Source organism: Sandaracinaceae bacterium (assembly GCA_020633055.1).
GTDB lineage: Bacteria > Myxococcota_A > Polyangia > Polyangiales > Houyiibacteriaceae > JADJJE01.
Genome location: JACKEJ010000005.1, coordinates 807401 through 865071 on the forward strand (window position 1 = coordinate 807401; position 57671 = coordinate 865071).

A 57671-nucleotide genomic window follows, 5' to 3' on the forward strand; every position below is an offset into this window, starting at 1 on the left:
GCGCGCTCAGGTCGGTGGCCTCGTCGGTCAGCGCGCGCTTCGCGATACCATCCTTGCCGATGGCGTAGATCGTCGGGAAGTCGGTCTGCTCGTCCGAGGCGCCGAGGTCGCAGAACAGATCGAAGGTCTCGGTCAGGGCCTCGTCGGGGCGCGCGTCCTTGCGGTCGATCTTGTTGATCACCACGATCACGGGCATGCCCAGCTCGATGCTCTTGCCGAGGACGAAGCGGGTCTGCGGGAGCGCGCCCTCGGCCGCGTCGACGAGCAGCAGCGCGCCGTCGGCCATGCGCAAGATGCGCTCGACCTCACCGCCGAAGTCTGCGTGACCCGGCGTGTCGATGATGTTGATCTTGTAGTCCTTCCAGCGCACGGACGCGTGCTTGGCGAGGATCGTGATGCCTCGCTCGCGCTCGAGGTCGCCGCTGTCCATGACGCGATCCTTGACCACTTCGTGAGCGTGGAACACGCCGGTCTGCTGGAGCATGGCGTCGACCAGGGTGGTCTTGCCATGGTCGACGTGCGCGATGATGGCGATGTTGCGGAGTTTGTCGCGGGAAGTGGCAGTCATGATAGGGAAGATCCTCTAGGCCTCACGGCGTGCGCGGGGCGCTCTGCTCGCCAGCCGGGAGCGGTGGCGGGACGGACGAGCGCCGATACGGCTGCCTCGTGGCGCTGCTGCTAGCACACCCCTGCGCAGTCGGCACCCGCCCCGTGCAGACCGCGGCGTCACCCCCTCGGCCGACGACCTGCGAGGAGCACCACGGCCGCCCCTCGCCCTGCTCGGGCGCGGAGCCCGGGCCCGGGGTCAGTCGTCCCCCTCGCCCTCCCCCTCGGCTTCCCGCTTGAGCCTGAGCAGCTCGTTCTCAATCATCTCGGGGGTGACCCCCAGCTGCGGTGTCAGCTCCGCCAAGGGCATGCCATCGACGCAAGCCGCCTGAGCGATGTGTAGAGCGCGAACCATCAGCTGACGCGCGCGACTGACGCCCGACTTGCGCAGGATGCTGCTCACATGATGCTGGGCGGTCTTTTCCGAGATGTTGAAGCGCTCGCTGATGCGTCCCACGTCACCTCCCTCCAGCAACAGCTCCAGCACCTCGGACTCCCGTGCGGTCAGCTCGTGCCGCTCGGACAGCGTGCGCGCCGCCCACTTGCGGGCGATCCCGGGGGTGGGCTGGCGTCGCAGGTGGCACTGTTCACGAAAGGCCGTCAGGGACGCTTCGTTGATGGGCTGAAAGACGAGGGTGATGGCGTGCTGCGCGGCGTCGCGCAGCTGGTCCAGGGTGGGCTGCGAGGCCACCAGCGCAGCCGCAACATCCGCGCTGCTGTGGCTGACCAGGCGCTTCAGCAGCTCCAAGCCGGCCGAATCTCCCACGGTGGGGCCGACCACCACCCCGAGCCACCTGTGAGAACGATCGTTCTCCAATGCCTCGGCCTCGTTGCGTGCCCATCGCACCGGGATGCCGGGGTCGAGCGCCGCTCGGATTTCGGCCACGATGGACTCGTTGGGGTCCACCGCAAGGATGAAGACACGCTGCACGTCGAGAGGTTGGTGCTTGCTCACGTCCCGCAGGGTACCCCAGGCAGAAGTACGCCGGCTGACAAATCTGCAGCCTACGAAATCTCCGAACTTGGGTAGAATTGCCCATAGACCCGCGTGTCCCATCGCCACACACTGACATCTCCAACCGGTCAAAACTGTGCGAGGGACTGACGGGACGCTCGGAGCCAATAGCCAAACTCCGAAGCGTCTCGTTTTCTTTTAATTCCGGCGAGTTGCTGCGCAGCGGGCGATCCCCTCTACGATGCCCAGCATGCTCCGGAGCTCCCGTCCGGCGTCTGCCACGGCGAAGCGCGAGCTGCCCGTGTGGCCATACATTCCGGTCAGGAAGAGACGGCTATCCCCTCCCGCAGCGCACAGGGACGCGTGCAGGGCCCGCGCCTGCGCGACGGGCACCACGTCGTCCTCGCGCCCATGAACGATGACGCTGGACCCATGATACAGCGCGATGCTGGGCGCCGGATTCATGCACGCAAAGGCATCACCCGCAGAGGTGAGAGCACGCAGACCAGCCTCTCCACGCGGGTCTTCCGCCCCCGTGGCGCGCAAGAACACTCGTCGACTCACAGGGTCGAGTGTGGGCGCGAGGCGGTCGGACACCACGCGCCAAGCACCACCGACCTTCATCTCAGGGCGTCCCCAGGTCTGCTCGACGAAACGTCGCAGGGCCCGCTCGAGGGGCGCCGGGTCCGCAGGTGCGTCGTCCATGAACCGGAGCAAGTTGAGGTACACGACGGGCCGGTTGAGAGGGTCGGCGGACACTCCGTCCTGGCCGCCAGAGAGGGAGAACCGCACACAGGCGGCGAAGTCGTGATAGCCGCCGAACGCGACCCACCCCGCCGGACTGCGCCGTGCGCAGACCACTGCCGCCGGCAGGGACCCGGTGGAGATGCTGAACACCCCTGGGCGTTGCGGCGGATGGTCGGCCAGGCCGCACAGCACGTCGTACGCCGCGATGGCGTCTGGGCCGAGCGCGGGCCCCACATGGAGGCGCGCGAACGTGGGGAGGAACGGACACAACACGCGCACGCCGGAGGCGGCCAAGATCCGATTGAAGCGATCCAACCTTGGGTCTGCCGGCCCGAGGTAGTGGAGCCCGGGGAGCACCAGCAGCGCGCCACGCACGCCCCCGCCGCGTGGCTCGTAGACCCAAGCATCGAACGCACGGGTGCCGTCGCCCCCGCGGATCGATGGCACGCGCACGCGCCGTCGCCGGACCCTCGCGGGCTGGGCGGTCGCGGGCGTCAGCGGCCCGAGCCACCTCGCCAGGGACACCATGGTCGCCAGCCGCTCCAGCACGGCTCAGCTCGCAAACACGGGAGGACGACGCTGTGCCCAGGGACGCGCCTGTTCGAGCTGACGGGCCAGCTGGAACAGCGTCAGCTCGTCGCCAAAGCGGCCCGTGAACATGGTCCCGATGGGCAGCCCGCTCGTGCTCCAGTGCAGCGGGACATTCATGGAGGGCTGGCCGGTGAAGTTCTGCACGGCGGTGAACGGCGAGAACGCGAAGATCTCCTTGGCGGCCTTCTCGATGACGCCGGGCAGGCGTAGCGCCGACTTGATACCCCGCCTCGCGATGAAGCGCTCCATCGCCCCCTCGACCCCCTGTTTGAACATCGAGCCCACCTCTACGGGCGGCAGCGCGAGCGTCGGCGACAGCACGACATCGTAGTCGGCGTACAGCTCCTGGAGCCGACGGCTCTCGGCTTGAAGGTCCATGATGGCGAGGGCGAAGTCCCCGGCGGTGAAGATGCGGCCGAGCAGCGCAGCCAGCTGCGTGCCCGTCTCGAAATCGTCTGGCCCCGGCTTGCGGCCGCGCGAGCGCTCGGCGTGCACCATCCCAGCAGCCGTATTCCCCCCGATGACGGTAAAGAAGGCCATCGAGATCACGTCCACGTCGTGGCCTGGGCGGACCTCCTCCACCTGGTGCCCGAGGGACTCGAGCAGCTTGGCCACGTCCCGCACGGCGGCGTCGCAGTCGGGGTGGACCTGCGCGTGGAACGCGGGCTCGACATGGAACGCCACCCGCAACGCGCGTCCCCCCTTGGGCGCTCGCTCGAGCTCGTCGAGCCAGGAGCCGTCGAAGGGCGGGGCGTGGTAGGGCGCAAAGGGTTCTGGACCGTGAGTGGCATCCAACATGGCGGCGCTGTCCCGCACGCTGCGGCTGATGACGTGCTCGAGCGCGAACCCGTTCCAGTGCTCACTGGCGTCGGGCCCGGCCGGCGTGCGGCCGCGCGTGGGCTTCAACCCGAAGAGCCCACAGCAAGCCGACGGGATCCGGATGGAGCCGCCACCATCACCGCCGCTCGCCATCGGCACGATGCCGGCCGCCACCGCCGCGGCCGACCCGCCGCTGCTGCCGCCCGACGTGCGCGAGAGATCCCAGGGGTTGCGCGTGGGACCGAACAGCTGCGGCTCGCTGACGGGCATGAGGCCGAGCTCGGGGGTGTTGGTCTTCGCGACGGTGACCAAGCCGGCCTCCTGGAAGCGCCGGAAGAGGGTGCCCTCGTGGGCGACCGTGTACCCCTGCCAGAACCGTGAGCCCGAGTGCGTGGGCACCCCCGGGATGGTCTGGAGCAGGTCCTTCAGGAGGAAGGGCACCCCGGCGAACGGAGCCCCGGGGTCCTCCTGCACCACGGTGGCGGCGCGCGCGCGGGCGGCGTCGTACATGGTGTTCACCACGGCATTGACCTGCGGGTTGAGCTGCTCGATGCGCGCGATGCACACCTCGACGAGCTCGCTGGAACTGACCTCGCGCTTGCGTATCAGCTCGGCGAGACCGAGCGCGTCGTAGTCGGAGTAGGAGTCGAAGCCGGACATCCGGCGATGGTACCCGTACGGAACGAGGGATGCGCGCGTGATCGCCATCGGGACGCCCGCTGCGCTGACATGATGTTCGAGTTGGGCCTCGAAATTCTCACGCGAGACGTGAAACGATCGAGCCGCGGAGGCATCCAACCAGCTGTATACGGAAATAGTGCAATCACCGCGCTTGCGGTCACCACTCGCGTGCCCATGTTCGCCATGCTGTGTCTCGGGCGCGCGAGTGCTCGGAATATCTCCTCACAGCAACCGTTGCTTCTTATATAGCCTACTCATCACAAGGGGTGCCCATGACGGAACTCAACCAGGAACGGCCTCCGAACCACTTCGACACGCTGCTCGGGCAGGGGCTCGACAAGGGGTTCGTGACCTACGCCGAAGTCAGCGAAGCGCTGGCCCAGATGGGGCCCAGCGACCGCACCATCGGCTGGCTGCTGAAAAAGCTCGACGCGATGCGCATCGAGCTACTGGAAGACGACCACGACCCGCGCACCGGCCTGGCCAAGAGCCGCAGCAAGCGCGAGCGCGGCGAGGCACGCGAAGCCAAGAAGCTCTCCTCGGGGGAGGCCATCCAGACCTACCTGGACTGGATGGGGTCCGTGAGCCTGCTGACCCGCGAAGGCGAGGTCGAGCTGGCGCGCCAAATCGAGAGCGGCCGCGAACGCATGTACCGGGCCCTGCATGACGCACGGCTCGCCGACCTCGGGCTCGACGCGGTCCACGAGCGAGTCTCCCTGGGCGAGCTGCGACCACACCAAGCGGTGCTGACCCCCGAGTTCGAAGCCGCCATGGATGCGCTGGACGACTACTGTCGGGCCGCGGAGCAGTCCGACACCGAGTGCCGCCGCGTGGAGAAGCGCGCCGGCGCGAGCTTCGCCAAGCTCGTGGCGCTGCGCGAGGAGCTCGCGGCGCGCGAGATGGAGGTGGAGCGCGCGAAGGCCGAGATGGTGGAGGCCAACCTGCGCCTCGTGGTGGCCATCGCGAAGAAGTACATCAAGCGCGGCCTCCCATTCCTGGACCTCATCCAGGAGGGGAACATGGGCCTGATGCGCGCGATCGACAAGTTCGACTACCGGCGCGGCTACAAGCTGTCGACCTACGCTTCTTGGTGGATCCGCCAGAGCATGGCGCGCGCGGCGACCGACCAGGCACGCACCATTCGCATCCCAGTGCATGCCACGGAGCTGCTCAGCAAGCTCATGACCGCCACCCGCCGCCTGGTGCCGAAGCTCGGCCGCGAGCCCACGCCCGCCGAGATCGCCGAGGTGATGGCGCTGCCCGTCGAGCAGGTGCGCAACCTGCTCACCATCTCGAGGGACACGGTGTCGCTGGAGACGCCGGTCGGGTCGGACGGCAGCAGCGAGCTGCGAGATCTGATCGCAGACGAGTCCATCGACACGCCGATGGACACCATGGTGCGCGCCGACCTGACGGACAGCATCATGAAGGCGCTCAGCACGCTGAACGAGCGCGAGCAGCGCATCCTCTGCATGCGCTTCGGGATCGGCGACAAGGAGACGTACACGCTGGCCGAGATCGGCCGCGAGTTCGGGCTGAGCCGCGAGCGCATCCGTCAGCTGCAGGCGCTCGCGCTGCGCAAGCTGCGCAACGCCCAGGGCGACATCTCGCTCAAGGCCTTCGTGAACTAGCGCCCGCGCGCTTGGGAACGCTCAGGCGTCGTTCTCCAGCGGGACGCCCGAGGCGTCCGTCGGCTCACGCTGGTCGACCAGCGGAAGCCCACGACGTCCAGGGCGCCCGCGCTGCGCGACGAGTGTGCCGCAACCCCCGTTGGCCTCGAGGCGCGCCTGGCTGGACATGCGCACCACGAGACCGGCGTCGCGCAGGTGCGCGTAGGCTCGCTCGTAGGACTCCCGAGTGGCGCCATTCAGGGTCGAGCTGTCGACCGGGTTGTGCTGGTAGAGGTGCACCGCGACGCCGAGCGGACGTACGCGACTGGCGAAGGCGACCAGCTCGTCGGGCGTGTCGTTCTCGCCCGCGAGCAGCAGGTAGGCCAGGGCGACCTTCTTGCGACGCGTGCGAGACATCCGCGGTACGGTCTCCTCCAACAACGCGAACAACGGGCCGAGCGCGGGGGCGTGCGGCACCAAGCGTGCGCGCGTGGGCTCGGTCCCCGCATGCACCGAGATGGTCACGCCGTTGTGCGGCGCGGCGAGCAGCTCGCGCAAGCGGGGCAGCGGTCCGCCCGAGGTGGTGACGCTCGCAGGGGTGCCGCGCTCACGACACCAGCGGAGGAAGGCCGGGACGGCCTCCGGCGCGTGCAGGGGCTCGCCGACCCCCGACGCGGTCACGCGCTGGAGCGCCGTCCCGAGAGACTCGACCGCCGTGACCTGCGCGCAGAGCTCGGCGAGGGTGAGTGGGCGAGTGAGCCCTCGGGCCCCCGACGCGCAGAAGGGACACGCCACGGCGCAGCCCACCTGGGTCGACACGCACAGTGTGTCCCCACGGTAGAGGACCGCCTCGACACGGCTCTGGTCGCTCAGCGTCACGACGAAGCGGCGGTTCCACGCGGACTGTTCGACCTCCGACAGCTGGACGACACGCTGGCCCAGGAGGGCAGCGCCACCGGACACAGAGCCCGAGTGTGGGGCCGCGACGCTCACGCCGCGCACCCCGCCCGGCTCGCCCCATCGCCGGCACGCTCGGAGCGACCGCTGCGCTCGAGGCCCAGGTGTCCATCGGCCTGCAGGTCGAGCCCGTCTGCTGGCAGATGCTCGAGCCGCCGCCGCGCCACGTCGAGCAACGCGGGCAGGTCGGGGGAGCGCAGGGCCTCGCGCTGGAACGCGAGCTCGTCCGGTACGGCGCGTCCGATGTAGCGCGCGATCTCTTTCATGCGTCCGAGAGCACGGCCCGGATACACCGCGTCGATGCGCCCAGCCGCCTCTTCCAGATAGGCCAGGACGTCGGCGCCGGTCGGCGCGAACGGCGTGCGGCCTTCCGCGAGCGCGGCGGCCTGTCCGAAGATCCATGGGTTCCGTAGGGCCGGGCGTCCCACCATGACCCCGTCGCAGCCCGTCTCCGAGCGCATGCGGGCGAAGTCGGCGGCGTACCAGATGTCGCCGTTTCCGATGACCGGGATGCGGAGCGCCCGACGCAGCTCGGCGACGATGCGCCAGTCGGCCACCCCCGCGTAGAAATCTGCGCGGCGTCGCGGGTGAACGGCGATGAAGTCAACGCCGGCGTCCTCGACCACGCGCGCGATGGTGACCGCGTGTTGCGAGGCGTCGCAGTCCGCGTCGAAGCCCGCGCGGATTTTGGCGGAGAGCACCCCGGGGACGGCGGCGCGCATGGCCCGCAGCACCTTGGCCAGAAGCGCGGGATCCTTCAGCATCGCGGCGCCCACACCCTTGCGCACCACGCGCGGCATCGGGCAGCCGAGGTTGATGTCCACCACGTCGGCCCCGGCTCCCGCGACGATGCGCCCGGCGTCCGCCATGAGCTCGGCGTCGTTGCCCATCACCTGCACGGACAAGGGCACACCGGGCACCTTCACGATCGCCCGCTCGAGGAGTGAGCGCGGCGCGTCCGAGCCGTGTACGCGCACGAACTCGGTGCACAGGATGCCCACACCGCCGCGCTCGGCGACCATGGCTCGGAACGGCGGATGACCTGCGCCCTCCATGGGCGCGAGCATGGTGGGGTGGTTCCAGCCGAAGCGCGCCAGCCGGTTTCCCGCTGCGGTGCTGCACGTGGCCGTCACGGGTCTCGCTCCAAGTAGCCCATGTACATGCGGTGCAGCTCGTCCACCAGCTCGGTGGGGTCACGCCAGACGCTGTCGTCGAGGGCCAGGCGGATGGCGTAGGTGTCCATCACGGCGAACGCGGCGTGCGTCGCGAAGCGGATCGCGCGCTCGGGGTCGGGGTGCAGGATGGACGCGCGGTGCTGAGGCACGATGAGGCCTAGCACGACCTCGATCATCGCGTCGCGCTGCTGCACCGTGTTGGCCCACTCGCGCGGGTTCTGGGCTGCGGCCGAGACGAACGCGGCGATCAACCGACGCCGCGCGACATAGTGACGCACCAGCTCTTGGAGCAGTCCACGCACCATCAGGCCGAACGGCACGTCGCGCCAGCGCTCCGGATCCGCGATGCGCTCGAGGTCCTGCTGGACCACCACCATGCGGCGCTCCTGCAGCGCACGCAGGAGCGCGTCCTTGTCCGGGAAGCGCGAGTAGAAGCCCCCGACGGAAGATCCCGCCTTCCGCACGATGTCGGCGACCGACACGTCCTGTGGGGGGTTGTCGAGGAACAAGAGCTCCGCCGCGTCCAGCAGCTTGGACAGCGTGCGCTGGCTGCGCGCCTGCTTGGGGGTCGTGACGGATTGGAGCTTGCGTTCCATGGAAGGGGTGAGTAGAAAAGAAACCAGAATCTCATTCGCTTTAGCACAGCATCCTCGTGGGACCATGTGCGAGCAGCAAGAGCGTACACGGAGAACGACCATGATGAGAGTGCTGGACCTCTCGGCCCCCGCGCCGCTGTTCACGGGCCGCCCCATCGCGCCGACCAACGCGCGGCTGGCGCCGAGCCCCAAGGGCGACCCGCTCATCGGACATCAGCGCCTCGCCCGTGACCCTCTCTACACGTTCCTAAGGCTCCGCGAGGAGCACGGTGACGTCGTGCGGCTCCAGTTCGGCACGCTCACGGCCCACCTCGTGTCGGATCCCGCGCTGGTGCAGACCGTCCTGCAGGACCGTGCCCGCATCTATGGCAAGCAGACCCGCGGCATGCGGCAGCTGCGCCTGGCGTTGGGCGAAGGTCTGCTCACGAGCGAAGGAGACTTCTGGCTCCGGCAGCGACGCATCGCACAGCCAGCGTTCCACAAGAAGCGCATCGACGCGCTCACGCCAGCCATGACCGAGGCCGCAGAGCGAACGCGCGCGTCGTTCGTGACCGGGGAGGCGTTCGACATGCACGGCGCGATGATGCGCCTGACGCTGGACGTGGTGGCGACCACGCTGCTGGGCAGCGGGGTGGTCGAGCGTGAGGCCCGCATCGTCGGGGAGGCGGTCGACTTCATCACGGCCGAGTCGAACCGGCGCTTGCGGAAGCCGTTCCAGCTGCCCCTCTCCATCCCCACTCCGCAGAACCGCTCCTTCCTGCGCCATCGGGACAACCTGGACGCCATCGTCTTCCGCATCATCGATGAACATCGGCGCGCCCACGCGGTCAACGACGACCTGCTCAGCCTGTTGCTCCACGCGACCGACCCAGAGACGGGGGAACGCATGAGCGATGCGCAGCTGCGCGACGAGGTCATGACGATCTTCCTGGCTGGGCACGAGACCACCGCGAACGCGCTGAGCTGGGCGTTCGTACAGCTGTCTCGGCACCCGCTGGTGGCCCAACGGTTGAAGCGGGAGCTGGACGAGGTGCTCGAGGGCCGCAGCCCCACGCTCGAAGACGTCCCGTCGCTCGTCTACACGCGCCAGGTCATCGACGAGGTGATGCGCCTCTACCCTCCTGCCTGGATGATCGCCCGCTCCCCTACCGAAGACGACGAGCTCGGGGGGTACTTCATCCCGCGCGGCAGCCTGGTGCTCATGAGCCCGTGGGTGGTGCAGCGACACCCGGCGCTGTTCCCCAACCCGGAGGGCTTCGACCCCGACCGCTTCGCGCCCGGCACCAAGCTCCCCCATCGCTTCGCCTACTTTCCGTTCGGCGGCGGCCCGCGGCTGTGCATCGGCCGCAGCTTCGCGCTGGTGGAAGCGACGCTGCTGCTGGCCACGCTGGCTGGAGGACATCGCTTCGACCTCATCCCCGGTCACCGGGTCGTCCCGGAGTCGGCTGTCACGCTCCGACCGGCTGGGGGGGTCCCGATGGTCGCGATGCCGCACGCCTGAGCACGGCGCCGAGCGCGGCTCATGTCCCTCGCTTAGGACATTCCCTTTCGATGCGAGATGTGTGACCATGCGCACCTAACTGGGTGGGGGCACCCAGAGGAGGATCGATACATGTCTCGCTATTTCCGGGTGTTCAGCTTCATGGGTCAGGTGCTTGGGATGATCAAGCAGAACAAGACCCTGCTGTCGCCGCTCGTCCTGAACCTCGTGCTGGCCATCCCGGCCATGATCGTCTTCACGATCATCTATCACTTCACGCAAGACAGCGCGATCGGCTACGTCGTGGCCGCCGTCGGGCTCACCGGCCTGTACTTCATCGACTACTTCTGCAACGGCCTGACCGTCTCGCTGATCTACGATCAGGTCACGACGGGCAACGCGGAGTTCAAGCCAGCGCTCTCGCGCACCTTTGCAGCGTCGCCTGGCATCCTCATCTTTGCGGCGTTGTCTGCGGCCTTCGAGCTGATGGCCACCTACGCGCGTGAGCGCGACGACATCGTCGGCAGCATCCTCGCGGGCATCGTGCGCGCGGTCTGGACCGCTGCCACCTACGTCGTGATGCCGGCCATGGTCATCGAGAACACGGGCTTCTTCAACGCCTTCAAGCGCAGCAAGGAGCTGGCCGAGAACGACCCCACCCAGGTGGGCTCGGGCATCATCGGCATGGGTCTCGCCACCTACGTGCTGGGCCTCGCCTGCTGGGCGCTCGGTGTCGGCTCCTGGCGCGTGCTCGGCGGGTTCAGCCCGCTGCTCGGCATGTTCGCGTTCATGTTCTTCGTGAACCTGTACTGGGCGGTCGGCGGCTACATGAAGATCACGTACTTCACGTGCTTCTACATGTGGGCGCGCGAGTGTGAGAAGCAGGGCTCTTCGGACCCGCGGCTGGCGCCTGCGCCGCTGCAGTCCGCCATGGCGGGCTGAGCCCAAAAGGTTGCAAGGCGCGGCGTTCGTCCGCACTCTTGGGGCGCATGAAGCATGCCATCCCCCATGAGCTGACCATCGAACGCGCGCGCCTCGTCACCGACAAGGCCTGGGAGGCGTACTCCGCACGATTCGCCGAGTACGCCCCGAAAGCCACCTGGCGCACGCCCACCGAAGCCGACGTGCAGTTCACGGTGAAGGGCGTGACCTTGAGGGGGTCTCTGGGGCTCACGCCCAAGGCCATCGAGATGGATCTCGACGTGCCGTTTCTGTTCCGTCCGTTCCGCTCGACGGCGCTCGGTCTGGTCGAGCGCGAGGTGAACGAGTGGCTCGCGAAGGAGAAGGCGGGCGAGCTCTGACGCGTCAGCTGTTCCGCTCGTAGAGCAGGCGCAGACCGTCGAGCGTGAGGAACTCGTCGACCTCGTCGATGGTCTCGCTCTCGGGCTCGATCAGGCGGGCCAAGCCGCCCGTGCCGATGACCGTGCAGGAGCTGCCCATCTCGTCCCACAGGCGCCGCACCAGGCCGTCCACCAGGCCCACGTAGCCGAACACGATGCCCGACTGCATGGAGTGCACGGTGTTGCGCCCCACGGCGCGCGGCGGCCGCACGATCTCGGCGCGCGGGAGACGCGCCGCGCGGTCGAACAGGGCGTGCGCGCTGATCTGCATGCCCGGCGCGATGGCGCCCCCGAGGTACTCGCCCTTGGCGCTGATGCAGTCGAAGGTGGTGGCCGTGCCGAAGTCCACGACGATGACCTGCCCCTCGACGCGCTCGTAGGCCGCGACCGCGTTGACGATGCGGTCGGCGCCCACCTCGCGCGGGTTCTCGTAGAGGATGGGCATGCCGGTCTTGATACCTGGCCCCACCACGAGGATCTCGTGGTCGAAGGCACGGTCGACGGCCTCGATGAGGGTGTCGTTCAGCGTGGGCACCACGGAGGCCAGGATGCTGGCCCGGACGCTGGCGCGCGGCACGTTCGCGACCTGGAGCAAGTTGAGCAACAGGACGTGGTACTCGTCCATGGTGCGCCCCTTGGAGGTCTCGATCCGGAAATCATGCACGAGCGTCGAGCCCTCATAGAGACCCAACACCGTGTGCGTGTTGCCCACGTCGACGGCCAGCAGCATGTGCGAGCCTTAGCGCGTGGTCAGGGACATGGCCAGCCCCACCAGCTCGCCGAACGAGAGCGCCTCGGTGCGCTTGGCGACGCCAGTGAAGGTGGCGACCGGCCCGGAAGCGACGGGCACAGGGGCCTCCATACGGACGGGGCCCGCGCTGTGGATGCCCGAGCCGACCTCGACGGGAGCGGCGGGCGCGGCGGCCACGGCGTCGGTCGGCGCGGGGCGTGCGACGGCGGTCACCAGGGCGTCGGAGTCGTCCGACTCGACCAGCTCGAGCTTCGCTGGCGTCGGGCGCACGGGCTCCACGTCCAGGTCGAACAGCTCGTCGTCGTCCGGATCCACGTCGATGGTGGTGCGCGGACTTGCGGGGGCTGCCGCAGCCGGCCGCGACGCGACCGGCTCGTCGAGGTCGAGCAACGACGCGCGCTGCGTGGGCGCAGGGGCCTCCACGGGCGCCGGCGCCTCCACGAGCGTGGGAGCGGGGGCTGCCGCGACGGGCGCCGGACGTTCCACGGGAGCCGGAGCCGCTGCGACGGGCGCCGGACGTTCCACGGGAGCCGGGGCCGCTGCGACGGGCGCCGGACGCTCCACGGGAGCCGGAGCCGCTGCGACGGGCGCCGGACGTTCCACGGGAGTGATCGGAGCTTCCACGGGTGCCGCGACGGAAACTGCGGCCACGCCGTCGTGCGGCGCCTGGACCTCGTCCGCGTCCACCAGGCGCAGGCCAGGCTCGAGCTTGCGCGCGCGCACACGCGCGAGGAGCACCTCCAGCTTGGCGACCTGCGCCGCGCTCACGAGGCCTCCGCGATGATCAGCTGGTCGACGATGGTCCCCAGCTCGACGCCGTCGTTCGCCCACAACCAGACGGACTCGGCGATGGCCGGATTGCACACCAAGAACTTGCCGCCGACGGGCACGCAAGCGACCTCGAGCTCCGAGAGCGCGGAGATGACGCCGCCGAGCAGCGCCGCGATGCCCAGGCTGTCCTCGTCGAGGGCGGGCACTTCCTCCATCACGGCCACCAGGGCGTTGCCCCAGCGCTCCAGCCCCAGCCGGCCCCAGCCGAGCGCGCCGAGCCATCCGGCGGTGTGGGCGAGCACCTGCTCGGGCGAGTCGTCGAAGACCGTTCCGCCGAGAGAGGACACCACCTGCGCGCCGATTTGCTTGCCGAGCTCGCGCAACACGGTGAGATCGCCCGTCTCGACCGCGGCCGAAACCAAGCTGGCCACGACGGTGTCGGACAGGACGATGACGCGTGCCCCGCCGCGGGTGCTGACGGCACCGCGCGCGAGGTCGAACTCGTAGAAACCTTTGGGATCGAAGCCGATATTGGACACAGAATCCTCCACCGACGATGTAGAACCTGTTGTGCGACCGTGTCAAATGTTTGCCATGCCGAGCCCCCCACCCTGCGGTAGCCGCGGCGGTGCCTCGCGGGCCGCCGCGCTGCTGGTGCTGGCGGTGGGCCTGCTCGGCTGCGGCGTGGGTGAGGAAGCCGGCCCGGATGCGGGACCGCTCGATCCGCTCGGGCTGCACGACTGGGCGAGCGCCGTCGTGCACCAGTCAGGAGAGCGCTGGGTGGGCGAGCGGCTCGCAGACCGCGAGCCCGATGCGCGCCCGCCCACGGCGGTCCGCTTGGAGTCCGAGCTCGCGCCCATCGCCATTCACGCCGCTGGCGACGTGGGTGAGGCTACCGTGGCCAGCGCGCTGCGGGGCGTGGAGGCGATGCACGCGCTGCTTCTCCAGGAGGGCTGGCCAGAAGCGATCATGGACGGAGGACGCGGCGGCACAGTCGGCTTCGACGTGTACATGGTGGACGACGTGATGAGCCGCGCTGGCTTCGACGAGCGCAGCCTCTTCAGCTACCTCGACCGAGGCAGCTCGTTTGCGCGGGCGCCCAGCTGGCTCCCTTCGGCGGACACCGAGGTGTGCGCGGCGACCGCCTACGCCGAGGCGCGCCTGTTGTCGCTGGACCCGGCCGAGGCCGAGAGCTGGCGCCGCGCGACCGCGGCCTACCTCGCGCAGCGGCTGACGGGACGGTGGGGCTGCGAGGACGAGGCGCTCGAGAACCAGGCGCAGCCGTTCGAAGCCTACGTCCCCTATGCCGACGAGGTGCCCACGGCTGGCGGCGCGCTGCTCTTGGCAGCCCTGTCACAAAGACACGAGTCGACGGCTGGGGAGTTCGTCGCGTCGCTCTGGGATCTGGCCTCGCAGCGGACCTGGGAGGGGACGGGCTACCGCGGGTCGCCCGATCTGTGGGAGGCCCTCGAGACGGTCCTGCGCGTCAGCGACGACCCGACCGCGGCTGCCATCGAGACCGTGGCCCTCGACCGCTTCCTGGCGGGCACGCGGCGCACACCGAGCAGCCCCGCGTGGGTCGCGCAGCTGGGGCCGAACGCCGCGCCACCTGCGCTGCTGACCCTCTCGACCAGCCACCTCAGCACCCACCCACCATCGACCGGCGAACTGGATCCGCCCATCGAGATCGAGCCCACGGGCACGTTCTACGCGCTGGTGCACGTCGGGGAGGCAGCCCCGCAGTCACGCTTGCGCGTGTTCCTGCGAGGCGAATTCGGTGTGGCCTGGTCGCTCGCGGTCGCGCGCCTCGCGAGCGACGGGCGCGAGTTGGGACGGATGAGCGCGCCCTCGCGGCGGGGAACTCCCCACAGCTATCTCCCCGTGGAGCTGGGCGACGACACCGTCTGGGTGGCGATCGCCGTGACCAACCTGGGCCGCGAGGCGCGCGAGTCCCGACACTTTCCGGTGCCCAACGTGGACGGCACGCGCAGCGATGCGCGGGCTGCGCGCATCATGCTGGAGCTGGTGTCCGACGAACCCGCGCCGGCCGGAGCGACCCCCGAAGCCGCTCCACCTGGATAGACGCTCAGCGGCTCTGCTCGAACACCTGATAGAAATACTCGCCCGCCCCGGCGCGTGCGGTGATCTCGAGCGTGTAGTTCCCGGCGCGCTCCGTACAGAAACGGATGTCGGGGAAGGCGTTGTGGGAGGTGTCGCGAGACAGCTGGCTGCCGCCGAGGCTGATTGTGGCGTCGAGATCGTGTACGCCGTCACCGCCCACCGTCAGCACCGAGAGACAGCGCCCCGCCGGGAGCTGCACGCTGTGACGTGCGGTGGCGCCAGTGCTCCGCAGGCGTCCTCGATCGGGCATGAAGTCCACGCTGGGCTCGTATCCATCGACGCTGAGGAGCGCGGTCACCTCGGCCAAGCGCACATAGATGAGGCCGTTCAGGTTGAAGGGGCCTCGAGTACCGCGCGGCCAACGGTAGGCGACGTAGCGAAAGGCGCCGCCGCCACTCGCCATGCGCACTTGGATGCGACTCTCTCCCGAGCGCTCGGGACACACGCGCACGACGGGCCGCGCGTCGGCTTCGACGTCACGGTCGATGGCCTGACCGCTGGCGTCGAGCACGGCGAGGTCGAGGTCTCGCACGCCAGTGTCTCCCACGGCGAGGATGGCGTAGCACTTGCCGCCTTCGAGGCTGATGCCGAAGTCCTGCGTCTGCCCCTGCGTGAGCTCGCCGGACGCGGGCTCCCCGTAGTGCTCGTAGCCGCGCGCGATCATGTCCGCGTCGAGGCGGCGGTAGCTGTCGTCGAGGCTCACCGCCGCCGTCGAGGTCCCGACGACCGTGGTCGCGCTCGGAGGTGGGACGCTGCTCGCGCCTGCTTCCGGGCGGGCCCACGCCGCCACGAACACCGGACCGGCGCCATTGTAGAGGCGCGCGCGCAGCGTATAGGCCCCCGGCAACGGCGGACAGAATTCGACCATTGCGTCGCGCGCGGTGGCCTGGTCGGCCGCCAGGTTCTGCTCGTTTCCATCGAGGATGAAGATGTCCGTGTCGCTCGTGCCGGGGCCTCCGAACGTGGCGAACGCGTAGCAGTAGCCCCCCTGCAGATTCAGCGGATAGTCGCGCTGCTCACGAGTGGCGAGCTGCACCCCCTGCGCGGCCGAGACGTTCTGATAACGCTGTGCACGCAGCCGCTGATCGAGCGCGCTCACCCGCCCTTGCGTGTCCGCGTCCAAGGTGGCGGCCTGCACTTGCGTGGCGGCCGCGTCCCCGTACAGACCCGCGATGTCCGCCTGCTGGCTGCCCTGACGAGCGTAGACGGCGTAGTAATACTCGCCGCTGCCGCGCACCATCTGCAAGCGCACGACGTGGCGTCCGCGAGTCGCAGCGCACAACTCCACCCAAGGATGGGCGTCGGGCTGGACGTTGTGAGCCACGGCCGCGCCACGCGGGTCGATCACCACCATGTTGAGATCCGTTCCCGGTGGGCTGACGGCGACGGCCAAGAAGCACTGCCCCGCGTCGGCGTCGAGCGCGTAGGCCACGAGGCCGTTCTGCGGCATGTTGGCGTTGTGGACAGCAGGCCCGGTGCGCACGTACTGAGCGCTGGTCGCGTGCGCCTCGACCCGCTCCAGAGCCTCTCGGGGAGGGAGGTCGTTCTGGGGTGCAGCCGCGCTGCCGGCGACGGTCACCCCAGAGCCATATCCCGCGGGTCGCACCACCACGCGCGCTGGCTGGCGGGGTCGGAAGAGAAAGCACCCCGGGAGAGTGAAAGCTACGGAGAGGGAAAGCAGCAGCGCGTGTCGAAGCATCGTGGACCTCGGCGCAGCGTACACCACTTCCCCCGACATGAGAGGGAACCCGCGGCCGCACCCACAGGAGATGAGACAGAAAAATGGAGGACAGGCAACCCCGCGCGCAATTCGGCGCGGAGGCGACCGACAAGCGCAGTCGAGACGCTCCATGGCCACACTCCATTCAACATCGGCCCACGCGCCGCTCTGCTGCTGGGTCGCCGCTCTCGGCGCCCTGACCGGCATCCCGTCCCCCGTGAGCGCGGAGCCTGCCGCCGCCCGGTCCGACTGGCGTGAGCCGCTCGTCGCATCGCGGGTGGCGGGGGGCAGACGGGTGGAGGACGACCACGGACACGACGGTCACGATGACCACGACGGCCGCGACGACCAAGACGACCAAGACGACCAAGACGACGACGTCGCCGGGATGGTCCGCACCGCTCCCCAAGAATGCCACCGCGCCGCAGCGGCACGCCTTCCGGAGTGCGCTCCCGACCAAGGTCTGACGCTCGACGCAGAGCGTCCGACGCGGCGCTTCGCTAGCTACACGGACGTGGTGAGGTTGGTGCGAGGGAGTGTGGGCGTGGGCCTCGCCTTGGCTCCGTTCGAACGCGCCGGGGTCGCGCGCCTACGGCTCGACGTGGAGTTGGTGACGCTTCTACGAGCTCCGCGAGGCCTCTCCCTGGCGGCACGGGTTGGCGGCCTGGTGTGGGGTCGCGGACTCGACGGGCTCACGTTGTCCGTGGTCGGGCGCTACCAGCCACCGGGCCAGGGCGCCTTCGCCAGCGTCGGGATGGAGCTGGGCTTCGCGCACCGCTTCCAGGCGCTCTACATAGGGGCCACCCTCGGCGCGGACGTGATCGTGTGGTCCAGGGCCAGCCAGCAGCCCGTGGCACCCAGCGCGCGCCTGCTGCTCGGACACGCGTTCTATTGAACGCGGCGTCGCTCAGCGCGCGGGAGAGGGCTCGTAGGTGTCCATCAGGACGACCAACGCATCGAAGAAGGTCGACTCCGTCCCATCGAGCGTGCGGCGCAGCCAGAAGCCCACGGACGTCTTGACCACGTTTCCGTCATAGCCGCCGTCGAACCCGTTGTCGTCGTAGTCCTCGTATTCCCCGCGGCGGTGACGGCAGTAGGTGTCGTTCATGAAGAAGAACCAGGGCTCCACGTAGTCGCGCGTGTCGCCCCGCTCGATCGCGGCCCGATACTCCGCGAGCTCTGCGGCCGCGCAGGCGGGGTTGTCGGCAAGCTTCTGGTGCGTGGCGAAGAGGATCCGCGCGAGCGGCGCGACGTAGCGGTCGTAGTGCGCCTGAGTCGCGGCGCGTAAGGCGCTGTCGCGCTGTGCAGGCACCGCGTGCTCGGCGACGAAGCGAACGAACGCGGGGTCGTAGTGCCCGAAGTCGTCGGTTGCGTGGAGGTCGAGCCCCCCCTGATGGGGTCCGCTGACGAACGGCGCGAGGCTGGTCGCGCCCACGATGCGCTCGTAGCTGGCGAGCGAGAACACGTGACACGCGAAGATGCGGATGCCGCCGTCCGGGAAGTAGTCGAACTCATCGCACGTGTTGTGCGTTCCTTCGAGACCGCTCCACACCTCACGCGCGAGCGCGAGGGCGCTGGGGTCGAGCGCATGAGCGCCCTCTGCGCTACGGACCGTCGCCGACGCTGGCGCCACGCTCGGACCCCCGCAAGCCGACAGGGCCGTGGCTGCGACCAGCACCACGAGGAACGGCGCTGCGCCCGAACGGCTCACGGCGCCTCGTCCTCTGCTGGGCCACTCTCGTCGCCCAGCTCTTCCTCCAGGTCGTCGAGGCTCAGCGGGCCACCCTCGTCCTCGGCCTCGAGATCATCCAGGTTCAGCGCGCCATCCTCTCCCTCGAGGTCGTCGAGATTGAGGGGCTCGTCGCCCTCGAGGTCGTCCAGGTCGAGCGGGGCGTCACCCTCGAGTCCGTCTGGATCGGCGGTGGTCTCCCCAGGTCCCGTGGGCGACGGGTCGGCCGAGGGTGCGTGCATGCTGGCCGTGGGCTCGTAGCCCATGCGCGTCGGGAGCCACATGGAGAGCGACTCCCCGTAGGTCGTGATGGCGAGGGCGACCAGCAGCAACCCGATGAAGGGCAGCACGGCGCGGTAGAGCGACGTGACCGGCTTCTCGAAGCGGAAGCTCGAGATGAACAGGTTGAGGCCGACCGGCGGGGTCATGTACCCGATCTCGAGGTTGAGCAGGAAGACGATCCCGAGATGCACCGGGTCCACCCCGAAGCGTGTCGCGATGGGCACGATCAACGGAACCACCACGACGATGGCGCTGAAGATGTCCATGAGCATGCCTACGACGATCAGGAACACGTTGAGCAGCAAGAGGAACGCCAGCTTGCTGTCGATGAAAGCGCTCATCGCGTCGAGGATCAGGAACGGCACGCGGGCCTGGATCAGGAACGAGGTGAAGCCGACCGCTGTGGCGAGGATGATCAAGATGGCGCCCACGAGGGTCATGGACTCGCGGATGATGCGCGGCAGGTCCCCACGGAACGACACGTCCTTGTAGACCCAGACCTCGATGACGAGCACGTACAGGGCGGTGAACGCGGCGGCCTCATGGATGCGCAGCGTGCCCGTCATGATGCCGCCGAGCAGCGCGATGGGGAGCAGGACCTCCCACTTGGTCTCCCACAGCGCCTTCATCGCGTCGTCCATGACGAACGGCGTGCGCGGCATCTTGGTGGAGACGCCCATGTAGAACGCGTAGACGCCGATGGCCACGAGCGTGACGACGCCGGGGATGATGCCCGCCATGAAGAGGTATTCGATCTGCACGCCGGCGACGACGCCGTAGATGATGATCGGCAAGCTGGGTGGGAAGAGCAGGCCCAGGGAGCCACCCGAGGTGACGAGCCCGAGCGAGAAGCGCTCCGGGTAGCGGTCCGCGATGAGCGCGGGGTACAGGAGGCCCCCGATGGCCACGATCGTGATGCCGCTTCCACCCGTGAAGGTGGTGAAGAACGCCGACGCCATCAGACACACGATGGCGAGGCCCCCGGGGAGCCACCCCAGCCAAGCCCGGGACATCTTCACGAGGCGCTGGGGCGTGCCAGACTCCGCCATGAGGTAGCCCGCGAACGTGAACAGCGGGATGGTCACCAAGAGCGGCGAGTTGGCGAACTTCTCGCTGAAGACGTCGTTGGTGGCGCCCGTGATGGGTGTATTGGGCATCTCCGCGAAGAGCAGCATGGCGGCCGCGCCGAAGATGGCGAAGAGGGGGGCCCCCAAGAGCGCGAGGCCGACCAGGAACACGATGATCCAGAGGTCCATGTCAGCCCTCCCCTTCCGCAGAGGCCGGAGACGCGTCGGCGGCCGGGGCGGATGCCGACGCGGGACGGGCGTGCGGATCAGGCTCGCCGCCGCTGGGGACACTCGCGAACGACGCCAGGCCCTTGATGAAGAAGCGGATGGCCATGAGCATGAACATCGTGGGGACGATCAGCTCGAGCGCGGCCTCTGGCGTGGCGACCGGGACGTTCATGGACTCGAGCGCACCGCGAACGCCGCAGAAGACGTCCGGGCGGGAGAGCTGATCCGTGAAGACGCTGGACGGCGCGTCGCAGATGTGGGCGCGTCCTGCGTCGGCCATGACCTCGTACTCCAGCGGGACCTCGCTGGCGTTGTTGAGGATGGTGCGCATGATGACGCGCCCGTACTGCAGGCAGATGCCCCCCACGGTGACACCGACGATGCCCCGCATCACGGCGCGGACCTTGGGCGACGCGAGCCTGGGCAGGATGTCGATGGCGATGTGCTTGTCGTCGTGCGTTGCCAGCGACGCGCCCAGGAACGCGACCCACAGCGTGCCCTTCATCAGGAATTGGTCGACCCAGCTGATCGATGGCAGCAGGTTGCTGGCCCAAACGAAGCCCATGTCGGAGCAATTGCGCAGCAGGGCTTGGAAGGCGGCGACGAAGATCATCGCCAGCAGCACGGTGGCGGTGAGGGCGGCTTCGCCGCGCGCCAGCCCTTCGTCGATTCGGCGCAGTGTGGTCACAGGGTCCTCCGGGGGTGTCGGGCGCGCAGCGTGGCGCAGGGGCGCGAGCGTATCAAGTCGTGCGGCGGACCGAAACACGCGCGAATTGGCCGCGGCCCGTGGCGCCGGATCAACGCGGCGGGGTCTGCGGGGCGCCCGGCAGGCCCAGCTCGGTCGCGATGGCGCCGGGGGGGACGCCAGAGCGCAAGGCTCGTACGACGGACGCGAGCACCGGCTCGCCGTCCCGCGCGATCAGCGCGTCCACGAGGGCGCGCGCCGTGGCGTAGGCGTGCCCCGCGGTCTGACCGTCGACCCCGAGCGCCAGGTGCGCCTCCGTGTCTGCGAGCGCGTGTGCGTGGAGCGCGACGGACGGCACGGCGACCGACGGGGTCTCGCCGGCAAAGCGCTGGGCGACGCCCTCGTGGAACCAGCGCGGCGCCAGCGGGGTGGCTGCGTCGAGGGCGGCGTGGAGCGCCTCGTGGCGCACGCTGCGGCGCAGCGCGTCGTCGAGCCGCTCCCCAGGAACGACGACGTGGAGGACGCCGTCGTACAGCGCCTGCGACCACGCCGCGCCACACGTCGCGGCCCGTAGCGCGTCGACGTCGGCGTGCACCCACACGACGAGCTCCTCGCGGGGAGGCTGGCCGAGCAGGGTCGCCGCGTCCCGCAGGTCGCGCCGTACCTCCTCGGCGAGCTGCGCCCGGGCGTCCGGGGTCGACGCGGGGGCGACGACGCGTACACGTGGCACAGCCGCGTCGAGCGGGGTCGGTCGACGTCCGACGCGGGACGTCTCCCCCCGATCGGGCGCACCCGTGAATCCCACCTCGCCCGAGGCGACCTGCTGTGCGCGTTCTCGGAGAGCGCTCGCGACCCCCCCCGCGCCCGGTCGCCCGCTCTCGCGCGCGCGCTCGATCCAGCGCAGCGCGCTCGCCGCATCTCCTTCGCGCAGCGCGGCGCGGGCGAGCGCGACGAGCAGCGCGGGTTCGTCGTCTCCGAGCGCGCGCGCCTCGTCCAGCAGGCGCCGACGTCCCCCGCGCTCCGGCAACAGCAGCGCCTCGAGCCGCGGGAGACTGGGCTCCGTGGGGAGCCACGCGCGCGCCTGCGCGACGAGTGCCACAGTGGTGGCGTTGTTGCCCGCCCCGGCGGCCACGTCGATCGCGTAGAGGGACGTGACCGTGGCGTCGACGAGGAGGCTCGGCGCACCAGCGAACGCCCGCGCGTGCTGGTGCAGCTGCGCGAGCGCGGCCGGATCCTCCGGGTGCTCGAGCACGGCGCGCAACGCTGCGCGGGGAGCGGCGCCGTGCGGTTCGGCCAGCCAGCGCTCCGCCTCGGCGGGGAAGGCGCGCACCCGGTCTCTCAGCGCGGCCCCGAGATCGAGCTCCCCCCGCTCCGCCCGCAGGCGGTCGCACAGCGGGTCCAGTCCAGCGGACGGGGCGTCGCGGCCCGTGACCACGGGGCCAGGCTCCGTGGGCGCTTCCGGAGACCGAGACGGGTCCGTCGCGCCTGACGCCGTGGTGGTTGGGGCAGGCACGGGCCGTGGTGTCGCGTCACGCTCGCACGCCAGGACGGACGCGCCGAGGACGACGACCCAGACGAGGCTGCGCGCAGGTACGCGAGGGAGCACAACGAGACGGTAGCAGCCTCGCGGAGGACGCGGAGGTCGGATCGGGGCGACCCGTGCCGCATGGTGTCGAGGCATACAACGTACACGTACCGCCCCCCGGATCCATGGGCTATGGTCCCGCTCCGTTCGTTTTCGAGCCCCCGGAGTAGAGACATGCTGAGTTTCGAGCTGACCGACGAGCAGAAGGCCCTGGTCGAGGAGACCCGTCGCTTCACCAAGGAGAAGATCATCCCCATCGCGGCGGAGTGCGATCGGAAGCACGAGTTCCCGCTCGAGGTCTTCAAGGAGGCCTGGGAGATGGGCCTCGTCGGTCCCGGCATCCCGGCCGAGTACGGCGGCTCGGGAGTCGGCGAGGTGGAGCACGTCCTCATCACGGAGGAGCTCGCGTTCGGCTGCACCGGCATCCAGACCAGCGTCACGGCCAACACGCTCGCCGCCACGCCCATCCTCATCGCGGGCAACGAGGAGCAGAAGAAGAAGTACCTCGGCATGCTCACGGCCGAGCCCATCTTCGCGGCGTACGCCATCACGGAACCCGCCGCAGGCTCGGACGCCGCCGGCATCCAGTCGCGCGCGGTGAAGGACGGGAACGACTACATCGTGACGGGCAGCAAGTGCTTCATCACGAACGGCGCGTGGGCCAGCTGGTACACGGCCTTCGCGACGGTGGACCCGGCGCTGGGGCACAAGGGCATCCTGGCCTTCATCGTCGACCGTGACGCCCCCGGCGTGAGCATCGGCAAGACGGAGGACAAGCTCGGTCAGCGCGCCAGCAACACGGCCGTCATCAACTTCGACGAGGTGCGCATCCCCGCCGCGAACATCCTCGCGGAGCCGGGGCACGGCTTCAAGGTCGCCATGCAGACCTTCGACCGCACGCGTCCGGACATCGCCGCGGGCGCCTGCGGCCTGATGCGGCGTGCGCTCGAGGAGAGCATCGCGTACGCCCTCGAGCGCAAGACGTTCGGCGTGCCCATCGCGCAGCACCAGATGGTGCAGGCCATGATCGCCGACATGGGCATCGCGTACGAGGCGACGCGCCTGCTCATGCTCAAGGCGGCGTGGATGATCGACCACGGCAGCCGCAACTCGCTCACCGCCAGCTACGCCAAGGCGTTCGGCGCGGATCAGGCCATGCGCGTGGCGACCGACGCCGTGCAGGTGTTCGGCGGCAACGGTTACATCACGGAGTACCCGGTGGAGAAGCTCATGCGCGACGCCAAGATCCTGCAGATCTACGAGGGCACCTCGCAGATTCAGCGCATGGTCATCGCGAAGAATCTGTTCGCTGGCGTGCGCGGGTAGCCGCCGCGCGATGACGCGGAGCCTCGAGCGATTGTGGGCCTACGCGGCGCGGGCCCTTCCGCGCTGGCCACACGGAGCCCGCGCACCCCTGCTCGTGGGGGTGCTCGGGCTCTCGTGCATGGTGTGGGCGGCGATCGCGACGCGCGCCCCGGGCGCACGCGCGCAGGACGGCCTGGTGTTTCCCGGCGGCGCGCGAACGCACGCAGGGCTGCTGACGCAGCTGGCCGACGCGCCCATCACGAGCGTGCGTCCCGTGGGGACCACGTCGGTCGTGCTGAAGGCACGCAGCGGCGAGCTGGCTCTTGGCGCGTTTCGTCCGGCGGCGACCACCCACCCGCGAGGCCACGCCCACGAGATCGCGGCGTACCGCATCGCCGTGGAGCTGGGCCTCGACAACGTGCCACCCACCATCGGGCGCCGCGTCCCGGTGAACGAGCTGCAGCGTCGCCTGGAGAGCACCCACGAGGACCGTTGGCCGGGGCTGCGCGAGCGCCTCATCACGGACCGGGACGGCGTGACCGAGGGGTCGATGACCTACTGGATCCCCGAGATGCGTGAGCTAGGGCTCGACCAGGGCGAGGGTCTGCGCGAGTGGTCGGGGCGGCTGCGCCAGGGTTCGCGCATCGAGAGCAGCGCCTACCCGCGCTCCCTGCTGCGCGATCTGTCGAACTGCGTCCTGTTCGACTACCTGATCGGCAACACGGACCGCTTCAGCGGGGCGAACCTGCAGGGTCTGCCGGACCGCTCGCGCGTGTTCATCCGCGACCACAACCTCGCGTTCTTCGTGGACCTGTCGCCGCCTCGACGCGAGCGCATCAGCACCGCGCTGCAACGCAGCGAGCGCTTCTCGCGTGGCACCGTGGAGCGCCTGCTCCAGCTGACGCCGTCCTCCCTCGCGCAAGCCCTCGCACGCGACCCGCTCCACAGCCGCGCGACACCCCTGTTGCAGCCCGCGCAGGTGGAGGCGGTCTTCGCGCGACGCGCGACCTTGCTGTCCTACGTGGGAGCGTTGATCGACCAATACGGTCGCGACGCGGTGCTTGTCTTCGACTAACGGCGGCGCGTTGCTGCTATGCTCCGCGCGATGCACGGCTGGGAAGCAGTCATGGCAGCCCTGGGAGGCCTCCTCTTGGGGCTGGGTCTCGGCGTGGGCGCGAGCGGGAGACGAGCGCGGCTGGCGGCACAAGCCCGGGAAGACGTCGAGCGCCGCGCACGTGCCCTGACCGACGTCGCGCTCCCATGGTTGCGCGCGCACGCCACGACCCTGGGCGCCCCCCCGGAGACCACCATCGCGGACCGCGGTGGCGATCCCCTCGAGACCACGCGGGCCCTGATCGACACCATCACGCGCTGTGAGCGCGAGGACCTGCTGCCGTACAGCGACACGATGGAGTTGGACGCGCTTGCGCTCAAGGGCGAGAGCCCCACGCAGAGGGGGCTCCCATGAAGGCGCGGAATGCTGCATCATCCGCCCATGCTGGACGACGCGACCCTCGCTGAATACTTGGACCGGCTCGGCTGGGAACGGAGCCCACACGGCGAGGGCACGCTGCGCGCGGTGCGGGACACGCCACAGGGCGACGTCGCCGTGTACCTGCGGCTGTCGAGCGACTGGCTGATCGCGAGCGTCGTGCCCTTCCTGGTCACCGGCGGAGACAACAACTTCGACTTGGCCCGTTGGCTGCTGCGCATGAACCGCGACATGGCCATGACCAAGTTCGCCTACGACGACGACGGCGACGTGGTCCTGACGGTCGAAGTGCCCACCGAGTCCCTCGACTACGAAGAGGTGTGCGCCGCGCTGACAGGGCTCGTGGAGCACACCGTGATGCACCGCGCCACTTTGCGCGCGGCGTCCGATAGCGCTACCACCGGCTCGTCCTGAGGGGCCTGCCAGCGTCCACGCGTTGCGCGCGCCAGCTCGGGTCGGAAACCAGCGATGCAGATCGAGGCCGACGCCGTCATCCCCTTCCCGCGCGACTCCGTGTTCCGCACGTATCGCGACGATCTGCCAGCGTTGATCGAGTTCCTGCCGCACGTGCGCCGGATCGAAGCGCTGGGCCGCGAGGAGAGCTCGTCGCGCATCCAGACGCTCTACACGTGGCACGGTGGAGGGGACATCCCCATCCCGGTCCAACGCGGCCTGGGGGACAACACGTTTCGCTGGGACGAGCGCTCCGTATGGGACGAGGACAGCTGGTCCAGCGCGTGGACGATCGAGACGCGCGCGTTCCACGACGCGGTCCGCTGCTCGGGGCGGCACCGCTTCATCGCGCTTGGGCAGCGCACCCGGCTCGAGATCGAGGGGTCGATGAGCTTCGATCTACGCGCCATCAAGGCGCTCCCGGCCTTCCTGGCCGAGGGCCTCGCGACGACCGTGGAGCAGTTCGTGTCGCGGCAGATCACGGCCAACCTGCTGAGCGTGAGCGACGCCATCACGCGCTACCTCGAGTCCCGCACGCAGGTCTGAGCGGCGTGCGCCAAGCTGTTGCTCGCGCGAGCGCGATGTGACGTAGACTGCGGTCCGTGGAAGCTCTCTTGCGTCATCTGCTCGGGGAAGACCCGCGCGCCACCGATGTCCCCGATCTCAACGCTTGGTGGGACCTGCACGACGAGGTGCGAGGGCGCTTCGACCGTCCCTACGAGGCAGCGGTCGCCGCTGGCTTCCGGGCCGACCGACTGGGCTACGCGTTCGCTTCGGGGTACGTGTGCGCGCTCGAGCATCTGCTACCCGACCTGCAGGGAGCGCCGGCCGCGCTCGCGGTGACCGAGGCGGGGGGCAACCGCCCCCGCGACATCGAGACCACCCTCACGCCCGAGGGGGACGCCTTCCGGCTCAGCGGAGAGAAATCGTTCGTGACGCTTGGCGCCGCCGCCGACCAACTGGTCATCGTGGCGCGCGACGCCACCGAGCGGGAGCGTGTGTCTCTGGTCGCCGTGCGCATCCCGCGCGGGCGCGTCGGCGTGACCCTGGAGCCGTGCGACCCCACCGCGTTCGTTCCGGAGATCCCGCACAGCCGCGCCATTCTCGCGGGGGTGCGGGTCGATCCCGAGGAGCGCCTCCCTGGAGACGGCTACCTGACACTCATGAAGCCTTTCCGAACAGTGGAGGACATCCACGTGCACGCCGCCATCCTCGGCCTCCTGGTGCGCTACGGTCGCGTCGCCGTGTGGCCTCACGGGGTCATCGAGCGACTGGTCGCGGCCATCGTGGCGCTGGGTACGGTCGCGACGCTCCCGCCGCTCGCATCGACGACGCACATCGCGCTGGCTGGCATCCTCGAGACGACGGGGCGCTTCCTGGATGGAGAGCTGCCGGCGTTGGCGCAGCAGCTCGATGCGGACACACGCGACCGGCTGTTTCGTGATGCCGCCATCTTCGGAGTCGCCGGAAAGGCGCGCGCCCAGCGCCGGGTGACGGCCTGGGCGAGCCTCGCTCCCGCCTGACGCGTCGAGGGCCCATGCGCGTGGCTCCGCTCGGCCACGGGACGGTCGAGGAACAGGCGCGCGGACGGGAGCCGCGTCGACGAGCGCGACGGAGGACGGTCGACGCGCAGGCGGCAGACGGGCGCCGCGTCGACGGGCGCGACGGAGGACGACCGCGTAGCGGCGCTCAGCGCCCTGGCTCGCGAGCCGGCGCTGGCAGGTGGGCGTCCCACCACCGCTGCTGATCCGCCACGGTCCACTGGGAGGCGAGACCGGTCTGCGCCAACAGCTCGCTCAGCGCGGCCGCGGTGGGTGGACGTTCCTCGGGTGCCTTGGCGAGCAGCCGCATGACGATCTGCTCGAGCGCCTCGGGCACCGGGATACCGCCGCGCCGTGACGGGGGCTCCGGAATGTCGTGCGCGTGCGCCGCGATCATCTGCAACGAAGGTCCGAGCGGGAACACCAGCTTGCCCGACAGCAGCCAGTAGGCGACACAGCCGACGCCATAGAGGTCCGCGCGACCGTCCGCGTCGGCCACCTTCCCGAGCGCGATCTCGGGCGGCAAGAACGCGGGGGTGCCCGTGTGCGCCCCCTCGCGCGTGAGCGATTGATGCTCGAGCCCCGGGGGGTCGCCCTTGACCAAGCCGAAGTCCAACACCTTCACGAAGTCGAGATCGAGCCCGTAGCGGCAGACGAAGATGTTCGCCGGCTTGACGTCACGGTGGACCAGGCCCGCCCGATGCGCCTCCTCGAGGGAGTGGCAGATCTGGCGCAGGATGTAAACCACGCGGGACGCTGGGAGTGGACCGTACTGCTGCACCAACGAGTGCAGGTCAATCCCGTGCAGGCGCTCCATCGCATAGAAGAACGTGCCGTCGTCGGCGCGCCCAAAGTCGTACACGGCGATGGTATGGGGCGAGCACAGCGTGGATGTGGCGCTGACCTCGCGCTGGAACCGCTGGAGCATGGTCTCGGCCCCGTGGTGGTCGTCCTTGAGCCACTCCGGGCGCACCAGCTTGATGGCCGCAGGACGCGCCAACATGCGGTGGTCGGCTTCCCACACCTCGGCCATGCCGCCGCGACCGAGCAGGTTGCGCAACCGATAGGAGCCCATGCGCTGAGCGGCGTCGGCACGCGCCTCGAGGCGATGGATCAGCACGGCGATGGCGTACGCCAGACCCGCGCACACCAACGAGGGGAAGAAGCGCCAGATCTGCAGCGACGAAGCGGGCATCGCGATCGCAGCGTCCGCGGACACCATGAGCCAGAGCCCCACAGGGTCCATGGCGGCAGAGAGGAGCGCACCCGCCAGCATGGCGCGCGGCGGCAGGGGGACGAGCGCGGCGTAGACCAGCAGCCACAGCGCCACCGGGGAGATACCCAGGAGCCCGGGCTCGGGGGACCACGGGCGACCGTTCACGAGACACGCCACGAACAGGGCGGTCACCGCCTCGTACACCACACCCGCCGCCACGAGCCGTGGCGAGCGACGGATGCGGCTGCGCACCAGCTCCGCGAAGGAGAGGGAGAACACCAAGAAGCACGGCACCAGCCAGAGGCGCAGCGGGCTGGCCTGCGCCTGCCAGGCCGTGAAGCGAGGGTCGAAACCGATGTGGGCGAGCCCATAGCTGGCGCCCAGGAAGATGAGGGTGAGCGCCGCGCCGATCCAGGCCGCTTGGGCCAAGCGGCGACCGAGCCGGTCCCCCAGGCGGAGCGCGCCAATCGAACGAGACACCAGCTTGGGTGCGGGTCGAGTGTCCGCCATGGGCCGAGCGTACCAGGGTCCTCGTGGGACGGAACCTTCGTTGCGACGGTCCCGACGGCAGGGCCTCGGGGCAGCCAGGGCTTGCGCCAATTCTGCTTCTTGCTCTAGTGTCCGGGCATGCCGCCGTCCCGGGAGCTGACTCGGAAGTGAACCCCGCGTCCAGCCACGGACCTCTCGCGGAGCGCTGGCGCCCCCCTGTTCCCGGCACGGTCGTAGGCTCCTACGAGCTGCGCGGCACGCTCGGGCGCGGCTCCATGGGCGTCGTCATGAAAGCCAGGGACCGGTTCCTCGACCGCATGGTGGCGATCAAGTTCATCCACCCCTCGCTGGCCGTGCGCCCGGGTGTCGCGGCGCGCTTCGAGGCCGAGGCGCGCGTCATGGCCAAGGTGCGACACGAGCACGTCGCGGCGGTCCACGCCTTTGGCGAACACGACGGGGCGCCGTACCTGGTGATGGAGTACGTCGAAGGACACGACCTCGAGGAGATGCTACGCCGCCGGCGGGGAGAGCCGCTGGTGTTGGACGAGGCGCTCGCCATCCTGGACGCCACCTGCCGTGGTCTGCAGGCGGTCCACTCGGCGGGTGCGGTGCACGGCGACCTCAAGCCCGCGAACATCCTGCTGGGAGACGCGAACCGCGTCGTCGTCAGCGACTTCGGCGCGGCGCGTACCATCCGTGACGAGCACGGGGCGACGGACGCGGTGCATGGGACGCCCGCGTATTTGGCGCCCGAGTACGGGCTGCGTCATCAGGGGCCCGTCGCTCACCCGCAGCGAGCGGACCTCTACAGCCTGGGCGTCATCGCGTACGAGCTGCTCACGGGGCGCCTCCCCTTCGACACGGACGACGTGCTCGAGATGCTGCAGCTGCACGCCAACCAGACGCCGGAACAGCCCAGCCACGCCAACCCGCAGCTGCCCCCCGCGTTCGATGCCGTCCTGCTGCGCGCGCTGTCCAAGGACCCCGACCAACGCCAGCCAAGCGTCCAGCGCTTCCGCCAAGAACTGAACGCCGCGCGCCTCCAGGTAGTCGAGCGGGGCCCGAAGCGCCGCTTCGTGGTGGCGGACGACGAGCCCGTGTTCCGACTGCTCGGGCAGACCATGCTCAGGGCCGGGTTCCCCAACGCGGACATCGTGTGCGTCGAGGACGGCCTCGCGGCGTTCGACGCGATCGTGGCGGAGGAGACGTCCGTCGCGCTGCTGGACCTCGACATGCCCGTCCTCGACGGGTTGAGCCTGGTGGAGAAGCTGCGTGGCGACGCCCGTGGGCAACGTGTGCCCATCATCGTCATCTCGGGTGCGGGAGGCGCAGACGATTGGAAGGCGCTGACCGAGCGCGGCGCGTCGGGATTCCTGGTGAAACCCGTGGACCCGGACGCCGTCCTGACGTTGGTCCGGCGGCTCCTGCATGGCGACGGCGCGTGATGCGCTCGCGGGGACGGCGCGTGGTGGGCTCGTGGGGAAGGCAGTGGGCGACGAGCGGCGGGCGCGGGCGTGGACTGGCGCGCTCGCGTCACCGCTGACCCGAGGCTACGCATCGCCCGCAGCGACGCGGCCAGGCGTTCAGAAGCCGCGGCAGTCGACCGGCAGCGCCTCGGCCGAGAACGGGTACGGTCGGGCCTGCTTCACATAGAGGCGGCGGGTGCCGTCCAGCAGCTTCACCTCCACCTCCATCGCGAAGTATTGGTTGGTGTTGCCGGGATCGACGATGAGGCGGAAGTGGTCGTGGATGGCGCGGACCGCCTCGGCGATGCCACACGCTTCGTTCTCCGAAACGAGCGACTCCTCCGGCGAGAACGTGCTGTAGGCCCGGAACACCCGCCGCGGCACACGCCCCCAGCGGTAGTCGAACTGCTCGGACGTGATACCCGGTGCGGGGTTGGCGACGCTCGCCTCGCCTCGCTGGAGGTTCATGGTGTAGATGTCCGAACGCGTGGCGTCGTGCAGGCTGCGAGAGACGATGATGCCGGAGCCCTCCTCGGACACGAACGCTCTGTGGACCAGGATGCCCATGGCCACGAGGCTGGAGTCGATGCGAAAGAAGCTGCGCTCGTCGTGGGCACGCTCGGACCACAGGCTGGCCCACACCGTGCGCAGGGCCTCGGCCACCGACCCTTCGTCGGACAGCTGCGCCGCCTCGGAGACGTAGAGCCCCGCGCCGTTGAAGCCAGCGAGATCCTCGGTGTTGCTGCTGCTGCGGAGGCGCACGCGCGTGTCGGCCCCGAAGCGCTCGCGGATGGCCTGCTCCACCTGGCCCAAGAAGGTGGCCTCGACCGGGTGCGTGAGGATGGCGGCGCGCACGTCGGCCAACACGTCGCGTCGGAAGAGCGCGTCCGTCGCGAAGCGCGGGTCCGCCATGCCGCTGGTGAGCATGGCCTGGGCGCCACTGGCCGCGAAGTGGTCGACGTAGTGCGCGAGGGGCAGCGCGAACGCTCCGTCCGGCACCAGAGCGCTCTCGAGGCAGCCCGGCGGGAAACGCACCCGGTAGAGCTCCGCGAACTGCGCTGCCTTGCCGCCGATGGACGGGATGTCCGTGAACCCGCGGAAGCGCAGGTCTTGGACGCCGCGAACGGTGAGATCCCGCGAAGGGGTCTGCGGCGGCCCGTTGGGCATGATCGACTCCCAGTGCGCCTGCGCCTCGGCCAGCTCGGCGGCGCGCACGGTGAAGCCCGTGTCCGTGACCTCGAGCCGCACCAGCTGCCCCAACAACGGCGCGAACTCGGGCCGCGTACGCGCGCCAATCACCGCCAGATTCGGCGTGCCGCGGTTCTGGCTGAGCACGTTCACGTGCGCGAGCGGCGTCTGCAAGGCCTCGGTCACGAGACCCCCCACGAAGCCGATGTCGTTGGGGACGCTGTCGGTGATCAGCACCACGCGTGGACCGAGCACGGCCGACGCGAGCTGGTTGGTCGGCGTGAAGGTCAGCGTCCCATACGCCACTCCTGGGTTGAGCGGTTGCTCGTGGACACCGACGAACGGCGCGTTGCGACCGACGATGGGTAGCTGTCCTTCGACGGTGCGCAGCTTGTCGACGGCGGACTGACTCTGCGGGCGGAACACATAGCGGCGGGGGTCGTCGCTGAGCGCGGCGCCCTCGAAGAATGTCTGCACCATCTGACCCGCGCTGGCGCGATCGCCGCTGACCATCTCGAGCGTGTGGAGATCGGGGCCCACGTGATGCACGAGCGTCGCCATCATGTAGCGACGCTGCTCGTCCGTACAGGACAAGTCCTCGGGCGGCTGCGACGCCCCGCAGTAATACTCGGCCACCGAGAACGCCTGCCAGCGCGCTCGGTGCTCCGCGTTCATGGCCGCGTCGCAGCGGTCGAAGTGCGGCCCACCTGCGAAGACCTGGTCCACGAAGTCGAAATGCAGGGGGTAGTCCTCACTCGACATGAGGTAGCCCAGCGGGCCACCGATGACGTCGATGTCGAGCAAGACCTTGACCGCTTGCTGACCGACGAGCGTCCCCCCGCGCGCGAGGGCCGCGAAGTCGGAGGGCGTGTAGAGGTGCCGTACGTAGGCCCCGACATCGCGCGCCTGCAGCGCGGGCGCGGTGTTGGGCGCTCCCTCGGTGGTGGCCGTGACGAAACGCCATGTGCCGGCGGGTGTCTCGTCGCGTGCCAGCGCAGCGCCGCTGGGCCAGCGCATGAAGTCCGCGCGATCGACCACGACGCCGCCAGCGTCGAAGAGGGTGACCACGCCTTCGAACGCGGGCAGCGCGAGCGCCGCCGTGTCGGTCGGCGCGACGCTGACGGTGACGCGCGCGAACGGCGCGAGGGTGCCCGTGAGCGGAAAGCCCACGCCGTCGACCGCGGTCGGCCACGGGGCGTTCGGACCGTGAGGGGCGATGCGCACCTGAAACCCTGCGAGCGGCAGGGGCGCGCCGCTCGTGTTGCGGACTTCGATGAACGCCGCAGGCGCGAGCGCTAGCTCGGACAGCGTGAGCGGCGTGGTCGGGGTTGGCTCCGGCCACGTGAACTCGGCGAAGACGTCGTCGGGCGGCGGAGGCGGAGGCTCGGGGGGCCCGCAGTGCGATCCGTTCGTGCGCCCAGGGCTCGACCACGTGCAGCGCACCCAGGCGTCGTCGTCCCCGAAGCGGGCGAGAGCCTCGTTGGGCTCGAGCGTCTCCCAGTGCGCGCGGTCCACCACACGCCGTCCGCTGTCCCCATGGTACGTGAGGGTCAGCGACTCGCCGCCCGCGCTCAGCTTGAACGCGAGGTGCCGCTCCCCCTGTTCGGGCTCGTCGTCCGCGAAGAGGACCACCACCGCGCCGGGCTCGACCAGCACGCTCGGCAGCCGCTCGCGTGGCTGATCGTCCGACAGCGAGAAGTCGCTGAGATCGATCACCTCGCTGCCCGTGTTGAGCAGCTCCACGAAGTCCTCGGCCTCGCCCTCCTCGTCCAGGTACGCCCCGTCGTTGCTGGCCATGATCTCGTGCAGCTGCAGGGTGGCGGGTCCGGGGGTGTGAAAACCACCGCAGCCCATGGCCCAGCACGACGAGAGACACAGCGCGAAGACCGTTGACCGAGGTGGCAGGAGGCGTTCCATAGCGAGGCCCCCATAGCCTATCACCCCCGACACCGGGCACCCACACCGGGGCTCAGACGGCTCAGAGGGGGAACACGACCTTGGTCAGCTGCTCGGACACGTCCCACAAGCGACGGGCAACATCCTCGTCGCGCGCGCTTCGCGTCGCGCTGGCGCGCCCCGGATGGCCCCGCATGCCGCCCAGCGACTGGGGCCCGTAGTACCCCCCCTGCACGACGTCCGGCGAGACCGCAGCGTAGAGCGACGGCAGCGCGCCCATCGCCGCCGACTGCGCCGCGACGGGGTTGAGCGCACGGCTCATCAGATCGTGCGCCTGCAGGTTGGTGGCCGCGTAACCAGGGTGCGCCGCCACGGACAAGAGCCCGCTGCCGGCGCGCTCGAGGCGCCGCGCGAGCTCGAACGTGAAGAGCAGGTTGGCGAGCTTGCTCTGGCCATAGGCGAGCCAGGCGACGTACAGGCGGTCGAAGTGCAGGTCGTCGAAGTAGATGCGCCCCAACCTGTGCATGATGCTGGACACGGTGACCACGCGCGCGCCCTCGGTGCGCTGCAACAGGGGCAGCAGCTGGCCCGTCAGCGCGAAGTGGCCGAGGTGGTTGGTGCCCAGCTGCGTCTCGAAGCCGTCCTGTGTGCGACCCTTGGGCGGCACCATGACGCCGGCGTTGTTGACCAGCAGGTCCAGCCGCGGGTAGGAGCCGCTCACCCGCTTGGCGCACTCGCTGACGGACACCAGATCGGAGAGGTCGAGCGCCTCGAAGTGGAGCGCCCCGCGCGCACCGGCGGCACGGATCTCGTCCATCGCGTCGCGCGCCTTGGCCTCCGTGCGGCACGCCAGGATGACGTCGGCCCCATGCGCGGAGAGCGCCTTGGCGGTCTCGAGCCCCAGGCCGCTGTTGGCGCCGGTGATGAGGACCAGGCGCCCTTGCTGGTCGCCGATGCTGTCTGCCGTGAACGTCATCGCGCACAGATATCACAGGCGTCGGCGCGAATCAGCGGGCAACGCGTGCTACGACGCTCGGGTGGCGAGACCCACCTTCGACCCGCACTGGGCCCTCCTGGGCATGCCGAGCGACGCCTACCCGCCCGCGCGCTTCTGGCTCTCCCCCATCAAAGCCGGTGACCTCGAGAGCTGCGTGGAGGTGCAGGACGCTCGCGAGTACGACGAGGACGGCGAGGTCTTCGCCCGAGGGCTCGCGTGCCCGGACATCTTCGGCGCGCCCGAGGCGGGCGGCCGGCGCCCTCGCGAGCGCGATCGTCGCTTCGGGCGGATCACGCTGCGCGCCCCGGTGGCGCACCCGCTGCGCGGCCCGGTCTCGGCCCTGTACGAGCTGCCTGTCTTGCCCGCCGGGCTGCGCGAAAGCCCCCGCGGAACGACGCCCCACCCTCTGACGGCGCGGTACGCAGACGTGGTACGCGCCAACCAGGCCGTGGCTGCGGCCGACTACCCGAACGCCTTCCGTGAGGCCTACGCTGCCCTCCGCGCGGGAGTCCAGGACTTGTTCCTGGGCGATGTCGCATCGCTGCGACTGGCGCTGGGCCCAACCCCCGAGGAGCGCTGGTCACGGCTGTGCGCGCTGGGCGACCGCGCCGCGGGGCCCGACTTCGACCCTGTCTGGGCCGACGACGAGGAGACCCATCTCACCCTGGCGTGCCTCGCTGCGCTGGGGTTCGCGGTGATGCCTCGCTGAGCGCGGGTGGCGGGCGCGCGGCGACGCCTCGCTGAGGGCGAGCGGCGGGCGGCGGGCGCGCGGCGACGGCCAACGCCTGGGCCACATCGCAGCCCACGCAAAACGCGACGTCGGATGCTCAGCCGACGGCCACGACGTCGTAGGTGCGCGGCGCGCCAGCCCGGGCGATGACGACCTCGTCGCCCACGAAGCGCCCGAGCAGCGCGCGCCCCACGGGTGACGAGGGGCTGACCACCCACACGGGCGGCGCGCCCGGGCCGACGCTCAGCTCGGTCCCGCCGGCCACGTCCAGAACGAAGAAGGTGCGCGCCTCGCCGTCCTCCAGCTCGGCCCGCACCAGGGCGCCCAAACCGATGGCGTCGTCCTCGCCGTACGCCCGCGGCGACAGCAGCCGCACGCGGTGCAGGGCCTCGGCCAGCTCCTCCGCGCGCTGCGCCTGCCCGCGCGCGAGGTACGACTGCTCGAGACCACGCGTGTCCTTGTCGTTCTCGGCTCGCGCTTCCTCATGGGTAGCGTCTGCGCGCGTCTGCTCGGCACGCGCCGCGGCCCGCTCGATGCGCCCTTCCAGCTCGGCGCGCAGCGCCGCGATGACCACCTGCTTGTCGGGGAGTGTCGCCATGGTCCGCCGCTCTGGGGCGCCTGCTAGAGGATCTTCTCCACGTTGGCGAGGTCGCGCGTCATGTTCTTGTGGTGCGCCTCGAGCGTGCCTCCACCGATCTCCAGCAGCTTCGCGTCGCGCCACAGGCGCTCCACGTGGTACTCGCCCATGTAGCCATAGCCACCGAGCACCTGCATGGCGCGGTCGGCCACGTTCTTCGCCATCGTGGCGCAGTAGAGCTTCACGCCATCCGAGTCCAGGCGATGCCCGGGCTCGCTCAGGTTCATGTGCGAGGCCGTGTTGTACACGTAGGTGCGACCCGCCATGAACTCGGCGTAGCTCTCCGCGATGTGCCGCTGGATCTGCCCGAAGTGGTCCAGTGTCTTCCCGAAGCTCACGCGCTCCCGCGCGTAACGGTTCATGATCTCGATGCTGCGCCGCGCGATGCCGAGGCTCATCGCGGCGAGCGTGAGCCGCTCGAGCTCCAGGTTGCGCATCATGCACAGCGTCGCGTGCCCTTCACGGCCCACCAGGTTCTCGGCGGGCACGGAGCAGTCCTCGAAGACCAGCTCGGCCGTGGCCGAAGCGCGCATGCCGCACTTGTCCTCTAGCTTCTGGCCCAGCGAGAAGCCTTGCATGCCCTTCTCGACGACGAACATGGACACCTGGCTGCGCTCGGCGCCCTGGACGCGGGCGTAGACGAGGAACACATCGCCCAGCTCGGTCTTCGAGACCGCGCCGTTGGTGATCCACATCTTCGCCCCGTTGAGCACGTAGCGGTCTCCCTCGCGACGCGCCGTGGTGCGCAGGCCCATGACGTCCGTGCCTGCCCCCGGCTCGCTCATGCACATGCCGCCGATGCGCGCTCCGCTGCACGCGGCGGGCAGGAAGCGCTGCCGCTGCTCGGGTGTGCCGTTCACGTAAAGGTTGTTCGCGAACAGCATGGCGTGTGCGAGGTACGAGAGCGTGAACGCCGGATCCGCCGCCGCGAGCTCCTCGTGCGCGATGACGGCCGCCGTGGCGTCGAGTCCCGCGCCGCCGACCTCTTCACCCAAGGTGACCCCGAGCAGCCCGAGTTCGCCGAGCTTCTGGAAGAGCGGCAGGTTGAACGTCTCGGTGCGGTCGTGCTCGAGCGCCTGCGGCTCGACCTCACGCTCGACGAAGGCGCGCAGCATCTCGCGCAGCTGTTGGTGCTCGGGGGTGGGATTGAAGATGTCGGTCATGGTCGTTCGCGGCCCTCGGCCGCAGCGTGGTGGGTGGGGAGAGATCGCGGCCGCGCTCGCCGCGCGAGGCCAGCGCGTGGGAGCACAGGCTTCAGTTCCAGACGGTGGACGCGTCGGGCCCGGCGAGCTGGCCCTCGGCAGCCGCGAAGTGGGAGAGCAACATGGCGTTGAGCGCCTCGGCGCTCTGGAAGGTCACGCCGTGCCCCGCGTCGTCGAGGCGCACCAGAGACGAGAACGGGATGAGCCGCGCGAGGTCGTCGCTGCGCGAGGGCTGCACCAGACGGTCACGGCCGGGGCGCACGATGAGGCACGGGAGTCGCAGACGCCCGAGCCGCGCACGCGTGTCGTGCCGCAGCACAGCGGAGAGCTGCCCGAGCACCGTGGCCTGCGGCGCGGGTCGCCCGAAGCGGATGGCCAGCTGCTCGCGGATCTTGTCGGCGTCCATGCTGGCGACGAACTCGGGCGGGTAGAGCAGCTGCTGCAATGCGTCCAGCCGCCCTCCCCCGCCCAGGAACGCGCGGGCGAAGGTGCGTATCCCGTCTCCCGGCGGCACCCACCCGGTGGGTCCCCCCGCCTGGGTGGCGATCAGCGTGAGGCTCATGAAGCGCGACGGATGCAGAAGCGCGAGCTCCTGCGCCACCATGCCGCCCATGGACACGCCCACGAGGTGCGCGCGCTCCCACCCGAGGTCGTCCATCACGCGCGCGGCATCACGCGCCATGTCCTTCATGGTCCACAGCGGCGTGGGCGACGACTCGCTGCCACCAAGACCCCGGTGGTCGTAGGTGACGACCTGGTGCTGCGCCCGCAGCGCGGCGACCTGAGGGCCCCAGACCTCGCCACGCATCCCGAGCCCCATGATGAGGAGAACGTTGGACCCGACGTCTCCGTGCACGTCGTAGGCGATGCGGGGGCGAGTGGCGGTGCGGCGCATTGCCGGGAGGATAGTCGATTCCGAGGCCCGTCGCAGCGCTGATGGGCAAGTAGCCCGCGTCAGTGGGCGTGGGCGAAGCGCCAGCCTGCCCGGCACTCGTGGTCGGTGTCGGGGCACACGAAGCGGACGTGCAGGTGGTCGCGGTGGTGCGGAAAGTGCCGAACGATACCGAACGCGTGGTTCTGCCCGCGCGGGTACTGGAACCACTCGCGCAGCTGCGCCGGGGTCGCGCCTTGGGAGCGGGCGTACTCGTACAGGGGCTGCTGCAGGCTGTAGTCGATGAAGATGGCCTCCACGCGGCCCGCCGAGAGCCAGGCGTGGAAGAGCGCCCACTGACGGCGCACGTCGATCTGCGCCGGCGCGGTGTTGCCGAACCCGCACTCGTTCTGGGCGCAGTGCCGGCGGAAGAACGCGATGTCGGCGTCGCGACCGCTCTGATGGCTGCGGTGATCGCGCAACGCGCCCCCGTCCGCGTCGCTGAGGTCGTGGATGCGCACGCGGGGACCGTCGGGATGCAGACGGCGCACCACCTCGAACGCGTCCCGGATCCAGCGCACCGTCTCGAGCGTCCCGAACGCGCGCGACGGCTCGCGTACGACGTAGAGCGGGTGCTGCGGCAGCGGCTCGGGGTGGGTGAGGGAGCCGTTGTATGGCAACCCGATGGACTCACTCCTGCTGAGCGGCACGTTCGAGTAGAGTCGCAGGGTACGTCCGGCGCGGAGGCCATGTCGCCGAACCGTCGGGTTCCAACGTAGGATCTCGGCCACGCTGACCTCGTGCCGCGCGGCGATGCGGGCGAGCGAGTCCCCACGCTGCACCTCGAGATCGATGGCCGGGCGCGACTCGGGCACGAAGAGCCGCTGGCCGACGCGGATGCGGTCCGGGTCGAGGCCGTCGTTGTGCTCCAGCAGCGTCGCCACGTCGACGCCGAGCCGCACGGCGATGCCGCTTAGCGTGTCCCCGGGCCGCACCTGGTAGGTCACGCCGCTCGGACGTGGTCGCGCGGGGCGGCGGCGCTCGCTCGGATCGGTCTGGGGCGGCGCGTCGTCGGCGCTCGCGGGGCTCTCACTGGGGCTGACGCTCGTCGCTGCCGTCGTCGCGGCGGCCGGTGTGTCCGCCGTCCCGCCGGGCTCACGGGTGGCTTCGGTCGTGGTGGGTGTGTCCGGGGCGCCCTCGGGTGCGATGCGCAGCTCCTGCCCCACGAGGATGCGGTCCCCTTCGAGCCCGTTCCACGTGCGGAGCTCGTCCACGGTGATCCCGAAGCGCTGCGCGATGAGGCTGAGCGCGTCCCCCGGACGCACGGCGTAGAGCAGCGGCGGGTCGGCCTGGGCGCCGCGCGGGAACAACCCGAACGCGAGCAGGCAGATCAAGAGCAGTCGCTTCGACAGACGAGCACGCATGCCCCTGAGCGATACCCGAAGCCGCGCGAGGACCGCAAAAAAGTGGCATACGCGTCGCTGCTGACCTCCAGCCGCGCCCCCCCGAACGTGGTCCAGCTCAGTCGCGGACCGGACACCCGAGCGCGAGGCACAGCAGGCGGAAGGCCGCGGCGCGGTGATTGATGGCGGCGCGCACGTCGGGCTCCATCTCGCCGTAGGTCTGGCTGTAGCCGTGGGGCATGAACATGGGCTCGAAGCCCGCGCCCAGGGTCCCGCGCGCGGGCCACACGAGCACCCCCGGCACGCGCCCCTCCAGCGCGAGCGTGTCTCCCTCCGGTGTCGCGACCGCCAGGGCGCACGCAAAGGACGCCCCCCGCGCCGCGCCGAGCACTGCCCCGCGCTTGGCCAGCTCGTGCTCCACACGCGCCATGGCACGCTGCCAGTCGCGTGGCTCCCCGGCCCACCGCGCGGTGTAGACGCCCGGCTCTCCGTCGAGCGCGTCCACGCACACCCCCGAGTCGTCCGCCAGGGCCACGCGTCCCGAGCGCTCCGCCGCCGCGCGCGCTTTGAGCAAGGCGTTGCCGGTGAACGAGTCCTCCGTCTCCTCTGGCTCTGGCAGCCCGAGCTCGAGCGCCCCTAGCGTGGCGACACCGACGGTCGTCAGCAGCTCGCGCAGCTCTCCGACCTTGCCTGCGTTGTGGGTTGCGAGGACGACGGGGGCCCGCCTGAGGCGCGCGATCGTGATGGGGTGTTCGCCGCTCGTGAGCGGTGGCGTCGAATGAGACATCGGAGAGGCGCACCATGACCCGAGGTGGCAATCGCAGCAACCATCGCGCAGAATCGCGGGGCAATGGCTCGCTGCATCCCCCCATCTCGCGCGCTCTCGAAGGCGCGCCTCGGCGCCTTCGCCGCCCTGTGCTGCTTCGTTCTCGGTTGCGGCGATGACGGGGGTGACCGCCGCGTCGAGACGCTGGGGCGCTGCGCGGACCAGAACCCGCTACGCAACGCGTACTTCGGCGACACGCATGTCCACACAGCCGCCTCGCTCGACGCCAACCTGCAGGGCACCCGCCTTCGCCCCGCGGACGCATACCGATTCGCGCGCGGCGAGGAGCTCGGCATTCAGCCCTACGACGCCGATGGCAACGCGCAGCGCACGCGTGTCCTCGGACGACCGCTCGACTTCGTGGCGGTCTCCGATCACGCCGAGTTCTTCGGCACCATCTACGCGTGCGAGAACGAGAGCGACCCCGGCTACGACTCCGAGCTGTGCGAGCAGTTCCGAGCCGACCCGGAGGACGCGTTCCTTTCGCTGAACATCCGTCTCGCCATCGGGGCGAACTACCCGTCCATCTGCGGCATCGGCGGCGTGGACTGCCAAGAGGGAACGGAGGCTCTGTGGGTCGAGATCCAGGAGGCCGCCGAAGCCGCCTACGACCGCAGCGACGCCTGCACGTTCACGTCGTTCGTCGGCTACGAGTGGTCGGGCTCCCCCGGCAGCGCGAACCTCCACCGCAACGTCATCTTCCGGAACCACGAGGTGCCGGTGCGCCCCTTCGGCTTCTTCGACGGCCGCACACCCGAGCTGCTCTGGGGGGCTCTGCGCGCCGACTGCATCGACGCGGGCGGGCTGTGTGACGTGCTGACCATCCCCCACAACAGCAACCTCTCGAACGGCATCATGTTCGAAGAGGTCATGGCCAACGGGCAGCCCTTCGACACGGCGTACGCGCGTGAGCGCGAGTTCATGGAGCCGCTGGCCGAGATCATCCAGCACAAGGGCTCGAGCGAGTGCGACCGCTCCATCGACTCGGGTGACGAGCTGTGTGACTTCGAGTTCCTGCCGTACGCCAACCTCAGCAACCCCGTGCTCGGGGCGACGTCGGACCCGATGGACCGCGATTTCCTCCGGCACGCACTCGCTCGGGGTCTGCACTTCCAGGAGACGCTCTCTGCGAATCCTTTCCACTACGGGTTCATCGGCAGCACCGACACCCACATGGGCACCCCGGGCGCCACGTCGGAGACGTCGTTCACGGGGCACGGCGGGGCTGGCACGAACAACCGTGATCTAGTCGCCTCCGTCCCCGACGTCATCGAGTTCAACGGCGGCGGTCTCGCGGTGCTGTGGGCCGAGGAGAACTCGCGCGAGGCGCTGTTCGGAGCGATGCGACGCCGCGAAGCGTACGCCACCTCCGGCCCGCGTATCCTGCTGCGCTTCTTCGGCGGCTGGGAGTATCCAGCCACCATGTGCGAGCAGGACGGCGATGCGTTCGCGACGACAGGCTACGACGGGGGTGTCGCGATGGGTGGCACCCTGGGGGCGCGGCCCGGCGCGGGTGGCGCGCCGACCTTCGCGATCTCCGCGCTGCGCGACGCGGGTGACGAGCTCGACCCCGCGACGCCGCTGCAACGCATTCAGGTCATCAAGGGCTTCACCGACGCGGAGGGCGCCCCGCAGACGACCATCTACGAGGTAGCTGGCGACGCGAACAACGGCGCGTCCGTGGACCTCGCCACGTGCGAGACCTCCGGGACCGGCTTCGACGCGCTGTGTACCGTCTGGACCGACCCCGACTTCGATCCTGCCGTGACGGCCTACTACTACGTCCGCGTCGTCGAGAACCCGACGTGCCGCTGGTCCACGCGCCTGTGCAATGCCGCAGGTGTGAGCTGCGACGACCCGGGCAACGTGCCGACAGGTTACGAGACCTGCTGTCGGGACACCATCCAGCCGGTGGTGCAGGAGCGCGCCTGGAGCTCGCCCATCTGGTACCTGCCCGAGCAGTGAGCTTGTCGTCCCCTCCGGAGAGCCGATCGGAAAAGCGTGCGCCCCGCCTCGCCTCGCGGTTGTTGGCGGCGCCGACGTTGCACTTCTTCGTCGTGGGCTTCGTGGTCCTCGTATCCGAGCGCGCTTGGACGCGCGCGCACACGGAGCGACCAACCCTGCACGTCGTGGTACCGACCGGCCTCGGTCCCGCCGAGCGCGAGAAGCGCGTCGACGCCGCCGTGCTGATCAAAGAGGGCCTCGGCCTGGGTTGGGCGCGCACGGATCACGTCATTCGCACGCGGCTGATCACCAACCTGCGCTTCGCGCGTGGGGAGACGAGGCCGGGCGACGAAGACGCGACGTCGCCCGCCGCACCTCGGGACGACGACGCAGCGCTGCTCGAGGAGGCGCTGCGGCTTGGAATGGAGCGCAGCGACCTGATCGTGCGACGGCGCATCGTGAGCCGCGCCGAGCGGATGATGACCAGCGACGTGCGCCACGCCCCGGTCGACGACGGCACGCTGCTCGCGTTTCGCGACGCGCACCCCGAGCGCTTCCGTGCACCTGCGCGCTTCCGCTACGTGGACGTGTTCCTCAGCCAGCAGAGGCGTGGCGACACCCTGGACCACGCCGTGTCGGCGACGCAGGCGCAGCTGACGCGGTCGGGGTTGGCGCCCGAGCAGGCCGCCAGCCTGAGTGACCCGCTCTTGTACTCACCGGGGGACCGCTGGGTCAGCGCCGATGAGGTGGCGCGACGCCTCGGAGGCGATCTCGCGACCCAGCTCGAGGCGGCTCCGCTCCGACGCTGGGCGGGGCCCTTCCGCTCGTCGTTCGGTGTGCACTTCGTGTGGGTGCGCGAGCGGCGCGAGGCGGCGCTGCCATCACTCGAGGAAGCTCGCGCGCGCATCCTCGGCGCCTATCGCGACGACCGCCAGGCCGAGGCCATGCGCCGGCGCATGGCGGAGCTGCGAGCTCACTACGACATCACGGTGGAAGAACGCGAGGGGGCGCCGTGAGGCACGCGCCACGTTTCAGAGCAGCGAGGCACGGTGGACGGCCTCGACGACGACTCGGCGTGCGCGCCTGCCTCGCGGCGTCGGCGATGTTGCCCCTGGTGCTTGGCGCGGCAGCGGCCTACGCGCACCCGTTGGCCCCCGCCGCGCTGATCCTGCGCGAGCTCCCGGGCGCGCCCGCCGGCACCCTCGAGGTCACGTGGCGCACGTCGCGCGTGCGGCCACGGGGCGAGCAGCTGAGCCCGCGGCTCCCTGAACGGTGCGTACCAGACCCAGAGAGCGAGCGTGAGCTGCCGCAGGAGAACGTGGTGGCGCGCACGTGGCGAACGCGCTGCGGCGAGGGACCGCTGGCGGGCCTCGCCAACCAGACCGTGTCCATCGACGGCCTGGAACGCACGGAGACCAACGTCTTCGTGGAGGTCCAGCTGCGCGACGGTCGCACCGTGAGCGCCCTGCTGCACGCGCAGTCGCCGTCGCTGCAGATCACCGAAGAGGTCAGCGAGGCGCACGCGACGGCGAACCCCGGGTTCGTCACGCTGGGCGTCGGGCATCTCCTGAGCGGCGCCGATCACGTGCTCTTCGTCCTGGGCCTCGTGCTGCTCGTCAGCCGCTTGCGCGACCTGCTCTGGCTCGTCAGCGCGTTCACCGTGGGACACAGCGTGAGCCTCGCGCTCTCTGCCACGGGGGTACTGCAGCTGCCCAGCGCACCCGTGGAGGTCGTCATCGCCCTCAGCCTGTTGTGGCTCGCCCTGCGGGTGCTGGCCCGGCGGGCGGCGCTCGACGCAGCCCCCCCATCGGTTCGCCGCGCCGCGTTCGTGTGCGCGGCCTTCGGCCTACTGCACGGCCTCGGCTTCGCGTCGGCCTTCGCCGAGTCGGGCGCCACGGGACGGTCGCTCCCCGCCGCGCTCCTCGGCTTCAACGTCGGGGTCGAGCTGGGTCAGCTGGCCATCGTCGTCCCTGCCGCGCTCGCGCTCGCGCTGCTGCGTCGGCACGACGACCGACACCACAGGGAAGCGCGCGTCATGTTCGTCGGTGCCTACGCGATCGGCTGCGTCAGCGCGTACTTCGTCCTCGAGCGCACGCCGAGCCTGCTCGCGGCGCTCCAGGGTCTCGCCACCTAGCCGCTCGGTCAGAGCGCGATGCTGCCGGGGCCGCTCTCGCCCTGCTCGCCCAGCGCCCCGGTCGGAGACACCAGACCAGGCGTGCTCGCGTCCTCGAAGACCGCGTCGAACACCTCCGACATGTCCTCGGCGAAGATGAACTCGAGCTCGTTGCGCGCGGCCTCGGGCACGTCCTCCACGTCCGGCTCGTTGGCCTTGGGGAGCACGACCCGTGTCATGCCCGCCCGGTGCGCCGCGAGCACCTTGGACTTGATGCCGCCCACGGGCAGCACGCGTCCACGCAGCGTGGCTTCACCGGTCATGGCCGTATCGGTGCGCACCGTCTTGCCCGTGAGCAGCGACGCCAGCGCGCTGAACATGGTCACGCCCGCGGAGGGGCCGTCCTTGGGCACGGCGCCCGCCGGCACATGGATGTGCAGGTCGTGGTCCTCGAGGAACGTGGGGTTGACCCCGTAGCGCTCCGCGTTGGCCCGCAGGTAGGCGAGCGCGGCGCGGGCCGACTCGTTCATGACCTCACCCAGCTGCCCGGTGATCTCGACCTTGCCCTTGCCGGGCATGGACGTGGTCTCGACGTAGAGCAGGTCGCCGCCGACCGGGGTCCACGCGAGCCCTGCCGCGACGCCGGGCACGCCCAGACGCTCGGCCTTCTCGCGGTGCATCTTCTTGCGGCCCAGGATCTCGAGCAGGTCGTCGACCCCGATGTGGCGCGCGGGGATGCTGCGCTCCTCCTCGCCATCGCCCTCACCTTCTGGCGCCACGCCACGCGCGACCTCCAGGGCGACCGCGCGGCACAGCTTGGCGATGCGCTGCGTCAGCTGACGCACGCCCGCTTCCCGCGTGTAGCCCTCGATGACCAGACGCAGCGCGTCGTCGTCGAGCGTGATGCTCTCCTCCTCGAGCCCGTGCCGCTCCAGCTGCTTCGGCAGCAGGTGCTTGCGCGCGATCTCCACCTTCTCGTCGGTGGTGTAGCCGCTCAGCTCGATGATCTCGAGGCGGTCCAGCATGGGCGGGGACAGCTTGGAGAGGTCGTTGGCCGTCGCGATGAAGAGCACCTCGCTCAGGTCGAACTCGAGCTCCAGGTAGTGGTCCGTGAACGTGACGTTCTGCTCGGGATCGAGCACCTCGAGCAGCGCCGCCTCGGGATCGCCCTGGAAGCCGCGGCCCATCTTGTCGACCTCGTCCAACACGATGACGGGGTTCTTGACGCCTGCCTTTCGCATGGCGTTGACGATGCGCCCGGGAAGCGCGCCGACGTAGGTGCGGCGATGTCCGCGCACCTCGGCCTCGTCACGCACTCCGCCGAGGGCGACGCGCTCGAGGGGGCGCCCCGTCGCGTCCGCCACGGACTGCGCGAGCGACGTCTTGCCCACGCCCGGAGGGCCCGCGAGGCACAGGATGGTGCCGCGCGCGTCCGGCGCGAGCTTGAGCACGGCCATGTGCTCGAGGATGCGCTTCTTGACCTCCTCGAGGCCGAAGTGGTCCGCCTCGAGCACGGCCGACACGTCGTCGATGCTCGGGTGCGTGTCCACGCGCTCGGTCCACGGCAGGTCGCCGATCAGCTCGAGGTAGCGGCGGATGACGGACGCCTCGGCCTGCTGCGCCGGGAGCGACGACAGGCGGTTGAGCTCGCGGTCCACCACGCGCTGCACGTGCGGCGGGAACTCCTTGGCCTCGAGCTTCGCACGCAGCTGTTCGAGCTCGTCGTCCTCGTCCTCGCCGAGCTCCTTCTGGATGGCGCGCAGCTGCTGCCGCAGCATGGCCTCCTTCTGGCTCTCGTGGATGGACTTACGCACCTCGCCGTCGATCTTCGAGCGCAGCTCGGCGCCGGCGCGGACCTTCTGCACGAGGCTCGCCACGAGGCGCAGGCGGGTCGCGACGTCGAGCGTGTGCAGCACCTCGGCGCGCTCGTCGTCGGAGATCTCCAGCCACGCGCCCGCCAAGTCGGCCACCCGACCCGGGTCGTTCGTGCTGTTGAGCGACTGGTGCAGCGCCTTGTCCTTGGGCACCAACTCCAACAAGAGGTTGCGCAGGCTCTCCGCCAGGTGCGGCACCTCTTCGTCGTCGATGCCGAGGTCGCTCACCAGACGGACCTCCGCCTCGTGGTACGGCGCGGTGGTCACGACGCGCTCGAAGCGCACGCGCTCGAGGCCCTCGACGACCATGAGCATGCCGCGCTTGCCGCGGTCCGAGATCTTCCGGACCTGGGCGCGCACCCCGATGGGACGCAGATCCGCGATGCCGGGCACGCTGACCGAGCGGTCGTGCTGCGCGCCGAGCACCAGCAGGTCACCCTCTTCGAGGGCCCGGGCGAGGGCCACGGAGCGCTCACGTCCCACGGGAAACGTGCTGACGCGGCCCGGGAGGGGGACGCCCAAGCGCAGCGGCAAGAGCGGGAGGATCTCGGTGGGGCGGGGGTCGATCATCGACCGAACGTAAGAACGGGATCCTGGCCGTCAACCGTGGCCGCTCAACTGTCCCGGGCGGTGACCTTTCCGATGGGCGAGAGCGCCGCAAGCAGCGCGAGCCCGGCGGCGAGCCCGAACGCGCCCTGATACGCTGTGGGCACGAGGTCGCCACCGAGGGCCTCGAGCGCACCCAGCATCAAGGCCATGCCACCCGCGTTGGCCAAGGCCGTCGTGAGCCCGAGCGCCGCCGAGGAGGCGCCCAGGTCACGCGCCGCGCTGTCTGCCGTGACGGCCGCAGCGGTGGCGGTGGACACGAGCGCGAGCCCCCCACCCTGCGCGACGAGCGCGATGGCGAACGGGAGATACGGCATGCGCGGGTCCAAGAAGGCGTAGTAGCCGCACGCCAGCGCCACGAGGAACGCGCCTGTCTGGACCGGGCCGGACACGCCCGTGCGCCGGATGAGCATGCCCGCCAGGGGGCCCACCACGCCCATGGCGATAGGCCGCGGCAGGAGCGCGGCGGCGACCACCCCGGGCGACCAGTCCCCAATGCGCGTCAGCAGGACAGGCATGATCAGGAAGCTGCCCATGTAGACGGCCTGTACGGTGGAGCGCACCAGCAGCGCGCGACGCGTCACACGGCGCTCGAACAGACGCGGCGGCAGCACCGGCTCTTCGGCGCGCAGCTCGACGCGCCAGAACAGCGGGAGCAGCACCAACGCGAGCGCGAGCACGATCAGCGAGCGGACGGAGCCAAAGCCCCAGTGCGGCGCCTGGACCATCCACGTCAGGGCGGCCAGCGCGGCCAGCGCACCCACCACGGCCCCCTGCGCATCGAAGGGCCTCGGCGTCTCGTCGGAGGGCACATCGGCCGGCAGGACGGTCAGCGCCAGGAGCAGCGCCACGGCCGCGATGGGGAGCTGTGCGAAGAAGAGCACGCGCCACGACGCGTACTCGATCGCGACGCCCCCCAGCAGGATGCCGAGCGTGGGACTGAAAGCCATGGTGCTGGTCCAGTAGCCGAGCGGCACGCTCTGCTCCTCGGGCGACCAGGCCGACGCGGCGATGGCGAGGCCGCTGGGCAAGACCAGCGCCGTCCCCACGCCTGTGACGACCCGCGCCGTGATCAGCCACGGCAGCGTGGGGGCCAGCCCCGACGCCAGCATGCCCAGCGTGGCGATGACGAGCCCGAGCAGCCACACCCGCTTGCGCCCCGTCCGGTCCGCCAGGCGCCCAGCCGCCGGTGTGACCACGGCGCTCACGACCATCGGCGCCAATGTGACCCACGCCACATCGCCGATGCTCACGTCGAGGTCGAGGGCGATGGGCGCCAACGCGATGGTCAGGATCGTGAGCGTCAGGTTGGTGCTGAACGCCGCCAGCAGCACCACCGCCAGCACGGCCCGGCGCGACCACTCCCGCGGCGCGGTCAGCGCGTCACCCGTGGCAGCGTCGTCTGGCACGCACGCAGCGTGGCTGCGCGCGCCCGCGGCGTCTACCCGAAGTAGTGCGCCGCCATCCGCTCACCGTAGCGGACCAGGTTCTCGTGGCTGAGCGCGGCGTCCTTGAGCGGGCTCGGCAGGGGAGCATCCACGATGGACGTGACCCACGCGTACACGGTCGCGTCCACGCTGCTCGGTCTGTCCCCCATGAAGAAGGGTTTGTCGCCGAGGAAGCTTCCGAGCGAGCGGAGGTCGCCGGCTCCGAGCGCGTAGATCTCCTCGCGCGCGTGACGCCCGAGCCCCTGGCCGTGCATGGCCTTGAAAGCCTGCTTGCGCAGCTGGGCCGCGACGGGCCGCCGCACCAACGACGGAATCGCCTTGAAATAAGCGTCGCGCAGGACGGGCCAGTTGTGCTCCTCCATCCAGCGCGCATAGAACAGCACGAAGTACAGGTGCTCCTCGCACAGCTTCACGAACGCGTCGGCGACGGCGCGCTCTGCGTCGCTCAGCCCCTCGTCGAAGTCGATGCCGAACGTGTCCTGCAGGTAGAGCTTGATGAACGTGGAGTCCGCGATGAGCTTCCCGCGGTGTCGCAGCACGGGCAGCTTCCCCTTGGGGGCCTTGCGCGGATCGGTCCACGTCTCGACCACGTAGGGTTGCCCAGAGGCGGCGAGCAGCGCCTCGGCCTTGATGCAGAAGGGGCTCCCGTTGCGCAGGCCGAAGACGGGCTCGTACTGGAGGAGGGTCAACGTCTCGCTCGATGGGTTCGTCATGCTGCGGGGTATACTGACAGATTCCTGACAGAGGCTGTCAGGAACGGCACTGCACAGTCCAGGGAGTCCGCGAGACGGGAACATCCATGAGAGCCCAACGCCTGAACGAGATCATCCGCCAGCTGCGCCGCGCGCGAGCACCCCTCACGGCGGACACCCTGGCGGCGCGCTTCGAGGTCACGCCGCGCACCATCTACCGCGACGTGGCTGCGCTGATCGGGAGCGGGGTGCCCATCCGCGGCGAGGCGGGGGTGGGCTACGTGCTGGGCGAGGGCTACGACCTGCCGCCGCTCATGTTCGACGCGCGCGAGCTGGAGGCGCTGATGCTGGGCGCGCGCATGGTGGCCGCCAAGGCCGACGCGGCGACGGCTCGGGACGCGGAGAGCGCCATCGCGAAGATCGTCGAGGTGCTCCCCAAGGAGCGCCGCGCGCTGCTGCTGGACTCGCCGCTCTTCGCGCACAGCTTCCGCCCCAAGGTGGAGGACCGGGTGGACCTGGTGCCGCTGCGGGACGCGCTGCGCGACCAGCGCAAGGTGCACCTGAACTACCGTGACGTGAACGGGACGGCCACGGAGCGCACCGTGTGGCCCGTGTCGCTGGGCTACTTCGAGGGGAGCCGTGCGCTGGTGGCCTGGTGCGAGCTGCGCTCGGACTTCCGGGTGTTCCGGACGGACCGTATGGACACGCTCACGGCGCTCCCCGATCCGCTCCCGCGCCCCCGGCGCGTGCTGCTGCATGCGTTCCGCGAGCAGCAGGCCGAAGAAGAGCGCGCGGCGCGCGAGGGCTGTGGCCCGCGCCACCCCGAGTCCGGTGCGGACCATCCGGGCGCCCTGCGGCGCTAGAGCGAACGAGCCAGGGCTTCTGCCGATCCCGGGTTGCGCTCGCGCTCGGCCTTTCGGACGCGGCCCGGGTGCGGCATCCTTCTCCCATGGCGAGAGAACGTACGGTCCGCGACGTCATGACCCGGGACGTCACGACACTGGCTGCCGACGAGAGTCTGGCGTTGGCGGACGAGGTCATGCGCCTCAAGCGCATCCGGCACATCCCCGTGGTGCGCGGCAAGCGGCTGCTGGGGCTCATCTCCCACCGCGACCTGCTGCAGGCGCAGGCGCGGCTCTTGCTGGCCACCAAGCAGGCCACGGAAGATGAGGTCTACGTGTCGGTCGCGGCGGAGGACATCATGACCAAGGACGTGGTCACGGTGCACCCCGACATGCGCATCCTCGAGGCCTCGGACCTGCTGCTGGACCAGCCGTTCGGGTGCTTGCCGGTGGTGGAGAACGACGGCCTCGTCGGGATCGTGACCGAAGCCGACCTGCTCCGCTGGGCCGTGCGTCAGCTGCGCGAGCAGAGCTCCCGCGAAACGGACCGGCCCGATCCAATGGATTGACGCGGGGCGTGCCGCAGACCGCAGGGCGACGCGGAGGGCATGGCGCGAACCGCTGGCGAGCGCGCAACCCGCCGAGCTCGTCAGGTGTCGCGATCGTCGCTCTCCCTACGCTCGTCCACCGCTGAGTCGACCACGAGGGGCTCCTCGGCGCTCACGGCGGACGCGTCGGGGTCGGGTGCGATCGGCTCTTCGGAGCCCGGACCAGACGCCGCCGTGTCGAGAGCCTGCGCGCCCTCGGGGGAGGGCTCCATGCCGTCGGGGGGCTCCGTGCCCTCCTCGCGTTCGACCGCGGGTTCGCGCCGAGCGCCGGCCACAGGCGGCGCCCCCGGGCCTGCCGGTGGCTTCGGGGGGCTGAGCGGCTTCATGAGCGCGCCGTCGGAGAACGCGGCCCACCCCCAGCGCGACCAACGCAGCACCAGCGAGAACGCGAGCCAGAGCGCCCACGAGAACATCAGCACGCGGAACACCCACGTAGGCACGCTGAACAGCGTGGCCACCGGCAGCGCGCCCGTGCTGCGGTCAGTGAAGAAGCGCAGGTGCTGGCTCCAGCTTCCAGGGCCCTCGATGCCCATCTCGGGATCGCCCAGCAAGCCCGCCTGCACCGCCCACAGCAGCAAGCCGCAGGTGACGAAGGTGTAGCCGATGATGAACAGCTGCCGCAGGTTGAACAGCGCGCCGCTGGTGAGTGGGGTGTCCTTGCGTGACTCCAGCAGAAAGAACCACCCGATGACGACCACCCCCGCGGCAGCCGGGATCTGCGTCAGGCCGACGAGCAGGAGCAGCCAGTCGTGGAGGCGCAGCGGCAGGCTGCGCTTGCGCGCGAGCACCACGGCCAGCAACAGCGCGAGGGCGAGGTAGCCCCAGAACAGCACGGCCGGGCCCCAGGCGGGACCGGACAGGAACAACACCCAGCGGTCGTTGCTGCTCTCGACGATGAGCTCCGCGTTCACCACGGCCTGGTCCACGGTCACTTGCGGCGTTTGGAAAGCGGTCTCCCAGCCGCGCGCCTCCTGCCACTGCAGCTGGATGCTGTGCGACCCGGGCTGCAGGGCGATGACCACGTCGTCCCCCTCGCGCTGCAGGGGTCGGGTGTCGCCGTCCACCGAGAGCGAGCGCACGTCCGCGTCGCTGGGCACCTGGAGGCGCACGGGCGAGCTGACGCTGGTGCGGATGCCGAGGTCGAGCGACGCGCTGGTCAGACGCACGCCGGGGTTCACGGTCAGGCTGGCGCGGTCGACCGTGATCGAGCGCCCCTCGGCGGCGGCGGGGCGGGTCAGAGTGAGGGTCAGCGACTCACCGGGCCACGGGTGGAAACGTGGCTCCCAACGGGACCCCGACGCGCTCTCGGTGGGTGCGATGCCCTCGCTCGCGCACTGCCACAACGCCGTGCAGGCCAGCACCCACACCTCGGACAGGCGACCCGCCTCGGGCGCGGTCAGCGTCACGGTGTCGGCGGGTTCGAGGGTCGAGGTCCAGCGCAGCTCCGAGGCGTTCTGACCGAGGGTGACGAGCGCCTGGCCGCCTTCGACGGTGACGCTCGAGTCGGTGACGGACTCGCCGGGCAGCAGCGGAATGCGCACGACGGCGGGCGAGGTCGCGGGGGAGCGTCGGCGCACCACGGACGTGAGCGTCCAGCGCACGCCGATGTCGAGGCGTCGCTCCACCTCGAGCCAGGTGGGGAGCTCCGAGCGGCGCTCCGCGTCCGCTCCGGTCGTGGTGGTGAGCAGGCGCCGCAGCTGGACCGACTCCGGTGGGCCGTTCTCCGCGGTGAGGCCGTCGACCTCCCAGCCCTCGCCCGTCACGCTCAAGCTACGCGGCGCGCGCCCGAACGCGAGCGTGAGTGAGTCGCGCCCGCCGATGGGCCCTTCGAGCCGCAGCGTGTGCACGCCTTCCGGCACCCGCGCGTGGAGGAAGCCACTGGGCATGCGGACGATGGCTGTCGTGGGCCGCCCGTCCAGCGTCACGCTCTCGGGCGTCCAGGTGGCCGTGGGTCCTGGGAGGGGATAGGCCGCCATCGCGCGGGCGCTGATCTCGATCTCGGCCACGAGCCGGTCGCCCTCCACGCGGACGGTCAGCCGATTGGCGTCCGCGCAGCGCTCGCACGGAGGCGCCGTGGTGAGGCGGGCGCGCAGCTGCTCGAGCACCTCGGGAGAGGGGATCTCCTGAGCGCGCGCTGACGCGCCCAGCAAGAGGCTGGCGAGCAGCACCGCGAGGCCCGCTGAGAGAGCGAGCGCGCGACGCGGCGTGGTTGGCGCGGGCGGTTCGGTGCCGGCGCCCGTAGGGTCGGACGGCCTGCTGTCCGAGGCCCGGGGCTTCCCGTCGAACGCCTCGTCGGACCCTTCGGTCGGCGCGCCCGACGAACCGGGTACGGGTTCAGCTCCGCCCGGGGGCGCCCCCCCGTCGGACGGCGCGGTGGGCGCGGGGGCACGTGGGCGGAGACGCAGCGCGACACCCAGCAGGCCCAACGTCAGCAGCGCGCGCAGCGCGTAGCGCAGGCGCGTCATCCACGGCGGGCTCAGCACGAGGCCGATGCGGTGGTCGCGGGCCACCGGGCCGTCGAACGACAGCGTGTAGGTGTTCCAGGTCCACGTGGGGAGCCCGAAGCCGGTCTGCACCACCGCGTTCGGATCGAGCCAGGCCGAGTTGCTGGCGTACTGCGCGACGCGTCCCGAGGCCCGCGTGTTCTCGGACCGCAGAGACGACTGGTCGTACTGCGGAGCCACCTCGGCGGCGGGCGCGGCGGTCTCGAACTCGCCGTCGGACACCAGCGAGCGCATGGCGAGGCCGTCGTCGCCGCCGTAGAGGTCGAAGCCGCTGGGGGCGAGCTGCGGGTGCAGCGCGTAGCGCGTCTGCGCCCCGGCGAACACGAGCGCGCTGACCACCGCGACCAACGTCGCCGCGTGGTACCCGTAGCGCACCACCCGCTCGAACTTGCGGGCCGCGAGCGCGCGGTGCAGCGCGAGGAGGACCGCCAGGGACAGCCACACCCAGCGCGGCGCGTCGTCCACGTGATACGACAGTCCCACCGTGACGAACGCCAGCACGCCGTAGCGCAGCCCCATCACCTGGGCGATGGCCGCCGTGATGATCAGCAGCGCGAAGAAGCTGAGCAGGCTCCACTGGTCGACCAAGGTCCCGGGCGCGCGGTCCACCCCGCTCGCGTGCACCAGCTCCCAGCCGGGCGGGAGGTTCAGGCGGGTGGACGAGCCCTGCGCGTCCTCCGACCAGCCCACCGCGGGCAGCGACGAAGCGCGGCCTTCGGCGCGCCACTCGGCGGTGATGGAGGCCCGCGTGGCGCGCAGCTCGACGCCTGGGCGACCGTCCGCGCCCTCGGTGATGAGCTGATCCTCCCCACCGATGCTGACGCGACCAAGCTCGCCCTCGGCCAGCGCGACGCGGTGCTCGCTGTGCATGCTGACCGACATCACATCGCGCGCGGTGAAGCCGCCGCCGTTCTCGTCGAGCCAGACGGTGCGGTCGAGCGTCAGCTCGTTGGGCGGGGGCGTCGGCTCGCCGCGGCGGGACGTGCGCAGCGTGAGGTTCGCGTCGCGGCCGACCAGGTAGGCCGAGAACGAGCGCCACTCGTCCGGGAGCGACGTGCGGGCCGGGTCGATCCCGGTCGCCCCGCTCAGCTCCACCTGGCGCAGGCTCTCGTCGGGCGCCCAGACCCACACCTCCTGCTCGGGCCACGGGGCCTCGAGGGCGCTGCGTCGATAGCTGGTCTCGGGGTTGGCGACCAGCGCGGTGATGACGACCGAGAACTCGCCGGCGCGCAGCTGCATCGTGAGCTCACCCGTGGGCAACAGGCGCACGGGTAGGGTTGCCTGCACGTCCACCGGCACGGCGCCCTCGGGCAGCACATCACCAAGCAGCAGCTCGCGCGCGCGCCCGGCGGCCCGCACCTGCACCCGCGTGGTGAGGGTCAGCGGCACCCCGTCGTCCAGCCGGCGATGCACCTCGAGCGTGACACGGTCCTCGCCGAGCGCCTCGCTCTGGCGCGCCCGCAGCCACACGTCTCCGCTCGCGGTGCGGGTCGCCACAGAGACCTCACCGTCTTCGACCAGCAGCACGCGAGCGACCTCGTCGGGCACCCGCAGGGTCTCGGGACGCGTGCTCCAGGCCAAGCGCCCCTCCACGCGGTGCTCTCCCGCCTCGACCTCCACCACGGCGCGGCCGTCCTCCACCAGCACCACCGCGGGGCGTCCGTCGAGGGTCACGTCCACCGGCTGGATGCGCTCGTTGCCCGGCAACGCGAAGCGACTGCGTCGGTCGCTCGTGCCTCGCAGCACGAACGACGCGCCCCCGTCGGCGACGTCGATGCGCAGCTCGCCCGGCCAGACGCAGATGGGGTCACGCGCGCGATCGGGCTCGGTGGCGGCCGTCGGGCGTGTGCAGCCGTAGGCGGCGTCCCCCTCCAGCACCCACGGCACCCAGGGGCGCAGGACCGGTGGGACCGACTCGGCGGAAGGCTGAGCGCTGGCGCGCCCCCCCAGGCCGACCATCATCGTGAGCAGGAAGAGCGGAGCGAGGAAGTGCTTCATGCGTGCGTGTGACACCGGGGCAGGGTACCAGCCTTGGGTCGCGAGCGCGTTCGCGCACCACGGAGGCGGCCGGCCCCCCCACGGCACCGGCGCTCCACGGCGGGCGAACGCGCCCGCGACCCGTCCCTGCCATGCCGCGCCGACGAGCTCACGACGTCACTGGCGGGGCACGGACGGGGGCGCCAGTCAGCCCGCGCGGCGCCGGCCCACGCGGACTAGGGCCACCAACACGAGCGTCAGCGCGAACCACCCACCGGCTCCCGGGGCACGCGAGCCCTGCGTGGCGCAGCCGTCGCAGCCAGTCGCGGACGGGGGTGGGAGACCGCGTAGGCCGACCTGGGTGGAAGCCACGTTGCCGCTCGAGTCGCGCACCTCGAGCGCGTCGACGGGCGCGCCCAGCTCCACCTCGGCGGTCCCCACGGGGCGCCACGTGCTCCACGGCGCGGACGCTGTGCGCGTGCGGTACGCGAGGGTGCGCTGCGACTCGACCGTGTCCAGGGCCCAGAACGTGCGGCCGTCGGACGAGAGCTCGACCATGGGCGCCGTCGCGTCCACGACGAAGGTCTGCGTGCCCACGCTCCCGAAGCTGTCGGACCCGACGGGCCGGCTTCGCACGGTCAACGTGTGCTCGCCCTGACGCAACAACGCGGCGTCCTCGATGACCGCATACGTCGCGGCCTGGAAGGGACTGAACGCGCCGCCGTCCAGGCGGTAGCTATACTCGCGGAGGGACCCGTCGCCCGCCTGAGCCTCGAAGGCCACCTCGAGGCGCGGCAGCTGGCCCTCCCCGAAGCGCGAGAGCGTCAGCGACTCGCCGTCGCCGACGTCGAGCCTGGTGATGGCCACACGCACGGGGTCTCGGTCCTCGAGCGCGCTGGGCGCCGCTTGCACCAAGTCCACGAACACCCCGAGGAACGCCTCGGCAGCGGGCCCCTGCCCCTCGGTGACCAGGCGCAGCGAGTCCTGCGTGAGCGCGACCCCGACCGGCAGGGCGCCCCCGGCGAGCGCCGCCGGATCGATGGGCGCGATGTCCTTCGTGAACATTGGAGCAAAGCTGGCGATCACGTCGGGCAGCACGTCCGCCAGCATCTCGGCGTCCTCGAGCAAGAGAGCGCTGTTGCTGACCGTGGCGTTGTCGACAGTCAGTCCCAGGAGGGGCAACACGCGCCCGTCCGTGACCTGCAGGTTCACCTGCGCGCCGAGATCCATGGTGAGCGTCAGCGCGCGCACGTAGCGCTCGCTGCTGTAGACGTAGAGGTCCACGGACAGGCTGGGGAACGCGATGCCGAGCAACGCGCTCTCCTCGGTCCCCTCGCCCACGGTCAGGACGGGTGGCCGCGCGGGGCGCAGGACGACCCCCATGGACGCGACGGAGTCCGGGAACGCCAGCGCCTTGAGGGACGGGATCAAGAGGGAGAAGAGGCCGGTCGAGAGCTGCTGCGCAAGGGCGCTGTTGACCTCGATGCAGAAGAACCCAGCGCGCCACAGCTCGGAGAGAGACCAGTTGATGAAGCGCTCCGAGATCGCGAGGCCGACGTGATGCTCGTCGTCTCCGCCACGCAGCGCGCTGGCCACGGCGATGGCGTCGGGTCGCGCCATGAGCCCCTCGGGGGGCAGCTCCACGCACGCAGAGGTGGCGAGGGACTCGGCGCCCGCGACCATCGACAGCGAGTAGCCGCCCGCCACGGCCTCGCCTTCGCCCGACAGCGCGAAGAGCGTGTCGAACGCGGCGCGCAGGCCCGGCAGGATGGAGGCCGTCGCGTCCCCCGCGCTGAGGCGCGTCTCGAGGCCGAGCAACAACGGAACGCACTCTCCCGTCTCGTCGTCGACGCAGATGCCGTCGTCGTCGGGTGAGCTGCCGGCCGGGCAGAGGGTCACGTCACCCGCGCTGGCCGGGTTGCGGTGGGCCGGCTGGCACAGCGCCGAGAAGCCCTCGGCCGCGCTCGGCAGCTGGTCCTCGATGGCCCCCACGATGATGCCTCGAAAGGGGTTGAGCAGGCCCGACGCGGCGCATCCACCGAAGGTGAAGTCGTTGTTCTCGATGCCGGGCGCGACGAGCGCGAGCTCACTCACGTCGAGGCGGCTGTAGCCCGCGCGCAGACCCTCGGTGAGCTCTGCGATCCCGGCGCGCACCGACACGCCGATGGTGTCCGACTGACCGCCCGCAGCGGCCGTGTTCAGGTCCACCGTGCAGCCTGAGGGAACGACGCCGACCGTCGCGTACGAGCGCACGGGGAAAGGAGCGCGCTGCCCGTTTCCATCGAGCGACCGCGCCCCGGCGCCGATCTGCGCGCGAATGGCGTCGGGGTCCCCCACGAGCGCCTGCAGGTCGAGCTCGCCGAGCGTCAGCTCCACGGCGCAGCGCCCGCCGCCGAACACATGCACGCTCGTGGCCAGCGACGCGGCGGGCTTGGTGAGCGTCACCCGATAGGAGAAGCCGCCCTCGAGCGTGAGGTCACCGAAGACGACGTGCGACGCCGCGAGCGTGTTCCCTCCTTCGCGGCGCAGCAGCTCCACCGGCGCTCCGGGGCCGCTGGTGCGCGTGACGGTGAGCGTGGTGTCGAGCGACCCGCCCTCCGTCACGAACCAGCGGCGCTGCGTCGTGGTGGGCGAGAGGGTGCGCGAGGTGCTGCCCGAGCCACCGCTGAAGGTCAGCGTCTCTTCACCGGCGCACAGCGCCACCACCTCGGTGTCGGTGAGCCGCACGAGCGCCGGCTCCACGGGGATGCGCAGGTCCTCGTCCGTCATGAGCGCCGAGGCCGCCAGGGCCTCGACGTTGTCCTCGAGGAATCGCAGGCCCGCGGGCCCGAGGCGCACCTGGATGGCGTCGTCGA

At 70.5% G+C, this 57671-nt stretch carries 47 protein-coding genes (2 of these 47 running past the window's edge); 19 read left to right on the forward strand and 28 right to left on the reverse strand.

The genetic code is table 11. The features are described 5' to 3' along the window. The 4 genes from typA to H6726_08300 form a co-directional block, all read right to left on the reverse strand. On the reverse strand, positions 1 to 568 hold the 5' end (the start) of the coding sequence (typA, locus tag H6726_08285) for a translational GTPase TypA (GenBank protein ID MCB9657628.1). It extends 1253 nt beyond the left edge of the window; only the first 568 of its 1821 coding nucleotides appear in the window; the start codon lies at positions 566 to 568; the stop codon falls past the left edge of the window. A gap of 237 nt (positions 569 to 805) precedes the next feature. Further along, positions 806 to 1663 (reverse strand): response regulator transcription factor, encoded by an 858-nt coding sequence (locus H6726_08290; GenBank protein ID MCB9657629.1) that lies wholly within the window; start codon positions 1661 to 1663, stop codon positions 806 to 808. Positions 1664 to 1759: 96 nt separating this feature from the next. Further along, the gene (locus H6726_08295) at positions 1760 to 2755 is read right to left on the reverse strand and encodes a hypothetical protein (protein MCB9657630.1); all 996 of its coding nucleotides are present in this window, start codon (positions 2753 to 2755) and stop codon (positions 1760 to 1762) included. A 105-nt stretch (positions 2756 to 2860) separates the two neighbouring features. Then, positions 2861 to 4378, reverse strand: a complete 1518-nt coding sequence (locus tag H6726_08300) for an amidase (protein MCB9657631.1) — start codon at positions 4376 to 4378, stop codon at positions 2861 to 2863. 293 nt (positions 4379 to 4671) lie between these two features. On the opposite strand from H6726_08300, the gene H6726_08305 reads away from it, so the two are divergent. Then, the gene (locus H6726_08305; protein ID MCB9657632.1) at positions 4672 to 6030 is read left to right on the forward strand and encodes a sigma-70 family RNA polymerase sigma factor; all 1359 of its coding nucleotides are present in this window, start codon (positions 4672 to 4674) and stop codon (positions 6028 to 6030) included. Between the two features lie 21 nt (positions 6031 to 6051). Here the strand turns inward: H6726_08305 and H6726_08310 are convergent, their stop codons facing one another. The 3 genes from H6726_08310 to H6726_08320 are packed head-to-tail and all read right to left on the reverse strand — an operon-like array spanning position 6052 to position 8737. Beyond that, positions 6052 to 7002 (reverse strand): radical SAM protein, encoded by a 951-nt coding sequence (locus tag H6726_08310; GenBank protein ID MCB9657633.1) that lies wholly within the window; start codon positions 7000 to 7002, stop codon positions 6052 to 6054. Further along, positions 6999 to 8099: a tRNA-dihydrouridine synthase family protein gene (locus H6726_08315; protein ID MCB9657634.1), complete on the reverse strand. Its 1101-nt coding sequence runs from the start codon at positions 8097 to 8099 to the stop codon at positions 6999 to 7001. The genes H6726_08310 and H6726_08315 overlap by 4 nt, the downstream gene beginning before the upstream one ends. Continuing rightward, positions 8096 to 8737 (reverse strand): TetR/AcrR family transcriptional regulator, encoded by a 642-nt coding sequence (locus tag H6726_08320; protein ID MCB9657635.1) that lies wholly within the window; start codon positions 8735 to 8737, stop codon positions 8096 to 8098. The genes H6726_08315 and H6726_08320 overlap by 4 nt, the downstream gene beginning before the upstream one ends. 103 nt (positions 8738 to 8840) lie before the next feature. Here H6726_08320 and H6726_08325 point away from each other — a divergent pair, with 103 nt between their 5' ends. The 3 genes from H6726_08325 to H6726_08335 all read left to right on the forward strand — a co-directional run bounded on the left by H6726_08325 (position 8841) and on the right by H6726_08335 (position 11518). Further along, the gene (locus tag H6726_08325; protein ID MCB9657636.1) at positions 8841 to 10238 is read left to right on the forward strand and encodes a cytochrome P450; all 1398 of its coding nucleotides are present in this window, start codon (positions 8841 to 8843) and stop codon (positions 10236 to 10238) included. A 111-nt stretch (positions 10239 to 10349) separates the two neighbouring features. Further along, positions 10350 to 11159, forward strand: coding sequence for a hypothetical protein (locus tag H6726_08330; GenBank protein MCB9657637.1), 810 nt, complete (start codon positions 10350 to 10352; stop codon positions 11157 to 11159). A 47-nt stretch (positions 11160 to 11206) separates the two neighbouring features. Then, positions 11207 to 11518: a polyhydroxyalkanoic acid system family protein gene (locus tag H6726_08335; GenBank protein ID MCB9657638.1), complete on the forward strand. Its 312-nt coding sequence runs from the start codon at positions 11207 to 11209 to the stop codon at positions 11516 to 11518. Between the two features lie 4 nt (positions 11519 to 11522). Here the strand turns inward: H6726_08335 and H6726_08340 are convergent, their stop codons facing one another. The 3 genes from H6726_08340 to H6726_08350 are packed head-to-tail and all read right to left on the reverse strand — an operon-like array spanning position 11523 to position 13618. After that, positions 11523 to 12287: a type III pantothenate kinase gene (locus H6726_08340; GenBank protein ID MCB9657639.1), complete on the reverse strand. Its 765-nt coding sequence runs from the start codon at positions 12285 to 12287 to the stop codon at positions 11523 to 11525. 9 nt (positions 12288 to 12296) lie between these two features. Further along, entirely contained in the window at positions 12297 to 13076 is a 780-nt protein-coding gene (locus tag H6726_08345) for a hypothetical protein (protein MCB9657640.1), read from the reverse strand. Further along, complete coding sequence (locus tag H6726_08350; GenBank protein ID MCB9657641.1) at positions 13073 to 13618, reverse strand: hypothetical protein; 546 nt, start codon at positions 13616 to 13618, stop codon at positions 13073 to 13075. Before H6726_08350 ends, H6726_08345 begins: the two co-directional genes overlap by 4 nt. Before the next feature lie 55 nt (positions 13619 to 13673). Between H6726_08350 and H6726_08355 the strand changes: the two genes are divergently transcribed. Continuing rightward, complete coding sequence (locus H6726_08355) at positions 13674 to 15161, forward strand: hypothetical protein (protein ID MCB9657642.1); 1488 nt, start codon at positions 13674 to 13676, stop codon at positions 15159 to 15161. Between the two features lie 4 nt (positions 15162 to 15165). Here H6726_08355 and H6726_08360 read toward each other — a convergent pair whose 3' ends face one another. Continuing rightward, positions 15166 to 16779 (reverse strand): hypothetical protein, encoded by a 1614-nt coding sequence (locus H6726_08360; protein ID MCB9657643.1) that lies wholly within the window; start codon positions 16777 to 16779, stop codon positions 15166 to 15168. Between the two features lie 271 nt (positions 16780 to 17050). Between H6726_08360 and H6726_08365 the strand changes: the two genes are divergently transcribed. Then, entirely contained in the window at positions 17051 to 17815 is a 765-nt protein-coding gene (locus H6726_08365) for a hypothetical protein (protein ID MCB9657644.1), read from the forward strand. Positions 17816 to 17827: 12 nt separating this feature from the next. On the opposite strand, the gene H6726_08370 is transcribed toward H6726_08365, so the two are convergent. The 4 genes from H6726_08370 to H6726_08385 form a co-directional block, all read right to left on the reverse strand. Next, positions 17828 to 18631 carry a hypothetical protein gene (locus tag H6726_08370; protein MCB9657645.1) on the reverse strand — a complete coding sequence of 268 codons (804 nt, stop codon included), beginning with the start codon at positions 18629 to 18631 and terminating at the stop codon, positions 17828 to 17830. Then, entirely contained in the window at positions 18628 to 20187 is a 1560-nt protein-coding gene (locus tag H6726_08375) for a TRAP transporter large permease (GenBank protein ID MCB9657646.1), read from the reverse strand. The genes H6726_08370 and H6726_08375 overlap by 4 nt, the downstream gene beginning before the upstream one ends. A gap of 1 nt (position 20188) precedes the next feature. Continuing rightward, positions 20189 to 20914 carry a TRAP transporter small permease subunit gene (locus H6726_08380; protein MCB9657647.1) on the reverse strand — a complete coding sequence of 242 codons (726 nt, stop codon included), beginning with the start codon at positions 20912 to 20914 and terminating at the stop codon, positions 20189 to 20191. A gap of 109 nt (positions 20915 to 21023) precedes the next feature. After that, entirely contained in the window at positions 21024 to 22517 is a 1494-nt protein-coding gene (locus H6726_08385) for a hypothetical protein (protein ID MCB9657648.1), read from the reverse strand. Positions 22518 to 22670: 153 nt separating this feature from the next. Here H6726_08385 and H6726_08390 point away from each other — a divergent pair, with 153 nt between their 5' ends. Genes H6726_08390 through H6726_08415 form a run of 6 tightly spaced genes read left to right on the forward strand, consistent with a single transcriptional unit; the run spans position 22671 to position 27269 of the window. After that, a complete protein-coding gene (locus tag H6726_08390; protein ID MCB9657649.1) occupies positions 22671 to 23822 on the forward strand; it encodes an acyl-CoA dehydrogenase family protein in 1152 nt (383 codons plus the stop codon). A 10-nt stretch (positions 23823 to 23832) separates the two neighbouring features. Next, a complete protein-coding gene (locus H6726_08395) occupies positions 23833 to 24876 on the forward strand; it encodes a hypothetical protein (GenBank protein ID MCB9657650.1) in 1044 nt (347 codons plus the stop codon). Positions 24877 to 24927: 51 nt separating this feature from the next. Further along, a complete protein-coding gene (locus tag H6726_08400; GenBank protein ID MCB9657651.1) occupies positions 24928 to 25269 on the forward strand; it encodes a hypothetical protein in 342 nt (113 codons plus the stop codon). Positions 25270 to 25296: 27 nt separating this feature from the next. Then, positions 25297 to 25707 (forward strand): YbjN domain-containing protein, encoded by a 411-nt coding sequence (locus tag H6726_08405; protein MCB9657652.1) that lies wholly within the window; start codon positions 25297 to 25299, stop codon positions 25705 to 25707. A gap of 54 nt (positions 25708 to 25761) precedes the next feature. Then, positions 25762 to 26292, forward strand: coding sequence for a hypothetical protein (locus H6726_08410; protein ID MCB9657653.1), 531 nt, complete (start codon positions 25762 to 25764; stop codon positions 26290 to 26292). 56 nt (positions 26293 to 26348) lie between these two features. Next, the gene (locus H6726_08415; GenBank protein ID MCB9657654.1) at positions 26349 to 27269 is read left to right on the forward strand and encodes an acyl-CoA dehydrogenase family protein; all 921 of its coding nucleotides are present in this window, start codon (positions 26349 to 26351) and stop codon (positions 27267 to 27269) included. A 166-nt stretch (positions 27270 to 27435) separates the two neighbouring features. On the opposite strand, the gene H6726_08420 is transcribed toward H6726_08415, so the two are convergent. Continuing rightward, complete coding sequence (locus tag H6726_08420) at positions 27436 to 29013, reverse strand: serine/threonine protein kinase (GenBank protein MCB9657655.1); 1578 nt, start codon at positions 29011 to 29013, stop codon at positions 27436 to 27438. Between the two features lie 146 nt (positions 29014 to 29159). Between H6726_08420 and H6726_08425 the strand changes: the two genes are divergently transcribed. Further along, positions 29160 to 30437, forward strand: coding sequence for a protein kinase (locus H6726_08425; GenBank protein ID MCB9657656.1), 1278 nt, complete (start codon positions 29160 to 29162; stop codon positions 30435 to 30437). Between the two features lie 138 nt (positions 30438 to 30575). On the opposite strand, the gene H6726_08430 is transcribed toward H6726_08425, so the two are convergent. Further along, the gene (locus H6726_08430; protein MCB9657657.1) at positions 30576 to 33500 is read right to left on the reverse strand and encodes a lamin tail domain-containing protein; all 2925 of its coding nucleotides are present in this window, start codon (positions 33498 to 33500) and stop codon (positions 30576 to 30578) included. 124 nt (positions 33501 to 33624) lie between these two features. Continuing rightward, the gene (locus H6726_08435) at positions 33625 to 34518 is read right to left on the reverse strand and encodes an SDR family oxidoreductase (protein MCB9657658.1); all 894 of its coding nucleotides are present in this window, start codon (positions 34516 to 34518) and stop codon (positions 33625 to 33627) included. A gap of 61 nt (positions 34519 to 34579) precedes the next feature. On the opposite strand from H6726_08435, the gene H6726_08440 reads away from it, so the two are divergent. Beyond that, entirely contained in the window at positions 34580 to 35248 is a 669-nt protein-coding gene (locus H6726_08440; GenBank protein ID MCB9657659.1) for a hypothetical protein, read from the forward strand. Positions 35249 to 35366: 118 nt separating this feature from the next. Here the strand turns inward: H6726_08440 and H6726_08445 are convergent, their stop codons facing one another. The 5 genes from H6726_08445 to H6726_08465 all read right to left on the reverse strand — a co-directional run bounded on the left by H6726_08445 (position 35367) and on the right by H6726_08465 (position 40169). After that, positions 35367 to 35867: a GreA/GreB family elongation factor gene (locus tag H6726_08445; protein MCB9657660.1), complete on the reverse strand. Its 501-nt coding sequence runs from the start codon at positions 35865 to 35867 to the stop codon at positions 35367 to 35369. Positions 35868 to 35890: 23 nt separating this feature from the next. Next, a complete protein-coding gene (locus H6726_08450; GenBank protein MCB9657661.1) occupies positions 35891 to 37069 on the reverse strand; it encodes an acyl-CoA dehydrogenase family protein in 1179 nt (392 codons plus the stop codon). 91 nt (positions 37070 to 37160) lie between these two features. Then, complete coding sequence (locus tag H6726_08455; protein MCB9657662.1) at positions 37161 to 38003, reverse strand: alpha/beta fold hydrolase; 843 nt, start codon at positions 38001 to 38003, stop codon at positions 37161 to 37163. Positions 38004 to 38062: 59 nt separating this feature from the next. After that, positions 38063 to 39403: a penicillin-insensitive murein endopeptidase gene (locus H6726_08460; GenBank protein ID MCB9657663.1), complete on the reverse strand. Its 1341-nt coding sequence runs from the start codon at positions 39401 to 39403 to the stop codon at positions 38063 to 38065. A gap of 97 nt (positions 39404 to 39500) precedes the next feature. Further along, positions 39501 to 40169: a non-canonical purine NTP pyrophosphatase gene (locus H6726_08465; GenBank protein ID MCB9657664.1), complete on the reverse strand. Its 669-nt coding sequence runs from the start codon at positions 40167 to 40169 to the stop codon at positions 39501 to 39503. Positions 40170 to 40232: 63 nt separating this feature from the next. Here H6726_08465 and H6726_08470 point away from each other — a divergent pair, with 63 nt between their 5' ends. The 3 genes from H6726_08470 to H6726_08480 are packed head-to-tail and all read left to right on the forward strand — an operon-like array spanning position 40233 to position 44286. Then, complete coding sequence (locus H6726_08470) at positions 40233 to 42173, forward strand: DUF3604 domain-containing protein (protein ID MCB9657665.1); 1941 nt, start codon at positions 40233 to 40235, stop codon at positions 42171 to 42173. 2 nt (positions 42174 to 42175) lie between these two features. After that, positions 42176 to 43168, forward strand: coding sequence for a peptidyl-prolyl cis-trans isomerase (locus H6726_08475; GenBank protein ID MCB9657666.1), 993 nt, complete (start codon positions 42176 to 42178; stop codon positions 43166 to 43168). A gap of 59 nt (positions 43169 to 43227) precedes the next feature. Continuing rightward, a complete protein-coding gene (locus H6726_08480) occupies positions 43228 to 44286 on the forward strand; it encodes a HupE/UreJ family protein (GenBank protein MCB9657667.1) in 1059 nt (352 codons plus the stop codon). Positions 44287 to 44294: 8 nt separating this feature from the next. Here H6726_08480 and lon read toward each other — a convergent pair whose 3' ends face one another. The 3 genes from lon to H6726_08495 are packed head-to-tail and all read right to left on the reverse strand — an operon-like array spanning position 44295 to position 48906. After that, positions 44295 to 46709, reverse strand: a complete 2415-nt coding sequence (lon, locus tag H6726_08485) for an endopeptidase La (GenBank protein ID MCB9657668.1) — start codon at positions 46707 to 46709, stop codon at positions 44295 to 44297. A gap of 44 nt (positions 46710 to 46753) precedes the next feature. Beyond that, complete coding sequence (locus tag H6726_08490; GenBank protein MCB9657669.1) at positions 46754 to 48154, reverse strand: MFS transporter; 1401 nt, start codon at positions 48152 to 48154, stop codon at positions 46754 to 46756. Positions 48155 to 48186: 32 nt separating this feature from the next. Beyond that, the gene (locus H6726_08495; GenBank protein MCB9657670.1) at positions 48187 to 48906 is read right to left on the reverse strand and encodes a glutathione S-transferase family protein; all 720 of its coding nucleotides are present in this window, start codon (positions 48904 to 48906) and stop codon (positions 48187 to 48189) included. Positions 48907 to 48992: 86 nt separating this feature from the next. Here H6726_08495 and H6726_08500 point away from each other — a divergent pair, with 86 nt between their 5' ends. Together H6726_08500 and H6726_08505 are read left to right on the forward strand one after the other, a co-directional pair. Then, complete coding sequence (locus tag H6726_08500) at positions 48993 to 49748, forward strand: YafY family transcriptional regulator (protein ID MCB9657671.1); 756 nt, start codon at positions 48993 to 48995, stop codon at positions 49746 to 49748. A 116-nt stretch (positions 49749 to 49864) separates the two neighbouring features. Beyond that, complete coding sequence (locus H6726_08505; GenBank protein ID MCB9657672.1) at positions 49865 to 50296, forward strand: CBS domain-containing protein; 432 nt, start codon at positions 49865 to 49867, stop codon at positions 50294 to 50296. 80 nt (positions 50297 to 50376) lie between these two features. On the opposite strand, the gene H6726_08510 is transcribed toward H6726_08505, so the two are convergent. Together H6726_08510 and H6726_08515 are read right to left on the reverse strand one after the other, a co-directional pair. Beyond that, entirely contained in the window at positions 50377 to 54852 is a 4476-nt protein-coding gene (locus H6726_08510; GenBank protein ID MCB9657673.1) for a hypothetical protein, read from the reverse strand. 171 nt (positions 54853 to 55023) lie between these two features. Continuing rightward, on the reverse strand, positions 55024 to 57671 hold the 3' portion of the coding sequence (locus tag H6726_08515; protein MCB9657674.1) for a hypothetical protein. 217 nt of this gene lie beyond the right edge of the window; only the last 2648 of its 2865 coding nucleotides appear in the window; its start codon lies beyond the right edge, outside the window; its stop codon occupies positions 55024 to 55026.

Coding starts and splice junctions, on each gene's coding strand:
- H6726_08290 (MCB9657629.1), bottom strand. CDS start 1,663: ATGGGACACGCGGGTCTATGGGCAATTCTACCCAAGTTCGGAGATTTC.
- H6726_08300 (MCB9657631.1), bottom strand. CDS start 4,378: ATGTCCGGCTTCGACTCCTACTCCGACTACGACGCGCTCGGTCTCGCC.
- H6726_08305 (MCB9657632.1), top strand. CDS start 4,672: ATGACGGAACTCAACCAGGAACGGCCTCCGAACCACTTCGACACGCTG.
- H6726_08320 (MCB9657635.1), bottom strand. CDS start 8,737: ATGGAACGCAAGCTCCAATCCGTCACGACCCCCAAGCAGGCGCGCAGC.
- H6726_08325 (MCB9657636.1), top strand. CDS start 8,841: ATGAGAGTGCTGGACCTCTCGGCCCCCGCGCCGCTGTTCACGGGCCGC.
- H6726_08330 (MCB9657637.1), top strand. CDS start 10,350: ATGTCTCGCTATTTCCGGGTGTTCAGCTTCATGGGTCAGGTGCTTGGG.
- H6726_08335 (MCB9657638.1), top strand. CDS start 11,207: ATGAAGCATGCCATCCCCCATGAGCTGACCATCGAACGCGCGCGCCTC.
- H6726_08340 (MCB9657639.1), bottom strand. CDS start 12,287: ATGCTGCTGGCCGTCGACGTGGGCAACACGCACACGGTGTTGGGTCTC.
- H6726_08355 (MCB9657642.1), top strand. CDS start 13,674: ATGCCGAGCCCCCCACCCTGCGGTAGCCGCGGCGGTGCCTCGCGGGCC.
- H6726_08365 (MCB9657644.1), top strand. CDS start 17,051: ATGGCCACACTCCATTCAACATCGGCCCACGCGCCGCTCTGCTGCTGG.
- H6726_08375 (MCB9657646.1), bottom strand. CDS start 20,187: ATGGACCTCTGGATCATCGTGTTCCTGGTCGGCCTCGCGCTCTTGGGG.
- H6726_08390 (MCB9657649.1), top strand. CDS start 22,671: ATGCTGAGTTTCGAGCTGACCGACGAGCAGAAGGCCCTGGTCGAGGAG.
- H6726_08395 (MCB9657650.1), top strand. CDS start 23,833: ATGACGCGGAGCCTCGAGCGATTGTGGGCCTACGCGGCGCGGGCCCTT.
- H6726_08400 (MCB9657651.1), top strand. CDS start 24,928: ATGGCAGCCCTGGGAGGCCTCCTCTTGGGGCTGGGTCTCGGCGTGGGC.
- H6726_08405 (MCB9657652.1), top strand. CDS start 25,297: ATGCTGGACGACGCGACCCTCGCTGAATACTTGGACCGGCTCGGCTGG.
- H6726_08410 (MCB9657653.1), top strand. CDS start 25,762: ATGCAGATCGAGGCCGACGCCGTCATCCCCTTCCCGCGCGACTCCGTG.
- H6726_08420 (MCB9657655.1), bottom strand. CDS start 29,013: ATGGCGGACACTCGACCCGCACCCAAGCTGGTGTCTCGTTCGATTGGC.
- H6726_08430 (MCB9657657.1), bottom strand. CDS start 33,500: ATGGGCTGCGGTGGTTTTCACACCCCCGGACCCGCCACCCTGCAGCTG.
- H6726_08435 (MCB9657658.1), bottom strand. CDS start 34,518: ATGACGTTCACGGCAGACAGCATCGGCGACCAGCAAGGGCGCCTGGTC.
- H6726_08445 (MCB9657660.1), bottom strand. CDS start 35,867: ATGGCGACACTCCCCGACAAGCAGGTGGTCATCGCGGCGCTGCGCGCC.
- H6726_08450 (MCB9657661.1), bottom strand. CDS start 37,069: ATGACCGACATCTTCAATCCCACCCCCGAGCACCAACAGCTGCGCGAG.
- H6726_08455 (MCB9657662.1), bottom strand. CDS start 38,003: ATGCGCCGCACCGCCACTCGCCCCCGCATCGCCTACGACGTGCACGGA.
- H6726_08460 (MCB9657663.1), bottom strand. CDS start 39,403: ATGCGTGCTCGTCTGTCGAAGCGACTGCTCTTGATCTGCCTGCTCGCG.
- H6726_08465 (MCB9657664.1), bottom strand. CDS start 40,169: ATGTCTCATTCGACGCCACCGCTCACGAGCGGCGAACACCCCATCACG.
- H6726_08470 (MCB9657665.1), top strand. CDS start 40,233: ATGGCTCGCTGCATCCCCCCATCTCGCGCGCTCTCGAAGGCGCGCCTC.
- lon (MCB9657668.1), bottom strand. CDS start 46,709: ATGATCGACCCCCGCCCCACCGAGATCCTCCCGCTCTTGCCGCTGCGC.
- H6726_08495 (MCB9657670.1), bottom strand. CDS start 48,906: ATGACGAACCCATCGAGCGAGACGTTGACCCTCCTCCAGTACGAGCCC.
- H6726_08500 (MCB9657671.1), top strand. CDS start 48,993: ATGAGAGCCCAACGCCTGAACGAGATCATCCGCCAGCTGCGCCGCGCG.
- H6726_08505 (MCB9657672.1), top strand. CDS start 49,865: ATGACCCGGGACGTCACGACACTGGCTGCCGACGAGAGTCTGGCGTTG.